Source organism: Rickettsiales bacterium, from assembly GCA_035765535.1.
In the GTDB taxonomy this organism is placed as follows: domain Bacteria; phylum Pseudomonadota; class Alphaproteobacteria; order Rickettsiales; family JABCZZ01; genus JABCZZ01.
The window spans coordinates 57,672-114,171 of sequence record DASTXE010000003.1 but is presented as its reverse complement, the minus strand read 5'-3'; the positions used below and the strand labels follow the sequence as shown (position 1 = coordinate 114,171).

Sequence of the window (56,500 nt, the reverse complement as noted above, 5' to 3'; positions counted from 1 at the left end):
CTAAGGCAGTATTGACCCCGCATAAGAAGAAGCTGGAGGCGATGTACGATGACACTCCCCCACCTTCTCCGCCGCCATCAGCGGAATCTGCATCAACACCGCCTCCGGCACAGACCCCGGCTGCGGCACGCAAAGAATCCGCAACACCTCCGCCACCGCCACCTTCCACACCGGCACCGGCCAAAGAAGTCTCTCCTTCCGATGTCGCCCTGCCAATACCCGCGCCCGGAAGTAAATAAGCGCTCGTACTCTCGTCGATTTTAACCTGCATACATAAAAAAGCGCGGCCTGAACCGCGCTTTTTCTTTTTGTAGCCTGTACCGCCTTAGGAAACGCGGCGGCTTTCGGGAAGGATGTAATCCTTCGTCTGGCGCATGACCGTGATGGGGATGATATCCGCCTGACGGGAGAAGGTCTTCCAGTAGCCAAGGACACCGCTGAACATATCTTCGAGCGTCGCCTTGATGCCCATGAAGGAGAACATTGCATAGAGCATGCAGGCTGCGTTTGAAGCGGTGAAGATCGCGTGGAACCATACGTGATGGATAACGTCATTCACCGTAATCGCGCAGAAGGCTGCCGTCATGATCACCTCAACCCAGCAATAGATTGCCGGAGCGGCGGTACGGCCTGTTACTTTAGGCGTACGGCCGAACGGGATCTTCTTGCCCGTCAGCATCTGTTCGAACTGCTTGAACACGCCGCCGAACAGTACCGGGATCAGCATCAGGTTCAGCGCCGAGATGCGGAAGATATCGCCTGCCCTGTAGCCGGAGATGACCAGCGTACGAAGATACAGCAGCGAACCCGGGATGATCGAGAGCATGATCCACAGCGTTGCCATATTGTCGCCGAAATTATAGAGCGACAGCATCGCAATTACAGCGCAGCCGATCGTGGTTGCGGCCAGGTAGTGGAAGCGCATGAAGAACTCTTTCAGCAGCGCGAGGTTCTTCGGTGCTTTCGCCACATAGCTGAACAGTTTCGGCAGGATGATCATGCCGCCGTTAGCCCACCTGCGGCGCTGGATGAGCAGCGAACCGAAGTCGGCCGGCATGGCGCTGTAGGACATACGGTCCGGATAGTTATGCAGCTTCCAGCCTTTTTCGACCAGGTCGACCGTGGATTCGGTATCCTCGATCACGGTGCGGTCCTGAATATAAACCGTCACCTGCTTGCCGTCTTCCAGTTTGGATTCCTTAATATCCTGCAGAGCACGGAAACGCAGCATGGCGTTCGCACCGACCCAGAAGGTCGCACCCCAATAGGTGAAGCCCTGATGGTTCATGAACTGCAGGTCGAGGCATGCGCCGGCAGTACGCTCCAGCATGTTGGGCGAATCCGGCACCGAGGAAACCGACGACTGCAGCACGGCAAGACGGTCGTTTTCCGGGCGTTCCATCATTTCCACCATACGGATCAGGTAATCCGAAAGCATGAGGCTGTCGGCGTCGATCGTGTTGATGTAGTCGCGGTGCGGGATGGTGAAGGTTGCTTCGGAAGCAGGCGCTTCATGCAGCTCCAGACCTTTTTCCGTCTGCACTTCTTTCCAGGATTTACCGACCAGCGCAATGTAGCTGTTGAGGTTCATCGCCTTGTTGGCTTCATGCGACAGGTTGCAATACTTCTTACGTTCGAAGCTTGAGAACTTCACGTTAAACAGACCGGCCAGCCTTGCATAATGCTGTTCGAAGAATTCATCAGACGGTGCCTGCGTGAAGATCATCTGGCCACGCAGTTCCTTGGCCAGCACGTCATACTGGTGCATCGGAGCCTGCAGCACCGACTGCACGAAGAAACGCTCCGTATGCGTCATTTCTTCCATGCGGCGGCCCGCCATGAAATCTTTCGCCATGATAGCGAGCATTGCAGCAACTTCTTCATACAGGATGGCAATGCGATTCAGCTCTACGCCTGCATGCACGTTCTTCGCTTCCTTGCGCAGACGGAAAGCGTCGAGCTCAAGGCGGAAACGTGATGCATAGGCGTCAAATACGTTCTGCAGGCGTCCGGGCAGCAGGCGAGCTTCTTCCAGCTTCACGCTGTCAGCCAGGGTTTTGGTGTGATACGGATCGTCGATCAGCAGCACGATGTCTTTTGCCGGGTATTCCGACAATGCAGCCGACATCATTGTCTGCCACATAACACCGTATTCTTCCTTGTAGGACGGAATGAGAATCGAAAGCGTCGGCGGGTTGGCACGGCCATAAAGCGCGTTGAGCTCCTCACGCGGAGCCGGAACATGCTTCTTCTGGCGCTTGTAATAGCCGACCATGCAGACCTGATAGAGCACGTTGCCATAGGCCATGAAGAACATGGCGATAGCGAAGACAGCGGCTTCGATTACGTTACCGGTTTGTCCGGCGCGCCAGAAGTCATGGCCGCGGCCGATAATGAACTGAAACACCCCCACATAAAGCAGCAGCGTTGCGGCAACACACACTCTCGCAATGAGCACTTCACGGGCATAATTTACTGTTTTTCCGTTACTTGCATGGGTCATAATATAATTATCCTTTGCGTAGTATTATTCAGATTCCCGATTGTTGCTTAAGGGGGGCAATCTTTCAAATTAACTCTTTGTAATAATTCCCGCAGAATGTTAGGGTGCGCTATAACCTGCTTTCCCTTTAATAAATCAATGCATTAATGAGGATGATATGAATAAAGAACAGATACTGAACCTTTCCTCCATGCCGGCACTCGGCCCCAGTTATCCCCGTGGCCCTTATCGCTTCATCAACCGCGAATTTCTTGTTATTACGTATGAATCCGACGCTGAAATCATCCGCTCCATCGTGCCGGAGCCGCTAGAGCCGAACAAAGATAATCTCGTTTCTTTCGAGTGGATTAATATGCCTGACAGCAGCGGCTTCGGCGCGTATAGCGAGAGCGGCTGCATTATCCCGTGCACGTATAAAGGGGAAGCCTGCAACTTTATTGTCGCCATGTATCTCAATGACGAAGCCCCTATTGCCGCCGGTCGTGAAATCTGGGGGTTCCCTAAAAAGAATGCCGAACCTAAACTAGATGTAATAAAAGACACCTTGACAGGAAGACTGCATTATGCAGATCAACTCGTCGCACTGGGAACGATGGCCTATAAGAACGAAAGCCATATCAGCGAGCCGGAAAAGACGGCGGCCATACTCGGCAAAACACAGGTGAACCTGAAGCTTATTCCCGGTGTGGACGGCAAGCCGCAAGTAGCGCAGCTCGTCGCCTATAACATGACCGAGATCACCGTTAAAGGCTGCTGGAGCGGCCCGGCGCGCATTCATCTCGTGCCGCATGTCAATGCCCCCGTGGCGGACCTCGCCGTGAAACGCGTCGTAGGCGGCATGCATATGATCGGCGATATGACCTTGCCTTACGGCAGGGTGCTGCATGATTATTTGAAGTAGGGTTATATAATTGCTCCTGCAAAGGCCTCCTGGCCTTTGCAGGAGCCTAACGCCTTCGGCGACTAAAGAGGCGCGGCCTTCTGACCGCGCTTCTTGCCCCGACAAAAAGACTAATTCATCGCCTGTTTTGGCTTCAAACAAACCGAGACTGTCGCGTTTTGCGTGCATTTGGCGCTTGCCTCTGGCGCTTAATAGTCTACAAAGCGTAGGCTATGCAGTATTTTCTTGAGGATTTCATCGACCAGACCAACGCTGCTGCGTCGAATGAAATATTATTTTCGCTTTACACAAACGCCCTGGGCAGGCTTGGCTTTGACCGCACCGTCTATACGTTTCTTACCGACTTTCCGGCATTGGGCAAGCGCGCAGGCCACGGTATCGAATATAGTTATCCGGAAGACTGGGTGCGCTATTATAAAGAACACGGATACGGAAGAATCGATCCTGTGGTGCTTAATGTATTGCGGGGACGCCCGGTATTCACCTGGGACTCATTGCACACGATGATGCGCATGAGCGCCAGCCAGACGCTGCTTATGCGGCAAGGCAAGGAAGCGGGGCTCCATGACGGGGTCGGAGTCACATTGCACGGGGTGGATGGCAGCCTTGCCGCCGTGGGGATCGCGAGCAGTGCGGGCGGCGTGGCGCCGGATAAAAACATGCTGTCGCGTATCAAGCTGATGACGGAACAGTTCCATCTCGCCTATTGCGATCTTAACCTTCAACAGGAAACGCCGGAATCCGCCCTGCCTTCCCTCACTACACGCGAGATCGAAACCCTGAAATGGTGGGCTCAGGGGAAAACCTCCCAAGAGATCTCCGTGATTCGGGGCTGCACCGTGGCTACTGTTAAATTTCATGCGAAGAATATTTATGCCAAATTACACGCTAACTCCAAAACGCTCTGTGTCGCCAAGGCCATTAAGCTCGGCTTTATACCTCTGGACATCATCCAATCCTGACAAAAAACTATCCTTTAGGATAGGTGTATAGTTTTTCTAAAACCAGTTTAACTACGCCCCCCATGTTTACACGCTTTATAAAAATATTTGTTCTTGGAACCGTTTTGCTTGTCTGGCCGCTTGCTGCTGCCAGTGCCGCCGGAGATTCGTCCGACAGCATATCGCAGAATTATCCCGTCAAGGCGGCCCTGATTTATAATTTTTCCAAATTCGTCACCTGGCCTTCCGCTGCGCCTGACCCTACCCTGTGCGTAAGCGGCGACGCGGCTTTTGAACATTACATGGAGGGCACGCGGCATCCAAATATTACACTTGTGTCGCCTGCCAATGACGATGCGATAAGCGGTTGCTCCATCCTGTATATCAGCGACAGCGATGAAGCCCGTACTTCTGCGCTACTTAACCACACCAGACACCATCCGGTACTGACTGTCAGTCCGGAGCCGGGTTTTGCAGACCATGGCGGCATTATCGAACTGGCGACCATGCAGAATACCATTGGCCTGTTTTCCCGGCAGCAGTCGCGCCTACGCATCAATATCAGCAATGCACAGGAGAGCGGTCTGGTGATCGATGCACGCCTGCTCCAAATCGCCGAGGTCATAAAAAATAAATAAAACTTGCGTTGCTCGGGATTTCCCCCCTAGACTTACTGCGCCGAAATCGCACATATTTCTTAAGACGGAGACCAACATGGCCCCCACGAAATCCATCAATCTGGCCCTGCAGGGCGGCGGCGCACATGGCGCCTATACCTGGGGCGTGCTTGACCGTCTGCTGGAAGACAAACGGCTGGTGATTGACGGGATCAGCGGCACCAGCGCAGGGGCTATGAATGCGGCCGTACTTGCGGACGGCTACGCCGAGAACGGACGCGAGGGGGCGCGAGAGGCGCTTGATACGTTCTGGTATAATGTTTCGGAACTAGGTAAACTCAGCCCCATCCAGCATGCGCCGTTCCAGAAGCTGTTCAAGCTATGGAATATGGACTGGTCGCCATCCTTTATGTTCTTCGACGTGCTTACGCGCATTTTTTCGCCTTACCAGACCAACCCACTCAACATCAATCCGCTTCGCACCGTGCTGGAGCGTTCCGTTAATTTCGAGCGCCTGCGCGATTCGGATGCTATCAAACTTTTTATCGCCGCAACGTCGGTGACGACCGGCCAGCCGCGTATTTTCAGTCAGCATGAACTGACGCCGGATGCCATTATGGCTTCCGCCTGCCTTCCCTTTCTGTTCCAGGCCGTGGAGATTGAGGATGACTGCTACTGGGATGGCGGCTATATGGGCAACCCGAGTATCTGGCCGCTTACTTATCATTGCAACACAAGCGATATCATCATTGTTGAGATCAACCCGATCGTCCGCAAGGGCGTGCCCAAGGACGGCAAGGATATCATCAACCGGCTCAATGAAATTTCCTTCAATGCGAGCCTGATCGCCGAAATGCGGGCGATCCATTTTACTAACAGACTCATCAGTCAGGGCCACCTTACCGACCCAAACTATCGCATGCTTAACATCCATCTGATTGAGTCGCACAAAACCACGCAGCATATGAATGCTTCCAGCAAGCTTAATGTAAGCTGGGATTTCTTCTGCTATCTGCATAAGCTCGGCCGTGAGGCGGCGGATCGCTGGCTGGACCGGAATTTCGACATGATCGGCAAAGGCTCGAGTGTCAATATCGAGGAAGCGTTCCTAGCGCATGTGAAGCACCCCAAGATGCGGAAAAAATAAGAGACCGTTTAGGCGGCCTCTTAGATATATCCTATAGATCCTTCGGATCGAAGTTCAGCTCCATCTCGCGCCAGGTATCGTATTTGCCTTCCGGCAGATGCTTAAGCGGGCTGCATTCCCTGACTGCGCGCATGGCCGAATCTGCTGCTGCACGGAAGAACGTATCTGAATTATAGCGATTGCGATCCTGCGCCAGATTCACGGATGTAATCGTGCCGTCCTGATTGACGCTGATCTTCAGCAACACGGCCAGATTCCCGGCGTCTTTGGCTCCTTCCGGCGGCGTCCAGCATTGTTCGAGCTGCTGGCGGATCGCATCGGTTTCGCTCATGGAAAGCGGCTGAGTTGCGTTATAATGATCCGAAACGGCCTTATGCTGGTTCGGCTCGGTCTTCTGCTGCGTCGGGTGCTTGGACTCCTCCGCTTTTGCCTGCTTCTCCACGCTCTTCAGAATGCTGTCGAGATCGTCCTCTTTCTTTTCCTTCGGCTTTTCCGGTTCTTTCTTCTTCTCGACCTTCTTCTTTTCCTCTTTCTTCGGAGGCTCTTTCTTGACCGGAATAGGCGTTTCCTTCGGTTTCTCCGGCTCTTTCTTCACGACTTCTTCTTTTTTCGGCGGTGGTGGCGGCGCTTTCTGATGCGTCTCTTCCTTTGCCTTACGCTCCGTCTGCTTTTCCGCTACTGGCTGCTTCTTCTGCGGCTCGGATTGCGGATGCGGCTTGACGTTGCTAATTTTAGAGATGGGTAATATATCCACGGAAATGGCCACCGGCTGCTCGTCGAACTTGCGGTGCAGGAAATCCGGTACGCCGAAAATCATGAACAGCAGCAGTGCGAGATGCAGTCCCAGCGAGTATTTTTGCCCCTTTGACATGGATACACGCATGTTATCTCTCTTTGCGGGAGGTTCCTTGCGACGGCTCCGTGATAAGCGCTACTTTGGTGAGTCCGGCGGAAGTCACTTCGCCGACGACCTGCATGATCGTACCGTAATCCACGTCCTTATCGCCGCGCACAAATATACGCGTATCGGTTTTCTCGCCTGTAATCGCCGCCAGTTTCGGCCCCAGCGCTTCCAGCGCAATCGGCTCCTTCTGGTCCTGTAGGTAAACCCGGCCGTCACGCAGCACGGATACTACGAGCGGTTCGTCCTGACCGTTCAAGGGAGCAGCCTTCGTCTTGGGCAGGTCCACCTGCACCCCGGCGGTGAGCATCGGTGCGGTCACCATGAAGATGATCAGCAGCACGAGCATCACGTCCACCATGGGCGTTACGTTGATTTCCGAAAAGCTTTTCTTGCGGTAGCCCCTGGAGCGCATGCCCCCGCCGCCACCGGAAGATCCTAACGACGCTCCCATATTATCCCTCGATCTGACGTGACATCAACAGATTGAACTCAACGCTGAAATCTTCCAGCTTGCCAGAGAATTTTTCCAGCTCGCCGGAGAATTTATTGTAGGCGATCACCGCCGGAATCGCCGCGAAAAGCCCGATCGCGGTCGCAAACAGCGCTTCCGCGATACCAGGAGCCACGCTTACGAGCGACGTATTCTTCGCTACCGCAATCGAGGTGAAGCTGTGCATGATACCCAGTACCGTGCCGAACAGGCCGATAAACGGCGCGGAGGAACCGATGGTCGCAAGGAAGCCCAGACCGTTTTCCAGCTTTTCAATCTCGCGGTTGCGCGCCACCATCATCACCTGATGGATGCGCTCGCGTACGCCCAGTTTCTGCGCAAGGTTAGCCGCTGCAATATCGCGGATGCGGGAGCGGAACCATTCGTCCATCGCCGCGACGAAAATGACCCCCATCGGGTGGTTGGCTTTTTTCTTCACGCGCTCATAGAATTTATCCAGCGCCTCGCTCGCCCAGAAATCCGTCTCGAATTTCGTGGCCTTAGCGTTGATGGTGCGGAAAGTGAGCCATTTGTCGAAAATGGTCGCCCATGCCCAGAAGGATGCCAGCAGGAGCATCAGCATCACGATCTGAACGACCGGCTCGGCACTCATGAACATGCCGAGGAAGGACATCTTGTGGGCTACAGGAACGGCAACGCCATTTGCAATATCGGTTGCCTGTACGGGATCGACGGCGGTGTTAACCATGGTAATATACCTCGAAAATGTGAAATACGCAAAGTTCAGGGAAACGACTACGCTCCATGCGTTACCGTTTTCCCAATTTCTCCAGCTCTGGCGGCAATCTCGCCGGTTTCCCTTCCTTCACACATGCGATGGTGACAGTCAGGTCGGCAAGTGTTTTTTCATTTCTTTTTATAATCTGTCGCATTTTCATACGCACTTTGCTTGCTTCTTGCAAGTGCGTTTCAATCGAGATCATGTCATCCAGCCTTGCCGGAGCGATAAAATCCGCCTCGCAATGCCGCACGACAAACCCGATTCCGCTTTCGGCCAGCCATTTGGACTGGGAAAACCCCAGTTCCCTCAGCCATTCCGTACGCGCCCGCTCAGCAAATTTCAGATAATTAGCGTAGTAAACGATCCCTGCGGTGTCCGTATCTTCGTAATAGACTCTGTACTGACAGGTATGGGCTGGCTTCATAGAACGAAAGCAATGCGCTAAATTCTGTTCTTTATGCCGCAGAATTTAGAAAACGGCAACGGTAAATTTCCAGTTTTATGTTTTAGCGCAACGTGAATGCAAGGTACGCATGACTTTGGCGCTTTGCTCGTCCGCCGGGAAGAACTGTTCCACGGCGAGCTCCGACAGCAGCACATGGTTAGGGGTACCGAACCGCGTGACGGTACCGAACAGGTTAAGTTCACCCAAATCCGTTTTCAGCCTGAACGGTATAAAGGGCGTGTCCGCATAGGCTGCATCTATGCTCTCTTCCAACGTAGCCGCTTTATAACGATAAGACCGAAACTCTTTAAGCAAGTCAGCCAGCACCGTATCTGCTGTTTTGTCCGCTTCCTGCGCAAGACGATCAAGCGCGAAGGCACGCCACTGCGCAAAATTGATAATGCGCGAAGACAGCCCTTTCGGATGCAGGCTTATGCGAAACGCGTTAGCAGGCTGCGCAAGCAATGCAGGACCCACGCCCTCCAGTAATACCTGCAATCCCTTATTGGCTTCCACGATATTCCAGTGACGGTCGATCACAAATGCCGGAAACGGATCGTGCGTTTTTAGCATCTTGCGCATCACTTCCAGCGGCAGTTTCAGCTGCACATCATTATATTCTTCCGTCCTGTAAATTTCCGCAAAACCACCTGCCTTCAGCATGGCATTGGTCTGCCGGTAAGAAAGCTCCAAAGACCGAGCCAGCTGCAGGATCATCTCGCGGCTGGGTTTTGAACGCCCTGTCTCGATAAAGCTTAAATGCCTGCTCGACACCCCCGCCATCAGGCCAAAATCCATCTGGCTCAGCCTGCGATGTACGCGCCACTGGCGGATCAACCCACCGATATTGCCTTCCTGAACCTGCTGCATGCCGCCCTCATTTTATTACCTGTGAGGTAATGGTTTTCATTACCTTCTTCATGCAAAGATAGGCTTACTAACCACAAACGCAAGGAGAAACACTTATGAAGAACTGGATTGAACAGGAAAACGGCGTCAGGCTTTTTTACCGCGACTGGGGCAATGGCCCGACCATCTTATTCGTCTCAAGCTGGGCGCTGTCGAGCGAAGGCTGGGGTTACCCCATGCATATGCTGAGCCAGCAAGGCTTCCGCTGCGTCGCGTTCGACCGGCGCGGCCACGGCAACTCCAGCGATCCGGGCGAAGGCTACGATTACGATACGCTCGCAAGCGACCTGCATCATGTAATCGAGCGGCTGAAGCTGGAGGACGTGCTAATCGTCGGACACTCCATGGGCTGCGGGGAAGTCATACACTATCTGGACCGCTACGGCACGAAGCGCGTCAAAGGTGTTATCCTCATTGGCACGACCACTCCCGCCATGCGCTTAAGTGCCGCCAATCCGGGAGCGTTCCCAAGCGACCTGTTAGAGCTGAACTATCAGGCCATGCGCGATAATTTGCCCAGATGGGTGGATGACAATGTAGACGCATTCTTCATGCCGGACACGCTGCCCAGCATGAAAGACTGGGTGCGCCAGATGCTCATGCGCGTTTCGTTCAATGCGCTGTGCCAGTGCCAGCGCACGAATATGGATGCGGATTTCACGGCGGTGTTGCCGAAGATGGATATGCCTGTGCTGCTGATTCACGGCGACAAGGATGTTTCCCAACCGATTGAAGCCTTCGCACACCGCAGCGCCGAACTCTTTCCGAATTGCCGGCTTGAGATTTACCGCGATGCGCCGCACGGGCTGATCTTCACACATGCGCAGCGCCTCTTGAGAGATATCAGCGAGTTCCACGCAGAAATTATGAAGCGGGAATAATACGTGCGGCAGACTATACAGAGCGGCGATAAAGGTGTATAGGGACAGTCTATCCTTATAAATCAATATCCGCCGCTTATGTATAGATGCTTCTTTCTCCTGGCCGCCCTCCTGATGCTCGCCGCGCCTGTGCATGCGCAAACCGCACCGGCTTCCAATCCGGCCCCAAACTATGAGGATGTCGAAGAACCCGACCAAGCAGATGAATCCATGCCCGCCGAACATGAACCCGGTAAGGGCACTAAAGCAAAGGAGCCGGTCTCTACTCCCGCTTCGCCCGCTCCCGCCACGCCGCCGCTGACAGGGTTTCAGCCAGGTTATAACACTGTCCTGCTGCTGGGATTGAACAAGGTGACAGGCCATGCGCAGCGCATCGAAGCCAAGATCGGCGAACCTGTTACGTTTGACGCGCTGACCATTACGCTTCACAGTTGCTGGCAGTCCGCGCCGGAAGATCACCCTGACAATGCGGCCCTGCTTGAAATCTACGAGAAGCGCCCGCAGGAAGCACCGGAACGTGTTTTCCTGGGCTGGATGTTTTCTGCAAGCCCCAGCATTTCTTCGTTGGAAAATCCGTTCTATGATATTACGGTATTCGCATGCAAAAAGACGGAATCAAAAAAATGATGAAGTATTTACGCAGAACGAAACTGGGGAAAGTTATTAAGTGGCTGCACCTGGATGTCAGGGCGGATATCGCCCTTTCGCGCGATGAAGCCAGCCGCTTTCTTCCGTGGATCATTGCGCTGATGGTGTACTTGGCTGCGCTTGTGCTGGCGGGGAGCTTTACGCTCAGCCACACTATTGCTGCGACCGACAATGCGCAGGTCTGGTCGTTTTCCGTGAACCTGCCGCATATCGCGGATAAGGACCATGATCCTTCCGCCAAGGTGCTTGCGCTGATCCGGGAAACCGGCGGCGTCAAGAGTGCTGATATCTTAAGCACCGCACGCATGCAGAAAATGGTGGAACCCTGGTTCGGCAAGACGGATGCTCTCGGCAATTTGCCGCTGCCCACCGTGATCGAAGCACAGCTTACTCCCGGCGTCACGCTGGATTACGAGGCGCTGCGCGCGAGGATCACGGCGCTTGCCCCCGGCGCTACACTCGACGACCATAAAAAATGGATGGCCCAGTTCTCCAGTTTCATCGGCGCTGTGCAGACGACACTGACAATCATTGCCATCCTTATCATTTCCACGACCGCTTCCGTCGTGATTTTTGCCTGCAAGACCTCGCTCAAGATTCACCGGGGCACGGTCAATTTGCTGCACAGGCTTGGTGCGGTGGATGGGTATATCGCGTCACAGTTCCAGAACCATGCCGCCTTGCTGACTCTCAAGGGAGCGTTTATCGGCAGCGGTTTCGCCGCTATTACGCTGCTGGTGCTGCATTTCATGGCGCATCACCTGGATTCGCCGCTCTTTCCCTCTTTCTCGCTTTCGCTGTTCCACTGGTTCATCCTGTTTGCGCTTCCATTATTCATGAGCATGCTGGCGCTTGCGGCTGCACGCATGTCGGTCCTGCGCAGCCTGAGCAGAGCGCCATGAAGCTTGTCCTGATTGATCGTGATGGCGTTATCAATGAGGAAATCCCGGGATTTGTGACCTCGCCTGCCGAGCTGAAGATTTACCCGCGCGCGTTCGATGCGCTGGCGCTTTTGAAACGCGAGGGCTTTGCTTGCGTGATGATTACGAATCAGTCCGTTGTGGGGCGCGGCATTATAACGCTGGAGAAGCTGGAGGAAATCCACGAGTCACTACGCAGCCAGGTCGAGCGGCATGGGGGGCGGATTGATGCTGTTTTTGCCTGTACGGATCACCCGGATCAGGCGACCGAGCGGCGCAAGCCCGCGCCGGGTATGCTGCTGGAAGCCATGAAACAGTACCGCGCGAAACCTGAAAATACGCCGTTTATCGGCGACGCCACGACAGATATGGAAGCAGCCAGCGCTGCAGGCTGTCCGCGTTATCTGGTTTTAACAGGAAAAGGCGGCGAGGCATCGCGTGCCCTTCCGGCGCGGTTGCGCCCTGTGACGGTATGCGCGGATATACTGGAGGCCGCCAATAAGATCGTGGCAGGACAATAAGGTTATGCCGATGAAACGAGCATTGCTGTTTTTTCTGCTGTTGATTACGCTGCTGTGGGGAATAGGATTCTGCGCGTTCGTCGCCATGATTCCCCAAAGCCCGGGCAATAATACCGTCCATACGGACGCTATTGTGGTGCTGACAGGCGGCAATCTGCGCCTGGAATCAGGCTTCGAACTGCTTGCTCAGGGGCGCGCACCCAAGATGTTTATTTCCGGTGTCGAACCGGGCGTCACGCTTGCCTCCCTTCTGCGCAAACACCCATATCGCGATTATGCTTCACGCATCGAGCCCGGCAGCGTTACGCTCGGCTATAAGGCGCGCAGCACGATCGGTAATGCCAGCGAAATCGCCGAATGGGCGAAGACGGAGCATGTGGAAAGCATCCTGCTGGTGACGGGCAATTACCATATTCCGCGCAGCGTCCATGAAATCCATGAAGCGGCGCCAAATCTCATTCTATTGCCGGAACCCGTATTCACACGGAACTTCCAAGATGATAAATGGTGGCAATCCTGGCAAAGCGCCAAGGTTATATTATCCGAATACCATAAGTATATCGCCAGCCTATTCTTAAGTTTTCTGCGTTAATTGATTGCTTAAGGGGAGCGAGCATAGTTTGCCCCTTCCCAATGCGGTTGTGTGCTTGATCTATAATTGAGGGTTGCAAAATTGCGCGAAAGTGCGTATTGAGATGCCATTCAACCAACCAGATGGATAAAAAATGGCAAAAGAACGTACACTTTCAATCATTAAACCGGATGCTACCGCGCGTAACCTGACCGGCAAGATCAACAGCTACTTCGAGACGCAGGGCCTGAGCATCATCGCCCAGAAGCGCCTCCGCCTGAGCCGTCAGCAGGCCCAGCAGTTCTATATCGTTCACAAAGACCGCCCGTTCTACGGCGAACTCGTAGAATATATGGTGTCCGCTCCGGTCGTTGTGCAGGTGCTGGAAGGTGAAAACGCCGTTCTTAAGAACCGTGAAATCATGGGCGCTACGAACCCGGCTAACGCTAACCCCGGCACGATCCGCAAGGACTTCGCCGAATCCATCGAACGCAATTCCGTACATGGTTCGGATTCACCGGAAAACGCTGCACAGGAAATCCGTTTCTTCTTTAGCGATATGGAAATCCTGCCGAACTAATCAACGGCACGGTTTAGAAAAAAGAAGGGGCGGTAGATTTTACCGCCCCTTTTTTATGTCTTTTACCGCGCGGCTTTATCAATCGCCCGGCCGGTTGCCTGGATATCCTCTCCCATACCCCTGAACGTATTGCAGGAGGCGAGTATCAACAGAAGTATTGCGGCTCCCAGGATTTTCTTCGTCATATCTTATCCATTCGCTGTTTTGTCCAAAAATAAGTCAATCCAGTCCAAAGACAAGGCAAAATATAAATGCTGACTTGACTTAGTATATATCTTTATATTAAGATAATTAACATGAAGACAAATAAATACACCGCCTCACCCGATCTTATCGACCGTATCTGTCAGCAATGGGAAAGCGCTTGTCCACAGCTCGATACTTCGGCGCTCGGAACCATCGGCAGGATTCTGCGCATCGAATCGCTGGCGGCAGCACCTATCCGCAAAACGCTGACGCAATACGGGCTCGACCGCAGCGGGCTGGATGTGCTGGCGACTTTGCGACGTGTTGGGCCGCCTTTTGAGGCGACACCCACGCTACTCTATAAATCGTTGGCGCTTACTTCCGGCGCTATTACGAACCGTATCGATTCCCTCGAACGCGCAGGGCTCGTGCAGCGCCATGCCGCTTCCGAAGACCGGCGCAGCCAGTGCGTGCGCCTCACGGATAAAGGCAAACAGCTTATAGACGAAGCCTTTGCAAAGCACCTGGAGACGGAAGCTTCCATGGTAGCCCATTTAAGCGCAGCGGAACGCCAGACGCTGGAAGAGCTTTTACGAAAAATACTGCTGAGGCTGGAGGAACCGAATGATTAAGAACACACACATTGCCATCATTGGTGGGAGTTCCGGCATGGGTCTTGCCATTGCACGCGCCGCACTGGAAGCAGGCGCTCATGTTATTATTGGTGGACGTAACCGGCAGAAGCTGAACAATGCCGCGGCCAAGCTCGGCATCCCTGCCGCACAGGTGCTTACTGTCGATATCGGTGATAAAGCGCAAGTGACTCGCTTCTTTGCTGAAGCCGGTACGCTCGATCATATTGTCGTCACAGCTGCCGACCTTGTATACGGTCCTTTCACCACACTGGATGAGCCGCAATTGCAACGCGCAGCACGTTCCAAGTTCTTCGGCCCTTATTTTGTGGCGCAGGAAGGCGGAACCCGCCTGCCGCTGCATGGCAGCCTGACTTTTATCACCGGCATCGCTGCTAAACGTCCTATGAAAGGCGGCAGTGCCGCCGCTGCACTCAATAGCGGTTTGGAAGGGCTTGTGCGTGCGCTGGCGCTGGAGCTTGCCCCAGTACGCGTAAATGCTGTTTCGCCCGGATGGGTGGATACCCCTATCTGGGATCTAATGCCTGGTATGACGTCGGAAACCAAACAGGAGCGATTTGCCGCCATGGCAGAAAGACTCCCTGTCGGGCGAACCGGCGTTCCGGAAGATATCGCACAGGCCGTATTGTTTGCAATGAGCAGCGGCTTTACCACCGGTGCCGTAATTGACGTGGACGGTGGGCACCGGCTTGCCTGAACCATTCCATTAAGCGCTTAACAATACTTGGTATTGCTGTATGATGGGCCATCGCGTAACCACCGTCACTTTACAGCGCCCATGACAAAACTGATTCCTTCCGATCTCCTTATCGATAAAACCCATGTGCTCAAGCAGATAGGTAAGGCTGAGACGCTGGAAGCGCTCCGCTTTGCCGCCATGCCCGCTATCAGCAGCGCTTATGCGCATGCGCGCGACATGCTGAAACAGCGTTTCCTATTGCATGGCAAAAGTCCGGATTTCGTGGCGGGCTATGCGCTTGCCGTCGATATGATTATCCAGATGCTGTGGGAAATTGCAAAGCCCCACCTCCAGCATGATGTGGCCATTATTGCAGTCGGCGGTTACGGCCGCAACGAGTTGTTTCCGCATTCGGATATCGACCTGCTGTTTCTTTACGAAAACGAAACCGCGGAAGACAAAGCCTTTGTCAGCTGGATGCTTTACTGCCTGTGGGATTTGAACCTCAATATCGGCCACGCGATCCGCACCGTCGATGAGACGCTGCAGAAAGCGCATGAGGATATTACCATCCGCACGAGCCTGCTGGATGCAAGACTGGTATGCGGCAATGAGGAGCGATTCGATCGCTTCACGAAAGCGTTCGATGAATATATCGAGAACAGCAGCACCATTGAATTCGTTGAGGCCAAGCTTGCCGAGCGCGATGCACGTCACCAGCGCATGGGCGATTCGCGCTATGTGCTCGAGCCAAACCTCAAAGAAGGCAAAGGGGGCTTGCGCGACCTGCACACGCTGATCTGGCTCGTGAAATATATCTACCGCACGAAGTCGCCGGAAGATTTTATCACACTGAAAATCCTGACGCCGGAGGAATACAAGGCTTTCTCGAAAGCCGAGGAGTTCCTGTGGCAGGTGCGCATCCATCTGCATTTCATCGCAGGGCGCGCAGAAGAACGCCTGACGTTCGATATGCAGCGCCAGGTCGCGTTGGCTTTGGGCTATCAGGATGACAGCACTTCGCGCTTCATGGAACGTTTCATGAAACAGTACTTCCTGGCCGCGCGCAATGTCGGCAGCCTGACGCGTAGCGTATGCGCGGTGCTAGAGGAAAACGGCAAGCGCAAACCGCGCGTGGCGCTTGCACGGCGCATGCAGCAGGATGGCAGCCTCGGGGAATTCCACCTCGACGGCGAGCGTCTGGCCGTTGCTTCCGATGATTCATTTCGCGATAATCCGCTGCTGCTGATCACGCTGTTTCAGACCGCGCATGAGCATAATCTCGACATCCATCCTCATACGATGCAGCTCGTCACGCGCAGCCTGTGGCTTGTGGATGCCGCGCTTCGCCGCAACGATGAAGCCAATGACGCATTCATGGCAATTCTGCTGTCGAAACGTAATCCGGAACCAACTTTGCGCCGCATGAGCGAGGCGGGCGTGCTGGGTAAATTCATTCCGGATTTCGGCCGCGTGACGGGGCAGATGCAGTTCGATATGTATCACGTCTACACGGTGGATGAGCATACGATTTTCGCACTGGGTATTATCCATAATATCGGCGCGGGCAAATATGCGGATGAGTTTCCGCTCGCCAGCCAGCAGTACAAGCTCGTTAAATCTCTGCGTGTGCTTTACCTCTCGCTTCTGGCGCACGATATCGCCAAAGGGCGTGGCGGCAATCATTCCGTACTCGGAGAAGTGATCGTGCGCAAGCTCGCACGGCGGTTCCGGTTTGACGAATATGAAGGAGAAACCTGCGCATGGCTTGTGCGCCAGCATCTGCTGATGAGCCGCACGGCCTTCAAGCGCGACCTCCATGACAGCAAAACGATTGAAGATTTCGTCGAAGCCGTGCAGTCACCGGAAAGGCTGCGGCTACTGTTGCTGCTCACGGTGGCGGATATCCGCGCCGTAGGCCCTAATGTCTGGAACGGCTGGAAGGGCGCGCTCTTACGTGAGCTCTATTATGCTGCCGAAGAAAAAATGGGCGTCACCGACCGGCAGGACCATACTTCCGAAATCGCGTCCTTGCGCGCCGAAATGATCACATTGCTGCCGGGGTGGAAGCCTGAGCATATCGATGAATATCTGGATCAGGTGGCCACTTCTTTTGGCTCCAGTTTCGATGCCGCCACGCATGCGCGCATCGCCCGCGTGCTGCGTGAGGTGGAGCATTCCGGCTCTCCGCTCGTGCTCGACACACGCAGCGATACGTTCCGCGCCATCAGCGATATGATCCTGTGCACGAATGACAGTCCCGGCCTGTTCTCGCGCACCTCAGGCGCCATTGCGCTTGCCGGGGCCACGATTGTAAGCTCCAAGATTTTCACGCTGAAAAACGGCATTGCGATCCAGATGTTCCATATTCAGGATACGGATGGCACGGCGTTCGACAAACCCGATAAACTCGCGCGTCTCAGCGTATTCATGAATCGCGCTGTGGAAGGCACGATCGACCTGGAAAAGGAAATAGCCGCCGTCAAGCTCCCCTACCCCAGCCGCACGGAAGCATTTAAAGTACCGCCGCATGTTTACATTGAAAACAAGCTCAGCACGAACCATACGGTCATTGAGGTTACTGGGCGTGACCGCGTGGGCTTTCTTTACCGTGTGACCAAAGTGCTTTCCGACCTGCACCTGACCATTTCCACCGCGCACATCACTACTTACGGTGAGCGCGCCGTGGATGTGTTTTACGTTAAGGACGCGTTTGGCATGAAGATTTTCCACGATACAAAAATCCGCCAGATTCAGGAGCTGCTTATCGCGGCGCTTTCAGCGGGGCCGGATAAAGCAAAAAAATAGATTTTCTCCTTTTTCTTCATTGGATTGTCATAAAGCTGCAATACATTTCCTGTATACTTATGGGACAAAAGAGAATCTCGCGTTAAGAAATCCGCGCTATGGCAGATACCGCTACTTCTCACACAGCTGTTACTCTGAACTGGCAACCGCATCCGCCGGCGCTGGATATTGTGCGTGGAGCAGAGAATGTCGGCTTTCAGAATGTCGTACTTATGGGCGGTGCCTTGCGGGACGATTATATGGGAAATTTCGAGAATGTGCATGATTACGATCTCTGGGCCCGCACGGACGCTTTTGATCGTTACGCCAACTCGGACAAATCACCAGACGTAAAAGCAAAACAAATCGAAAATGCCATCCGCGAGCATGTTGCGCATATTCCCGGCGCCACGGATTTTGAAGTGATTGAAGGTGTCGATCTTCAAAACCAGCTGGTCAAAATCGGGTTTAATTTAAATGGCAAACCCGTTGAGTTGGAGCTTGGCGCGGAAAAGCCTACTGCCAGCGCTATGGCAACGCGGCGCAATTCCATCCCCATTTGCGCCATTGCTATGGACGCTACCGGAACAGTCGTCGCACATCCCCTGTTCGAAGAGCATGCAAGGAATAAGATATTCACACAGGAAATGCTCACCCCCGACACAGAAATGCGTTATGCCAAACTGGCCAATAAGATTCCCGGTTTGCGTTTTCAGCCCCCTTCGAGTCAACCGGCCGTAAGCAAAGCAAATGCCCCGCAGAGCAGCGTGCCGCCCCGTGAACCGGATGAAACGAACAATCAGAAAAATGTTGCAGGCGCTGCAGGCAAAGGTGTTGTTTTTGGCGCTGTCATCGGCACAATGGTCGGTATCGTTGCCGATGCTTTTGCCACTCCCACCAAGCCGCGCATGCCGTTAAAGCAGCATAGCTTTAAGGAAAATGCCGCCTCCGTGGCCATTTACGCCGCTGCAGGCGCTCTCGCCAACGGCGCCGTATCTGCGGTTCAAGCCCTGTTGCACAACAGAAAAATGGAGCAAACCCATGTGGAGCGCCTTGAAGCGGAAGGCGTAGCAAGCCCTGCAAACGCCCCACAAAGATGAAATGCAATTATCTTCCTGTTGACGGTGCGGTCATAATAAACACATAGAAACCTTATAAATCAGCCATTTCACAGCAAATTTTTGCTAAATTCACCCCTAAATACCCCTTGGAAACAGGCGAGATTCGTGTCATAATATAACTACAGTTTGTAGAAAGGGAGGGACGGAATATAGTCACCAAACACCGCACCATTCATGTGGATAAACTGAAAAACGTCATTGAGGAGTTACTCGACTCCGATAAAGCTTCTGATATCGCTGCTATCGACCTTACCAATAAAAGCAGCCTGGCCGACTACATGATAGTCGCCACAGGACTCTCACAGAAACATCTCTCCGCACTTGCCGATCATATCGTGGAAAAGCTTCAGGCTTTAGGCTTCAAGCATGTCCCCGTGGAAGGCAAGAATGAGAGCGACTGGATCGTGGTCGATGCTGGCAATATCATCATCCATCTTTTCCGCCAGGAGGCGCGCAGCCTTTATAACCTGGAGAAAATGTGGGCGATGCCGGCCATGGCCGAAGCGGCGATGTAGTTTTTTAGCGTGAGGGCGCATCCACCGCCCGATGCACTGCGTGCTACCTCTTTCAAAGAGGAAATCGCTGACAGTCCTTTGCATATTTAATTTCTGTACCTGTTTTCATGCACATTCTCCTTGCCACTATCGGGAAATTCAAATCCGGCCCCGAAGCTGCGCTCTACGAGCATTATACGAAGCGTCTGCTGTGGAAAACGACCCTGAAGGAATTCGATATCAAGAAGCCCCTGCCACCCGAACAAAAGAAATTGCAGGAGGCCGAGCTGCTGCTTGGCGCCTGTAAAGAAGCGGACCATATCATAGCACTCGATGAAACCGGCAGGGAAATGGGCAGCCAGGAATTCGCCTCGCATTTACGCAGGCGTGAGGATGCGGGAGACCGCAAAATCGCCTTCATTATCGGTGGTGCGGACGGGCTGCACGAATCAGTCCGCAAACGCGCCAATCTGCTGCTCTCCTTCGGGCGCGTCACCTGGCCGCATCTGCTCGTGCGGGGGCTGATTGCAGAGCAGCTATACAGGGCTTATACGATTTTGAATAATCATCCTTATCATAGAGAGTAAGGGGGCAAGCGTAGTTCGCCCCTTCGCTTCGCTTACCCCTCGCTCCGCGGTTTTTGTTTGCGCGCCGCCGCCCTAGGCCAACCCGGCGCGCGCGGGGTCGTCGTGTAGAACTCCTCCTCGTACCCACGAGATATATTTGATTGTTCCCGCTACGGCCTGCTGGCCTGCGCAATGAACCTGACGCCTGCGGCGACTAAAGGGCGCGGCCTTCTGACCGCGCGTGCCACTAAGAATCTGCTGGACGATTTCCGGGATTTCACAGGAATATTTGGTTTATCACCTTGCGGGCGGCGGATATTGCGCTTATACTGTCGGGTATTAACTTTTATACTAACGGGCGCACTTACAATGACTTTTCAGTCCTACAACTGGCAACTGCAGAAGCTGACGGGCTCCATCATGGAGATGGGCGCGCTGGTGAAAGAAATGATCTCAGCCGCGCTGAACTCGCTCACGGCCAAAGATGACGCCCATAAGGAAAAAGTACGCGACCTCGACAAAAAGGTTAACGAGCTCGACCGCAGCATCAACGAACAGGCTACCATGATGCTCGCTTTCCGCAGCCCCATGGGCGATGATTTGCGCTTCGTGACTTCTGCGCTCGGTATTGCAAGCGATCTGGAACATTCCGGCGATCTGGCTAAAAATACTACCAAGCGCTCTCTCAAGCTCGGCACCTATACACCGGACAGGATAATGGACCCACTCAGCCGGATGGTGGATATCATCCAGGCAATGATTACAGACGCGCTCACCGCCGTGGAAAAACGCGACCCGGAACTCGCCATCGATGTCTGGCGGCGCGACAAGCAAGTGGACGATCTCTATATGGAGATCCTGAAAGTGCTGCAGGAGGAAATGCAGAAACATCCGGACAGCGTTGAAGCCATTACGCATTTCATCTTTGCCAACAAGAATTTCGAACGTGTTGCAGACTACACCACGAGCCTTGCACGCACCGTTTATTATGTTACCACCGGCCGCCAGCCGGATAAGAATGTCCTCAAAGGTAAGACCGCTTCATGACTAAACCTGTTCTGCTTGCTATCCTCGACGGCTTCGGCGAGAACCCCGATGCCGCGAATAACGCTGTTGCCGGCGCGCGCACTCCTCATCTCGACCGCCTGAAAGCACAGTATCCTCACGGGCTGATTGATGCTTCCGGCCTTTCCGTCGGCCTGCCGGACGGGCAGATGGGCAACTCCGAAGTCGGCCATATGAATATCGGCAGCGGCCGCGTGCTCATGCAGGACCTGCCGCGTATCGATCAGGCTATCGCTAACGGATCGCTTGCGTTGAATCCTGAGCTCATCACCTTCATCGCCACGCTGAAGCAAACCGGCGGTGCGGCCCACCTGCTGGGCCTGCTTTCCCCAGGCGGCGTGCATTCCCACCAAAGCCATATCGCGGCACTCGGCTCGCTGCTGCATGCCCAGGGTATTCCGGTTTACATCCACGCCTTCCTTGACGGGCGCGATACACCGCCGCAAAGCGCAAAGCGTTACGTGGCCGATCTGATGCGGGCCTTCCCGCAGGCACGCATCGCCACGCTCAGCGGACGTTATTACGCGATGGACCGCGACAATCGCTGGGCCCGCGTGGCATTTGCTTATGACACGATGACCGCCGCCACCGGCACACGCTTTGCGAATGCCGAGGAAGCGATTGAAGCCAGCTATAAGGCAGGCAAGTACGACGAGTTCGTGATGCCCGCACCGCTTGGCGATTATGCTGGGATGAAAGACAGCGACGGCGTGCTGATGGCGAATTTCCGTGCCGACCGTGCCCGCGAAATCCTGCAGGCTCTGGTCGATCCTGCTTTCAAAGGCTTTGTACGCACGAAGATCGTGGAGTTTGCCGCCCGGCTTGGCATGACGGAATATTCGGTCGAACTGAACAAGCATCTGAGCACTTTATTTCCTGCAGAGAAGCTTACGAATATTCTGGGCGATGTGCTGGAAGCACGCGGGCTCACGCAGCTGCATATTGCCGAAACCGAGAAATACGCGCATGTCACCTTCTTCTTCAATGGCGGGCGCGAACAGCCTTTCAAAGGTGAAGAGCGCATCCTGATCCCCTCCCCGAACGTTGCGACCTATGACCTGCAGCCGGAGATGTCGGCCTATCTTGTGACCGACAAGCTCGTGGAAGCCATCGAGAGCGACAAGTTCGACTTCATTGTCGTCAACTATGCTAATTGCGACATGGTCGGCCATACGGGCAATTTGAAAGCCGCGACGAAGGCCGTGGAAGCCGTGGATGAATGTGTCGGCCGTGTCTGGCAGGCTGTTGCAAAGAAAGGCGGCGCCATGTTTATAACCGCCGATCATGGCAACGCCGAAAAAATGCACGACGAAGACACCGAGCAGCCGCATACGGCGCATACGCTGAATCTAGTGCCTGCCATCATTGCAGGGCCGGGACTGGAAGGAAAGAAACTCCGCGTTAAAGAAGGCAGGCTTGCCGACGTTGCACCGACCGTGCTTGCGCTGATGGGGCTACCCCAGCCTGCTGAAATGACCGGCCAGAGTCTGCTATAAAAAATATTAGGAATGATTTATGGAAGAAGCACGCGATAGCAACGGCAATATTCTGGCAGACGGTGACTCTGTGACCGTGATTAAAGACCTGAAGGTGAAAGGCACTTCCGTCACGTTGAAGCGTGGCACGATGGTCAAGAATATCCGCCTGACGGGCGATCCGGAAGAAATTGAGTGCAACGCCGAGAAGGTTAAGGGGCTGGTGCTGAAAACCTGCTTCCTCAAGAAAGCTTAAGCAGGAATAAAATACATCACCGTTTCCGACCAGCCTTCGCTGTAATGCCGCAGATAAATGCGGTAATCGTTGCGCATGCCGCGCACCAGCTTCGGAATCTGCCAGAAATCCTGCGCGCTGTGATAGACGGCGACTGCCAGTTTCGGGTGGTCCTGCTTTATGTGAACTTCCGCGCCTCTGAGTGCATTCTGTTCCCAGCCTTCAATATCCATTTTGATGAACGTGATGGATTCCCGAATATGGTGATCCAGCGTTTCTACCATGATTGCAGTTGCTCCCTGTGCATCGATATGGCTTGCGGAACCTTCCTGCCCGCTGAAGGATAATGTCCCCAGCACATCCGACACTCCGGCCATCACCAGTTCGATGTTTTCATGCTGCGCGAGATTGGCCTGTGCGCGGTTGAAGTTTTCGGCAGAGGGTTCAAACATTACTATCTTTTTGTACTGTCCGTAACGTTTAATGAATTCGAGAATAGTATCGCCGTCGAATCCGCCGCAATCCACGAACACTTCCTCCGGCCCGGTTTTCACGATCGGGTCAAAATACTGATCCTTGAAGCGAACGGAATACTCCATCATGAAACGGTAATCGCCGGACAGGCGGAAATTTACTATATCCGTCAGAATGCGACGCGATTCCTCGTCGCCGAGCAGCGTATAAAGCGCATCCCATTCTTTCCGGTGCGCTTTAAAATCGCTGCGAAATTCCTGCACGAAATCCGGCAAAGCTATATTCGGATCTACTTCCGGCAGCACATAGTAAGGAATATGCCTGACACCCCGTTTTTCCAGCATGCGGTGCACGGAAACCGGGCTGATGGAGAATGAGCAGTTTACGACCATTGCGTCCTTGCCCAGTTCGGAGGATTTCACGGCAGGCACGCCGTTCCACAGGGTTCCGGGCGCAGCGTTATCGTCAATCACACCTGCAATGCCTCCACGCGCAATCAGGGCTTCTGAAGCACCATTCTTTCCGATCACATAGCAAGTTCCGGCGGCGGATATAACATCGCGCGCTACTTCGCGCTGCTGCTTACTTATCTCTCCTGTGCCTGGGTATGCTACGTTTAAAACCATAAAGATTGCAGTCGCTGCTATATTCGTCTAATCCTAATTCAGAGAGACTTCTTCAATCATAAAGAGATAACAGCCGCATTACCAGCATGAAGATCATCATCCTGAACTGGGGTAAAGGGGATAACGATCCTTTTACCTATGGCAACCGACTTTTTACGCATTATCTGCGAGATCATGGCAGGGATTCGGAGATTGTGGACGTCGAACACCCGCAGCTTGTGAAATTGCTGGAGAGCAAGAAGGAAGAAGGCATCGAATGCGTTCTCACTGCACAGGGGCTGGGCTCGACGCTTACCATCACGCCACCGGGCAAAAGCGAGATGAGCCTGTGGGATTACCTGGGTATCCCGCTGATCTGCGCCCATGCTGATCATCCTTCCATCATGCCTGCGAACCATATGCTGGATAGCCCTTTATGCAAGCATCTGTATTACGATGACAGCGCCTGCTATTTCAGCAACCAGTATCTGCGCACGAAGACCGGCGCGGCCATGACTTATTTCTGCCCGCTGGATATCTATTCGCCTCCTACCGGGAAGCCCGAAGGCCGTTATTTCGTGCTGATAAAAAACCTCGTGCATCCGGACGAGCTTGAACAAGGCTGGAAGAAGACGCTCAGCGCAGAGATTTTTAATTTCTTCATGGGTGTAGCAGAGCAGATCAAAGCCGCGGTTATGAGCAGCGAGCGCTTTGTCGATTTTCATGACATACTCGACAAGGCTATCGCGGCGGACAGCGTAATGCATGTCATGCACCGCAAGGAAAATTACCGGGCGCTGTTCCTGCTGCATGGGCAGATTGATCTTTATTTCCGCTATTTCAAGTCGGTGGAGTTGCTCAAGCGTATGCGCGATTACCCAGTCAGGATATTCGGTAAGGGATGGGATAAAATCAAAGCCGTTCCCAACCCCAATCATGAGTTTCTGGACGGCCTGAACATGACGGAATCCAAGAAACTATACTATAGCGAATATGGCCTGCTGGATGTCAGCCCTTACAGGGGATTTCACGATAGAAGCCTGCGCGCTATTGCCAATGAAACCCCCTTTCTGACCGATACGGATCTCAGCAGCCGCCTTCCCCGCTTCAGGGATTATGCAGACCTGTTTTACAATTTCACGCCCGGTACCCTGGAGGCGCGGTGCGAGCAGGTGATGAGCAACCCGGCGCGCCACTGGGAGCTGGGCATCGCATTCTCGCGTGAATATCGCAGTGTGAATGCTGCCAATGCTTTCATTCAATCCCTCGATATCCATATGCAGTCCATGAGGAAGCCATGACGATTTACGTAACGCGCCCCCATCTGCCGCCGCTGGAGGAGTTCATCCCCTATCTTCAGGAAATCTGGGACAATAAGATGCTGACCAATAACGGCCCGTTCCACAAGAAGTTTGAGGATGCGCTGTGCGAATATCTGGGCGTAAAGCATATCTGTCTGTTCACCAACGGCACGATCGCGCTGCTGACGGCTCTACAGTCACTGCGTATCACGGGCGAAGTTATCACCACTCCCTACTCTTTCGTTGCCACCTCGCATGCGCTGTTATGGAATGCTATTAAGCCCGTGTTTGTGGATATCGACCCGCATACGCTGAATCTCGATCCCGCCAAGATCGAAGCCGCCATTACGCCGCACACCACCGCCATCATGCCTGTGCACTGCTATGGCTACCCTTGCAATGTGGAGCAGATCCAGCATATTGCGGATACGTATAACCTCAAGGTGATTTACGATGCCGCGCATGCGTTCGGCGTGCAGTATCATAATGAAGGAAGCCTGCTGAACCACGGCGATATGAGCGTGCTAAGCTTCCACGCGACAAAGGTGTTCAATACGTTCGAGGGCGGCGCCATCGTCTGCCATGACGAGAAGACCAAACTCCGTATCGACCAGCTGAAGAATTTCGGTTTTGTGAACGAAACCAAGGTCGTTGCCCCCGGCATTAACGGCAAGATGAGCGAGTTCAATTCCGCGCTCGGGCTATTGCAATTGAAATCGTTCGATGAAGTACTGAAGAAACGCAAAGTCATCGATACGCTGTACCGCGAGAGGCTGAAGTCCGTACCGGGCATCACGTTTGTGGCACGGGACGAGCAGAGCGAGCCGAATTATGCTTATTTCCCCATATTAGTGGATGCTCCCCTGTCGCGCGATGTGCTGCATGCATCGTTACGGGAGAAAGGCATTTACACGCGCCTCTATTTCTATCCGCTGATTTCCGAATTCCCAATGTATCGCGGCATGCCGTCCTCGGCGCCTGAGAACCTTCCCCATGCCACTGTTATCTCACGCAGAATTCTTTGCCTGCCGATTTATCCGGACCTTGAACTGGATATTGTAGATCAGATCTGCGACCATATTCAGGCGGCAGCAAAAGCCTAACGCATTTCTATCTCGACATGATCGACCAGCCGCTCCGTCTGCGTTTCCATGCGCTCGAGCGAATCGTGCGTGAGGAAATAGATTCCTGCCCGGTCATAAGGTGCGGCCTTTAAGGCTTCCCCGGTTTTACGCAAAGATATATAGCTGCTTTCCTTAAACGGCATATTGAGGCCTGCGCACATGAATATGCCGTCTTTGCGCACGCTCACCGTATGGCGGGAAATGGGCCTGACTTCATATTGCGCCTTTTGCAACGTCACCGCTTCCCGGCAGAAGCTTCTGCTATAAAGATCGGCATAATTAATGCCCGTAGCGTTGTGGATCAGCAGGCTATAGAGATCGCCGGGGCAGCGCCTTGCCGCCTCGATTAGCCAGAACTGCCCTCCATTCACGATCAGTTGTGTATGCAGCAGCCCGTCACACAGGCTGTTGACCGCAATAAAACGCTCCATGCTTTGCCGGATGCGACGGCGGACATCTTCGCCGAGCGACACAGCAACATGTGAGCTGTTCACCTGATAAGGATAGACGGTGCAATATTCATTCACAAAAAAGTCGATCAGGATGCGGCCGCCCTTGATAATCGCGGAATGGCTGTAGAGTTTGCCTTCCACGAATTCTTCGTAAATATATTCCCCGCCGCCTTGCGGCTGCGTGAGTTCGGCAGGGTTTCCCACCTTTACAATGCCGCGGCCGCTGAAAGAGTCGACTGGCTTGACCAGAAGCGGAAAATGCAAACCTTTCGCTTCTTCGAAACTCCGCGTGAAGGCAGGCGCAGGAATACCGTTCTGCAGGCAATTAAGCCGGTATGCCGCCTTATCCTGAAACAGCGGCAGGGTTTCGAGCCCGTTGAAACCGGGCCGTCCGAAACGGTTAGCGATATGGCATGAGGTTACGTAAGACACATCCGTGCAGCCGGGCACGATATAGTCATATTCTTTCTGCCGGAATAATTCTGCCACCCGATCAATATCCGCATAATTGACCAGCAGCGATTCATCCGCCAGCGCATGGCACGGGTCTTCCGGCCTGCCGCCGCAGACGCCCACGAAATACCCTCTTTCCTGCAGGGCATCCAGAATGGGCAGCACGCTGAATGCCGCATCGCATAGCAGAACTTTCTTGGCTTGTTTCATACCTTCACGACCGAATGGTTGCTGATGGATTGCCGGATGGCTTCGATCACCTTGACGTTCTGCAGCGCTTCATATGCTGTGACAATAGGCGCCTCCGTGCCACGAATGACATTCACGAAATGCTCAAGCTGTGTGGCAAGCGGGTCTCTTCTTTCAAACGGAATGGTTTTTGCCTCCATGGGACGCAGCCAAGAGGCTTCCGTGCCGTCCGCGAATTTATGGATGCGCATGGAAGGGATGGAAAGCGAGCCGCGCGTGCCGGAAACCGTGTAGCAATCCTCATTCGGATAATAGGGGAAATCGGGGTTCTCGCCGGAAGCATGCTCCCAGCTTGCGCAGGACGCTGCGATGTCTGACAGCACGAATGTTCCCAGCGCCCCGTTTACGAATTCGAAATTGATGACGACCGTATCTTCTACCGCAAAGCCGCGACGTTTATTGGAGGCGATGGCCTGCACCGAGGCAATCTCCCCGCACAGCATGCGGTAATTGCCGATATCGTGAATCAGGTTGATAAGGATGGGCCCGCCGCCTATTTCCTTGCGCCACGGGCCTTTCTCGAAATAATCGGCAGGCTTGCATAGTAGCGCCGCACCCGTGACGGCTACCACTTCGCCCAGCGTGCCGCTGCGGATGATCTGCGCCGCCGTTTTCATGATCGCATTATGAATGCGGTGGTGGCCGACGATCAGCTTCGCCTTCTTTTCTTCCACGCGCTTAAGCAGGCGAAGTCCATCCTGATAGGAAGTGGAGATAGGTTTTTCCAGCAATACTGGAATTCCGGCATCGACACAAAAAAGCGCCTGTTCGACATGGAAATTGCTCGGAGAAGAGATGATAATGCCGTCCACTTTCTCCTTTTCCAACAATTCAGGGATCGTATGGTACAGAGGCACGCCAGCCGCTTCCGCCTTGGGATAGTTATGCGCATTATCCGGCGCGACGATGGCGGCCAGACGGCAGGAGGGGTTTGCCTGCACGAGGCGGATATGTTTACTTCCGATCAGGCCGGGGCCGACCACGGCAAGCGAGATGATTTGCATAATGTCCGTTAAAGCCGTTTTTGATATTGATACATGACAATGCGCCTTAAAACACGTATATTTATATAGATTTTTATCCCAAGGAAAGCTTATGCAGGATTCGCCGGCCAGTCAGGTTCGCACCATCAGACCTAAAGTCGTGTTCGGGGAGATCGAAGCCCGCAACCAGAATACCAATGTCAGCTTCAAAGTAAATATCCCTCCCACCGGCATAGGCGGGCTCACGCTTCTTGAAAGCAGTATCCTCGTTTCGCTGTATAAATTATGCAAGCCCCGGGAGATATTCGAGTTCGGCACGTATCTGGGTGCCTCCACCCTACTGCTTGCTGAGAATTCGGAAAGCGACGTTAAAGTTACGACGCTCGATATCGACACGGCTGCGCTGCCTGAAAATCAAAGCAGCGGGCAGGATATATTGCATAATGCGGATGATAATGATGCTTTCCTGCGGCGCTCTTTTGCACAGAGCGGAGCGATCTATCTCGACCGCGCTGCACCGGAAACGCAGCGCAAAGTCACAAGGCTTTATCAGGACAGTCGCACGCTCGATGTTACAAAGCAGGAGCTTGCGGATAGGTTCGGCTATATCTTTATCGATGGCGGGCATGATTACGAGACGGTGAAAATCGACACGCAGAATGCGCTGAAGATGGCGAAGGAAGATTCCGTCATTCTCTGGCATGATTACCGCTCTGCCATTCACGGCGATGTGACACGCTTTATCGACGGTGAACATAGCCTGCGCTATCCGCTATACCATGTGGAACATACGATGCTGGTGTTCCAGCTCAACGGGGCTTACCGGAATCTGCTGCAGCATGGGGGCTAATCATGGCTACGCCGACCGTTCAATGGTACCGGACGCCCATTCCTCAGGAAGAACTGCATGCGCTGATGGCCCGCAGCAACCTGCGGGGTTTCGTTTTTGTGGGCCTGCATTTCGGGCTGCTTTTCTGTACCGGCTATTTATTCCTGTATTGCTATGCGCAGGGGATATATTACTTGCTGCCGCTACTTCTGATGCTGCATGGAATGATTTTCTCGTTTCTAGGTTATGCCGGGCTCGGCCATGAGCTGAATCACCGCACTGTTTTTAAAAGCTCGCGGCTTAATGATTTCTTTTTCATGCTGGTGTCTTTACTGACCTGGAACAACTTTCTGTACTTCAGGAGAAGTCACCTCCTGCACCACAAATATACGGTATATGGCGATCTGGACGGCGAAGTAAGACTCCCGCAGACACTGGTGCTTCAGGATATGGTCACATTGCTGTTTTTCGATTTCCGCCTGTTCGCCCGAGCAGTGCAGATTCTTTCGGAAAACGCACGGAATATCATTAAAGGCGAATTCGGCAACCGGCTTTTTCCTCTGGAATCACCGCAGCGAAAACGGCTTGTGTTATGGGCAAGATTCGTGCTGGCCTTTCATGCCATTACCGCCCTTCTTTTTATGCTCAGCGGTTACTGGCAATATATATTGCTGATCAATCTGGCGCCGTTCTTCTTCACGCTTGTGAACCGGGTGCTGGCACAGGCGCAGCATTACGGCATGCAGGCCGGTACCGAGGATTACCGAACCAATACACGCACCGTCATGCTTCACCCTTTCCTTGCATTCCTTTACTGGCAGATGAATTACCATGTGGAGCATCATATGTTCCCGGCTGTGCCGTTTTTCCGGCTGAAACATTTAAGCGGCATGCTCGCGCATGACCTTCCCAAGCCTGCTATAGGACTTTACAGGCTGATGCGGGAAATGCTCAGGATACATTCGCAGAAGGATCTTTAACCCTGTGGTTCAGCGGGCCGTGGCCGTGGCCGAGCCCCGGCGCGGTGCGGATGGCTTCCTGCACATAAGCGCGGGCGCGAATTACCGCCTGTTCCAGTTCCAGCCCTTGCGCAATGCCTGTTGCGACCGCTGAGGCCAGCGTGCAGCCCGTTCCGTGTGTATGCGGTGTGTGGAAGCGCGGGGAAGTGAAGGTGCTGGTGGTCGTTTGCCCTGCATCATCGCTCGCAACAAGAATATCCGTCACATCTGCTCCCTCTGCGTGGCCGCCTTTGAGCAAAACATTCCTGCATCCGAGCGTCAGCAGTTTTTCCGCGGCATCGGTATTTTCCTGATTATTGTCTTCATACCAGCGCGTTCCCAGCAGCAGTTCCGCTTCCGGGATATTGGGCGTCAGAAGATACGCGCGCGGGATCAGATATTTCATGAGCAGTTCGATCGCTTCCGGCTCCAGCAGCGGCGCACCGCCTTTGGCCACCATGACCGGGTCGAGTATCAGCGGAATATCCGGATATTCCTCCAGTACCTCCGCAAGGGCTGCAATGATCGAAGCATTGAGCAGCATGCCTGTCTTGATCGCATCCGCGCCGATATCCTCCAGCACGAGGCGCATCTGCTGCGCAACGAATTCCGCAGGCACAGGGTGAATGCCAAAAACGCCGCGTGTATTCTGCGCCGTCAGTGCGGTAATCGCGGTTGCCGCATAGCCGCCGAGCATGGTGACGGTTTTAATATCGCCCTGAATCCCGGCGCCACCGCCGGAATCCGAACCCGCAACGATGAGAACGCGACCTTGTTGTGTGCCCGCAGGTGATGCTTCTTCAGCCATTACTTACCTTATTGGTTTCTATATTGGTCGCACATAACGAAACCGCTTCCGGGTTTTGCGCATGGCGGGTTTTGACGTTATCGATTTCTTCGAGCATGCGCTTCAGATCGTTCAGCGCCTTTTTTTCATGGGCGTTTAACGCTTCCTTAGGATGAAAATGTTTCAGCAGCACGGACAGCGCATCCCCGATGCGCCCGAGCTGTTTGCCATAACTTGCCACGTCTGAAAGCACCTGCTCTTCCACTGCCGGATTGGAAGACGTGCCGAAATTGATATTGAACAGGCCAAGCTGGCTTCCTACCGGATTGCACCAGAAATTCCATGGATTAATGGTTTGCGTAACATCGCCCGACAAAGGCAGTTTAAAATCCGGCATAAAGGTTCCTTCTCAGAATGTTTAGGGAAGGCGAGGATAAACCATTTTTACAGCTTAGGGTAGAGCATAATGGAGTCATACTCCCTAATGCGGTGCCTATAAAAAAGGGCTGAATTTGAATTCAGCCCCTTTGTTTCCTTATACCGCTTCCTTGATCGCTTCACCGATCCGGTCCGCGAGTTCCTGAATCTGGTTTTCGTCTTCGCCTTCCACCATGATGCGGATGAGCGGTTCCGTGCCGGACTTGCGCACGAGCAGCCTGCCGGTTTTGCCGAGTTCGCCTTTCACGGATTTGATCACTTCTTCCACCGCTTTACGTTCCAGCGGCGCTGTGCCCGCCTTGAAGCGCACGTTGTTGAGCACCTGCGGCATCGGCGTGAAGAGGTTGCTCACCTTTCGCAGCGACTTGCCGGACTCGAGCATCACCGCCAGCACCTGCAGTGCTGCGAGCAGACCGTCGCCGGTCGTGGAATAATCGCTCAGCACGATATGGCCGGATTGTTCGCCGCCGACATTGCAGCCTTCACTGCGCATGGATTCGACCACATAACGGTCACCGATCTTGGCGCGGTGCAGCTTCAGGCCAAGTCCGCCGAGATAACGTTCAAAGGCAAGGTTGGACATATCCGTTGCAACAACTGCACCACCCTTGAGCATGCTGTTCTTGTGCCAGTAGGTTGCGATCATCGCCATGAGCAGATCACCGTCGATCAGCGCGCCCTTGCTGTCGCACATGACGAGGCGATCCGCATCGCCGTCTAGCGCAATGCCGAGATCCGCGCCGTGCGAGATCACCGCTGCACAGACATTTTCCGGGCTCGTGGAACCGCAATCCTTGTTGATGTTAAAACCGTCCGGGTTTACGCCCAGCGAAATTACTTCCGCGCCCAGTTCATAGAGCACTTCCGGTGCAATGCTGTAAGCCGCACCGTTCGCGCAATCGATCACGATTTTCAAACCACCTAAGCGCAGTTTCTTCGGGAATGTATTTTTGATGAATTCGATGTAACGTCCACGCGCGTCTTCCAGCCTGCGGGCGCGGCCGAGTTTATCGGGGGCTGCAAGTTTGATGTCCCCGGTGCGCATCATATTTTCAATCGTATGTTCCTTAGAATCGGAAAGCTTGTAGCCGTCAGGGCCGAATAACTTGATGCCATTATCGTAAAACGGATTATGCGAGGCGGAAATCATCACGCCCAGATCCGCGCGCATGCTGCGCGTGAGCATGGCGACAGCGGGAGTGGGAAGCGGGCCTGCCAGCACCACGTCCATCCCGGCGGAAATGAATCCGGCGGTCAGCGCGGGCTCGATCATATAGCCTGAAAGGCGCGTGTCTTTAGCGATGATGACGCGATGGCGATGGTCGCCGCGCAGAAAAAGCTGTCCTGCCGCCTGGCCGAGCTTCACGGCAATATCCGTGGTCATGGGAGCGGTGTTGGCCTTGCCCCTGATACCGTCCGTGCCGAAATAAATACGTTCTTTTGTCATAATATTCCTATACTTATTAGAAGAATAACGTTATCCTTCCTTTTAATTTCTTCTTCCCGCGCGCTTTGCCTAAGCCAGCTGCGATAGGGATTATTCCTTTGCCCGCAGCGTTCACCACGGCCGATTTCCTGCTTTATCATAGTAAATTATTATATTAAATACTAATTATGTCAGAAATTGCATTTCAGTTCCGTCCCCCGACACAGCAAGAAATCGCCGCTACGGCCAACCAGCTTTTAGACCTCAGCGCGCAGGCGCTCGGCGTGAGCGTGGATCATTTCCCCTTCGGGTTGCTTGCCTATACGGAAGAAACGCTGGTAGGCAGCCTTATCGGGAAGGTGTTCCTGAACTGGCTGCATGTGGATATGATCTGGGTTCAGGAAAACATGCGCCGCATAGGGCTCGGCAGCAAGCTCATGGAGCTTGCAAAGTCGAAGGCCAAGGAGATGGGCTTAAGCGGTATCGAAGTCTGGACGCAGAGCTGGCAGGCGCCGGAATTTTACCGCAAGCTCGGTTATGATGAATTTGCTACCTTGGACGATTTCATACCGGGACAGAAACGCTACGCCTTCCGCTGCTATATTTCGGACTCCGCCCGCCCGCCCGCGCCGCTGGTGAGCCAGCCCTCCCTGCCCGAGCTGATCCGCCGTCATGTGCAGGCTTATTTCGATTCGCACGGCGAATCGCTCCCCTCTTCGGGGATTTACGATCTCATGATGCCGCTGTTCGAAAAGCCGCTGATCGAGGTCACGCTCGCCGCCACGGGTGGCAATCAGCTCAAGGCTGCGAAGATTCTTGGCATCAACCGCAACACGCTGCATAAGAAAATCGTCGAGTTGGGGATTACTTTATGAACCGGGCTGCGCCGCTGCTTAGCCTGCTGACACGCACGCGCACGCTCGTGGCGCTGCTGCTGCTGGCGGCATTCACCACGGTCCTGATTTGTTACGTTTCCATCACGCGCAATGCCGGGCAGATTACAAACAATCCGCATACGTTCCTGCTGCTGACGACGCTCGGCATTTTCTCTCTCATCTTCGCCGCCATTGTCATACGCCGCGCCATGAGGCTGTGGACTTCACTTAAAAGCGGCTCTGCAGGCTCGCGTCTGCAGACAAGGCTGGTCACGGTCTTTTCCATCACGGCAATTCTGCCGACCGTCGTAGTCTCCGTCTTCTCCGCATTCTTTTTCAATCTCGGTATCCAGACCTGGTTCGACGACCGTGTGAGCACCGCGCTGGAAGAATCGGAACGCGTGGCGCAGAGCTATATCGAAGAACATAAATACACTATCCGCGGCGATGCGATGGCAATGGCGGGCGATATTGCGCACGATCTTGAATACGGCACTCCTACCGCGCAGGAGATCAACAATATTCTTAACACGCAAGTGGCGCTGCGTTCGCTGTCGGAAGCGGTGCTGTTCCAGCCGGGCCATATCATCGCGCAGTCGCGCCTGTCTTTCTCGCTGGCATTCGAGCAGATTCCAGCGAGCGATCTGGAAATCGCGGAACGCGGCGATGTCGTGGTGAAACTCGAGGGCACGGATAAAGTACGCGCGCTCATCAAATTGCACAGTGTTTACGCGCCTAACACTTATCTTCTCGTCGGCCGCCTGATCGACAATAAAGTCATCAACTATATGGATACGGCAAACGGCAGCTATCAGCAATATCTGCGCCTGAAGGAAAACATTACGGCCAAGCAGGTGCAGTTCTTCATCGTCTTCATTGTACTTGCGATGCTGCTGCTGTTTGCCGCTGTGTGGTACGGCATGTATTTCGCCTCGCGCCTGATCCACCCGATCACGCGGCTTGTGAAGGCGGCGGAACGCGTGCGTGCCGGTGACTTCACCGCGACGGTTGCCGAGGGCCCGAAGAACGACGAAATCGCAACGCTGTCGCGCGCTTTCAACCGTATGACGGCAGAACTTGAGCGGCAACGCGGTGACCTGATCGAAGCCAACCGCCAGCTCGACACGAGGCGGCGCTTTTCGGAAGCCGTGCTCTCCGGCGTTTCTGCTGGCATCGTAGCGCTCACGCGCGAGAAGGTCGTGACGCTTGCCAATCCGGTAGCCGCAAACCTGCTGCTTGTGCCGCAGGATACGGCGCTGAGGGGGCGCCTTATCACCGGCATCGTGCCGGAGTTTGCAGAGATATTCAATCGTGCGGAAGCCAATCCTGAAATGCTTTGCCAGGACAAAATCACGATCACGCGCGAAGACAAATCCCATGTGCTGCATGTGCGGCTTTCGGTGGAGCGCTTTCAGGGCAAGATCGATGGTTATATTCTCACGTTCGACGATATTACCGAACTGCTTGTCGCGCAGCGCAGCGCCGCCTGGGCGGATGTGGCGCGACGTGTTGCGCATGAGATCAAGAATCCGCTCACACCGATCCAGCTTTCCACGGAGCGCCTGCGTAAAAAATACCTGCCGCAGATTGTTTCGGACACGGAAAACTACGTCAAATATCTCGACACGATCGCGCGTCATATCGGCGATATCGGAAGGATCGTGGAGGAGTTCGTCACATTCGCACGCATGCCCGCTCCTTCCATCAAGAGCGAAGACATTACCAGTGTCATTCGCAAGGCTGTTTTTTCCGAACAGACCGCGCATACGGATATTACCTATCATCTCGATCTGCCTGCTTCACCGCTTTACATTCTCTGCGATGAGCAACAGTTCAGCCGTGTGCTACTCAATATTCTGAAAAACGCCGCCGAGGCGATGGAAAATATACCGGAGCTTAAAGGCATCATCACCGTGCAATGCCAGCAGGAAAACGGCCTGTGCAAACTGCGCATCAGCGATAACGGCCCGGGCTTTCCGCCGGATAAGATGACGCGTCTGCTGGAGCCCTATGTCACAACCCGCGCCAAGGGAACGGGATTAGGGCTCGCCATCGTCAAAAAAATTATTGATGATCATAAAGCCCAGCTCAGCCTTGAAAACCTGCCGGAAGGCGGGGCCTGCGTCACGATTACTTTACCTGTTTACAGTGATAAAAATGTGACTTAGATATTGCATAAATGTATCATGTTATAGTAATAGGTTAATTAGACCGACTCTGAAACAATATATAGTATTTGTGAGCCTGTATGACCGCTGACATCCTGATCGTTGATGATGAAGCTGATATCCGCGAACTTGTGTCGGATATCCTGAAAGATGAAAACTACCATACCCGCTCCGCCAAAGACAGTGACAGCACCATTAAAGCGCTTGCAGAACGCGTTCCGAGTCTCCTGATTCTGGATATCTGGTTGCATGGCAGCGAACTGGATGGGCTTGGCATTCTGGAGCTGGTGCAGAAAAAATATCCGGGCCTGCCTGTGATCATGATCAGCGGCCATGGCAATATCGAGACCGCTGTCTCCGCCATCAAAATGGGGGCTTACGATTTCATTGAAAAACCCTTCCAGGCAGACCATCTCATTTCCGTCACGCGTCGCGCGCTCGAGCATTCCAAGCTTCGCCGTGAGAACAACGAATTGAAACTGCGCGGTGCTGCTGAGTCGCATCTGATCGGCACCTCCAATACCGTCAATCACATCCGTCAGGCGGTCGAGAAAATCGCACCGACGCACAGCCGCATCATGATCAGCGGCCCTGCAGGCAGCGGCAAGGAAGTCATCGCACGCCTCATCCATAACAAGTCCCGTCGCGCTACGGGTGAGTTCGTGGTGATGAATGCCGCCAGCATGACGACTGAACGTGTTGATGTGGAACTGTTCGGTATTGAAGATTCCTCTCCGGGCGGCGGCGCTGAAAAAGTCGGCCTGTTCGAGCGCGCGCATGGCGGCACGCTTTTTATCGATGAAGTGACCGACATGCCGCTGGAGACACAGGCACGCCTGCTGCGCCTGCTGCAGGAACAGGCTTTCGAGCGTGTGCGCGGCAATAAAAAAGTGCAGGTGGATGTACGCGTCATCGCCGCAAGCAACCGCGATGTCTCCGCGGAGATTGCCGCAGGCCGCTTCCGCGAAGATCTGTATTACCGTCTCAATGTCGTGCCGATCCGCATGCCTGCGCTGAAGGAACGCCGCGAAGATATTCCTGAACTCTGCCGTTACTTCCTGAAGCGCGCCGCTGAAACTTCCGGCCTTAGCCAGCGTGAGATCACCGAAGATGCAATTGCCGTGCTGCAGGCTTACCACTGGCCGGGCAACGTGCGTCATTTGCGCAATATGATGGAATGGCTGCTGATCATGGCGCCCGGTGGCAGCAAAGCCCCCATCAAATCCGATATGCTGCCGAAGGAGCTGTTCGAAACCAACGCGGTCGTCATGCGCCCGGAAGTCAACAGCGATATCATGTCCATGCCGCTGCGCGAAGCACGCGAATTGTTCGAGAAGCAATATCTGGCTGCACAGATCAACCGTTTCGGCGGTAATATCTCCAAGACTTCCTGCTTTGTGGGCATGGAACGTTCCGCACTTCACCGCAAGCTGAAACTGCTGGGCATCGGCAGCGCCGAGGAAAAAGAAGAGAAAGTCGCATGAGAAGTTTTTTGATGGGGGGCACGCTGCCCCCATTCCGGCTCCGCCGGAATTCCCCTGCAGGGTCGTCGTATAGAACTCCTCCGCGTATCCACGCCCCCTCCTTTCGTTCCGCTTTTACTCTCTTAGAACTCTCTGTTGTCGTGATGGTGCTCGCGCTGCTGGCCGCTGCAGCCCTGCGTTACGCTTCCGCTATCTCCGATACCAATAAAATGAATGCACTTAATGCTTCGCTGGATACGATCGAAGCGACATTACTCAACTACCGAATCGCTTACGGAACCCTTCCCTGCCCGGCAGACCTTACCGTTGCGGAGAATTCTTCCTCTTTCGGCGTGCAGACGGATACATTGGCCGACGGCAACTGTACAGGTTATAATTTCATCAACAGTGCGGCCGACCCTGATGGCGATGCCACTACCGTCAGTCAGGTTGTCGCAGGTGCACTGCCGACAAAAACACTCGGAATGTCGGATAAATATGCTTACGATCCATGGGGCCGTAAATTGCTCTATGTTATCGATAAGCGCATGACGGCAACAGGGGCTTTCCTTACCTATCCTGTTACCACTTCCGGCACAGGAACACCGGGCGCTATTGAGATCAAGTACAGCACCAGTGATTCTCTTGCCAACGCTCTTACCTCTTCTGCAGTATATGCAATCGTTGCTTTTGGAAAGGACGGACACGGAAGCTGGGTCAGGAATATCAGCAGCTCCATAACGCTCGCCACACGCTACAGCTCAGGATCAACGAATACCGACGAGCAGAAGAACTGCCATTGCAACAGCAGTGCAACGGCCACGACATTCGATCGTATCTTCATCCAGAAAACCCAAACAAATAGTTCCAGCGGCACGCTAACTGCTGGATTTGACGATGTCGTGCGTTACAAGACGCGCTCTGAAATGGCGACGTCTTCTGAGCTTCAATAGCGAGTATATCGCCCCTTCGCTTACGCTTACCCCCTCTAAAGGGGTCGTCGCTTCGCTCTTCCTCTGTATCCACGATAGTATTACGATAAGCCTGACGCCTTCGCCGACTGGGGGCTCAACCTGCTTGCTTCGCTCTTGTTCCAGTATCTGATGTTTTTTGCTCCTTGCCACTTTACGGCGCGCCGATTATCATCTTCCCTTAATCAGTCTTATATACAGGGTTCGCCATGCGTTATCTGTCCCTCCTTCTGGTTCTGTCACTGGCCGCTACATCGCTTACCGGCTGTAATGTCGGTGAGAGCGAAGCCGCGAAAGCCAATGCCAAGGCAATGCGTGAAAACAGCAGCGAAATTTCCCTGAAGCTTGCCCATGCTTCCGAAGCCGGGGGTGATTTTCCGTCAGCCGAGCATTATTTCAAGGAAGCGTTCAGCAAGGATAGAAGCGTTAAGACGCGCCTGGAGCTTGCGGATTTCTACCGCCGCCATCACGGTGAGCATCTCGCGCTTCCGCTGCTGAAAGAGGCGCAGAAAGACTATCCGGACAATACCGATGTCATGCGTGAAATTGCGAATATCTATATCGGCATGGGCAAGCCGAAAGATGCGCTGGACATGCTGGACCAGGCACTGGAAACCACCAGCAACGATGCGCTGCTTTACAACAGCAAGGGAGTGGCGCTGGATATGCTCGGCCGTTATACCCATGCGCGTAATGCTTACAGCACGGCGCTCAGCCTGGATCCAGGCAACGAGATGCTCTTCAGCGCCAATTACGCAATGTCGTATATTCTTGGCAGGAATTATGAGAAGGCGATCGAAATATTACTACCGCTCGCACGCTCACCCGATAGCACGCCGCAGGTGCGCCAGAATTTGGCGCTGGCTTACGGCCTGAAAGGCGATAACGACAATGCCCTCACTTACGCACTCAAAGACCTGCCGCCCAAGCAGGCGCAGGAGAATGTGCGTTTCTATAATATGCTGGCGAAAAAAGGCGGCGTGAAAAACCGTGAAGCTGCGATTCCGCCGGCAAGCACGATTCTCAGCATCCCGCCTATTCCTTAAGACTATTAAAGTTCTACTAAGCCTTGCTGTGAATGCTCGCTTCAAAAACTATTTATTAGAATTTTCGCCTTTAGTTCTTACTAACTCTTTTACAGCTGTAATAGCACTTTGCAGCTTATGTCCGTCAGGGCCACCACCTTGCGCCATATCTGGTTTACCACCACCACCTTTTCCACCAACAACTTCTACAGCTTTTTGAATTAATTCAATGGCAGTAACTGTGCTAAGAACTTCTTTATTTACCCCAATTACTATTGAAGCTTTATCTTCTGTGCACGTGGATGCTAATACTACATTTACTTGTTTTACAAAATTATTAGCAACATCTCTTAATTGTTTGGGGTCAAGACCTTCGTAAGCCATACCAAGAAATGTCAATCCCCCAACATTTTCTGGCTCTGCCTTCTTACTATCTCCTAATGCGAGCTGCTTCTTCACTTCTGCAAGCTCTTTTTCGAGCTTCTTGCGTTCGTTCATCAGCGCGGTGATTTTCTCCGGCACTTCGGCAGCCGTGGTCTTAAACTGCTGCGCCATATCGCGCATGCGGGCATCCTGTTCGGCCAGATATGCGAATGCCCCGTCACGCGTGACGGCTTCAATACGGCGAATCCCTGCGGCGACCGCTGCTTCGCTCACGATCTTGAACATGCCGATATCGCCGGTCGCACGCACATGCGTACCGCCGCACAGTTCCACGGAATAGCTCTGCGGACCTTCGCCAAGCCCCATGCTGACTACGCGCACTTCGTCGCCGTACTTCTCGCCGAACAGCGCCATCGCTCCCTGCTTTACGGCTTCATCCGGGGTCATCAGGCGCGTCGATACCTGGCTGTTCTGCCAGACGATGCGGTTGACTTCATTTTCTACCGCAGCGATTTCTTCCTTCGTCAGCGCTTTCGGGTGGCTTACGTCAAAGCGCAGTTTGTCGGGCGCTACCAGCGAGCCGCGCTGCGTGATATGTTCACCCAGCTGCCTGCGCATAACGGCATGCAATATATGAGTGGCGGAGTGATTGGCGCGCATGCGGTCACGGTTTTCCGTGTCGATGCTCAGCGTCACGCGGTCGCCCACTTTCATCGCAGCTTTCAGCAGCGCCTTGTGCGTATGGAAATTTTCCAGCGGCTTCTGCGTATCGCTGATCTCTGCCAGCAGCGTGTTGCCTGTCACGATTCCCTTGTCACCCATCTGGCCGCCGGATTCACCGTAGAAAGGCGTCTGGTTGAAGATAAGCGTGGCTTCCGTGCCAGCAGCCGCTTCGCTCACTTCCTGGCCGTCCACAACGATGGCCAGCAATTCCGCCGCGCCTGTATCCTGCGCATAGCCCAGGAATTCCGTCGGCCCGACTTTTTCCTTGATCTCAAACCAGATGCGGCCCGTAGCTTTATCGCCCGAACCGGACCATGCCGCACGTGCGCGTTCCTTCTGTTCGAGCATGGATTTCTCGAAGCCGGGAGTGTCGACCGTCTTGCCCTGCCCGCGCAGAATATCCTGCGTCAGGTCCAGCGGGAAGCCATACGTGTCATAGAGTTTGAAAGCCACATCGCCCGCCAGCGTGCCGCCGGAGGCAATGCGGGAGGTCTCGTCTTCCAGCAGTTTCAGGCCGCGGTCGAGCGTCTGGCGGAAGCGTTCTTCTTCAAGGCGCAGCGTTTCCGTGATCAGCACCTGCGCACGGGAAAGCTCAGGATAATGCTCACCCATTTCATGCACGAGCGCAGGCACGAGGCGATACATCAGCGGTTCCTTGCAGCCCAAATGGTGCGCATGGCGCATCGCGCGGCGCATGATACGGCGCAGCACATAACCGCGCCCTTCGTTGGAAGGCATCACGCCGTCTGCAATCAGGAATGAAGTCGAACGCAGATGGTCCGCGATCACGCGGTGCGAAACGAGCTGATCCGGGTTCGCATTGCGGGATTCATGCTGCGAAGCTTCGATCAAATGGCGGAACAAGTCGATATCATAATTGTTATGCACGCCCTGGATCACAGCAGCGGTGCGCTCCAGCCCCATGCCGGTATCGATGGAGGGTTTGGGCAGGCTGTTGCGCGTGTCCTTGTCCACCTGCTCATACTGCATGAAGACGAGGTTCCAGATTTCGATAAAACGGTCGCCATCTTCATCCGGGCTGCCCGGAGGACCGCCGGGAATGGATTCGCCGTGGTCGTAAAAAATTTCCGAGCACGGGCCGCACGGGCCGGTATCGCCCATGGACCAGAAATTATCGTTCGTCGGGATTCGGATGATCTTGCTTTCCGGCAGGCCAGCGATCTTCTTCCACAGGTTAAACGCTTCGTCGTCCGTGTGATACACAGTTACGCACAGTTTTTCCTTCGGCAACCCGAACTCTTCCGTCACCAGTTTCCAGGCCAGTTCGATCGCGCGGTCTTTGAAATAATCGCCGAACGAGAAATTTCCGAGCATCTCGAAAAATGTGTGATGCCTTGCCGTATAGCCGACATTGTCCAGATCGTTATGCTTGCCGCCTGCGCGCACGCATTTCTGGCTCGTGGCCGCACGCGAATACGGGCGTTTTTCCATGCCCGTAAACACGTTTTTGAACTGCACCATCCCTGCGTTGGTGAACATCAGGGTCGGGTCGTTATGCGGCACGAGCGAGCTGGAAGCGACTTTCTCATGCCCGTTGCGGGCAAAGAAATCCAGGAACGTCGAACGTATGTCGTTAAGGCTGTGTTTCATGGCCGGAAATTACGCTGCGTCCTCGGCGAATTCGCTCGCCGGAGCCTGCAGTGCGTGGTTGACCGCACCGGCATTCTCACGGATTTTCTTTTCGATTTCGTCAGCAATCTTCGGATTGTCCTTCAGGAACTGGCGCACATTTTCCTTACCCTGCCCGATACGCTGGGAGTTGTAGGAGAACCACGAACCGGACTTTTCGATGATGTTGGCTTTCACGCCGAGGTCGATCAGTTCGCCGGTCTTGGAAATGCCTTCGCCGTACATGATGTCGAAATCCACCACGCGGAACGGCGGGGCGACTTTGTTCTTCACGACCTTCACGCGTGTCAAGCTGCCGATCACTTCTTCCTTATCCTTGATCGCGCCGACGCGGCGGATATCCATACGCACGGAAGCATAGAACTTCAGCGCGTTGCCGCCCGTCGTGGTTTCGGGGTTACCGAACATGACGCCGATCTTCATGCGGATCTGGTTGATGAAGATGATCGTGGTGTTGGATTTGGAGATGGAGCCGGTCAGCTTACGCAGTGCCTGGCTCATCAGGCGCGCCTGCAGGCCCATATGGGAGTCGCCCATTTCGCCTTCGAGTTCCGCCTTCGGCACGAGCGCGGCAACGGAGTCGATCACGAGAATGTCGATTGCACCGGAGCGTACGAGTGTGTCGGCGATTTCGAGCGCCTGTTCACCCGTGTCCGGCTGGGAGATCAGGAGTTCATCCACATTCACGCCGAGCTTGCGGGCGTAAACCGGATCGAGCGCATGTTCCGCGTCGATAAACGCACAGACACCGCCTTTTTTCTGCGCTTCCGCCACGACGTGCAGCGTGAGCGTGGTCTTACCGGAGCTTTCCGGACCGAACACTTCAATGATACGGCCCTTGGGAAGGCCACCGATGCCGAGCGCAATATCCAGCCCGAGCGAACCGGTCGAAGTGGCAGGAATTTCCAGCCCTTCCTGTGCGCCGAGTTTCATTACGGAACCTTTGCCGAACGATTTTTCGATCTGGCTCAATGCGGCGTCAAGCGCCTTCTGTTTTGCTGAATCTACCATAGAAAATCCTTTACAAATAAATATCCTCACGCAAGCTATACCAGTATTTTTTTGATGTATCTATCAGTTTTTCGCGCTGCGCGGCGGCAAAGCAGCGTTTTTCATCTAAGGACGATTATGCATAAGCTCTGGTTTCTTCTGAAGACGGCGGTTCTGGTCTATGCAGGGTTGTGCCTGTTCATGTGGGCGGACCAGCGACACCTGATGTATCATCCGAATACGAATATCCACACGCTGCAGGATTACAGGCTTGCCGGATTTGACGATGTTTCATTACACGCCCCGGACGGCACGCAGATCGATGCGTGGCACCATGATGCAACAGCCGGATTCCCTACCATCATCTTTTACCATGGGAATGCAGGTAATATGGGTAGCCATGCTGCCTATTTCGACGCGCTGGCGAAAGCCGGGTTTGGTGTGCTTGCCATTGATTACCGCGGCTTCGGAAAGAGCCAAGGGGCACCCGATGAAGCGGGGCTTTACGCGGATGCCCGCACAGCATTACATTATGCCACTGATACACTGCATGTGCCGCCCAGCCAGCTCATCCTGTACGGCGAATCGCTGGGCACCGGAGTCGCCGTGCAGATGGCTACGGAGTTCCATGTTGGCGCGCTTGTGCTGCAGGCGCCTTATGCCGCTATCGCCGATATCGGTAAAATGCGTTACCCCTGGCTGCCGGTGGATTTGCTGCTGGAAGATAAGTTTGACTCGACTGCCAAGATCGATCGTATCCATATGCCGCTGCTGCTGATGCATGGTACGCAGGATAACACTATCCCCGTCACGGAAGGGCAGATGCTATTTGCCCGGGCGCAGGAGCCGAAGCAGGCGGTTTATTTTCCGGGGAAGGATCATGCGAATATGGATATTGGCGCGCGCGTGAATGCACTGAATGGCTTCACGCGGAAATATAATCTGGTTGGTGCTCAATTGCAGGCACAGCATAATGTTTTAAAATAATTGCCGTCATGCCGTGGCTTGACCACGGCATCTCCCAATAATGGCAAGAGATACCGCGATTAAATCGCGGTATGACGTCAAACTAGATAGACAGTTCGTAAATCTCCAGCACGTCGCTGCCGATAGGCCGGGACTCCTGCAAGCGATAACGAGTCAATGCCGCAAGGGCTCCTTCTTTGCCGGAAAGCGCACTTAAGCCTTTATCGCCGATCACCAGCGGTGCGCGGAACCAATAGATTCTATCCACCAGCCCTTCGTTGAGAAGAGCACTGCCGAGCTTGTTGCCGGATTCGACCATCAGGCGCGTGATCCCTTGTTTTGCCAGCTGGTCCAGTATCGCCGGAAGCGATAACCCGTTCTGCGCGCGCGGCACAGTGAATATCCGCGCGCCGTTGCGGGTAAGTGCTTCGGCCTTGCCGCTTCCGCCTTCCGCTGTCATGATCCAGGCGGGCAATGCAGCTGCGTCCGCTGCGATATGCAGGTTTGTATCCGCAATAACACGGATGGGTGAATCCTGCGAGCAGCCCTGCAGGCGACAGGTGAAAGCCGGGTTATCCGCGCGGATGGTGCCGATCCCGGTCATCACGGCATCGTTTATTTTGCGCAAATGATGAACATAGCGGCGGGAATCCTCACAGGTGATCCATTTGCTTTCGCCGGATGAAGTCGCGATTTTACCGTCGAGCGAGGTGGCCAGTTTCAACGTGACGAACGGGCGGCCGCGTTTGATGACGGAAAAGAACCCTTCATTGACGGCTTGAGCCTCCTGCTCGCACACGCCTTCCGTTACTTCAATTCCAGCGGCACGCAACTGTGCGAATCCCTGACCGGAGACTTTCGGGTTAGGGTCCGTGCAGGCAGCCACCACATGCTTAATTCCGGCGCGGATAATCGCGCCGGTGCAAGGAGGGGTCCTGCCTTCATGTGAGCAGGGTTCCAGCGTGACATATATGGTCGCACCTTTCGCCAGCGCACCCGCCTGTTCGATTGCTATCGTTTCCGCATGCGGCCTGCCGCCCCGCGCAGTCCAGCCCGTGCCGACGATTGCGCCATCCTTTACGATCACCGCGCCGACTGCAGGATTGGGAAATGTGTTGCCCAGCCCGCGTTTGGCTAAAGCCAAAGCGTGGCGCATGTAGCGGAGTTGTTCGTTATTTACATGCTGCATATTGTAAATCCGTTGCATTGATAAATGGAGGAATTCGGGCGGGCCCCGAATGGGAGCAGCGTGTCCCCCATGTTTATATTACTCCAGATTGCCGACGAACTTCTCGAAATCCTTGGCTTCGCGGAAATTGCGGTAAACGGACGCGAAGCGGATATAGGCTACATCGTCCAGTTCCTTAAGCCCTTCCATCACCATTTCGCCAATATGCGATGAAGCGACTTCGCTTTCGCCCGTGCTTTCCAGCTTATGGACGATGGAGTTGACGAGGCTTTCCACTGCTTCATAGCTTACAGGGCGCTTGCGTACGGCCACGTTGATGGCGCGTGTGAGCTTGTCGCGGTCGAAGGCGCGTTTCTCGCCGTTCTTCTTAATGACGAAAAGCTCGCGCAGCTGCACGCGCTCAAAGGTCGTAAAGCGGGAATTGCAGGAAGGGCAGAAACGCCTACGGCGGATGGTCATGCCATCTTCGCTGGGTCTTGAGTCCTTTACCTGGGTGTCCAGGTTATTGCAGAACGGGCATTTCATATGTTTCCTTGGGCTTAAACCGGAGCACCTTAGCGCCCCGGTTCTTTCAAAGCCTTAGTAAATCGGGAACCTTTCACAAAGTGCTTTAGCTTTCTCACGCACTTTCTGCTCGGTAGCGGTGTTGTTTTCCGGGTTGGCCACCAGACCGTCCAGCACGTCACCGATCAGTTCACCAATCTGGCGGAACTCTTCCACGCCGAAGCCGCGCGTGGTGCCCGCCGGAGTACCGAGGCGGATGCCCGAGGTGATGAAGGGTTTTTCCGGATCGAACGGAATCGCGTTCTTGTTGCAGGTGAGGCCAGCGCGCTCAAGGCTTTCTTCCGCCGCTTTACCCGTCAGCTTCTTCGGACGCAGGTCAACCACGATCAGGTGATTGTCCGTACCGCCAGTGGTGATGGCGAGACCACGCTTCACCAGCACTTCCGCCAGCGCGCGCGCGTTGTCGATAACCGCTTTGCCGTATTCCTTGAAGGAAGGCTGCAGCGCTTCCGCGAATGCCACGGCTTTGCCTGCGATGACATGCATCAGCGGGCCGCCCTGGATGCCGGGGAAGATTGCCGAATTAATGGCGGTAGCGAGCGTCACGTCCGCACCGGCTGCCGTCTTGCGCACGACGAGGTCCGGGTTGTTGGACAGGATCATACCGCCGCGCGGGCCGCGCAGGGTTTTATGCGTGGTGGTGGTTACTACGTCTGCGTAAGGCAGCGGTGACGGATAGGTTCCGGCAGCGATCAGGCCCGCTACGTGCGCCATATCCACCATGAAATAAGCGCCTACGGAGTCCGCGATCGCACGGAAACGTTCCCAGTTCACCACGCGCGGGTAGGCCGAGAAGCCTGCGATGATCAGTTTCGGCTTATGTTCCTTGGCGAGCTTTTCGACTTCGTCCATATCAATCAGGTGAGTGTCCGCGGTCACGCCATACTGCACAGCCTTGAACCATTTACCGGACTGGTTCGGCGCTGCGCCGTGCGTCAGGTGGCCACCTGCTGCGAGCGACTGGCCGAGGATCACGTCGCCCGGCTGCAGCAGCGCGTTGAACACACCCTGGTTCGCCTGGGAGCCGGAGCTCGGCTGCACGTTTACGTAAGTGCAGTTAAACAGTTTTTTTGCGCGTTCGATCGCAAGGGTTTCCACCATATCCGCGAATTCGCACCCGCCATAGTAACGCTTGCCGGGGTAACCTTCGGCGTATTTGTTCGTGAGCACCGAGCCTTGCGCTTCCGTAACGGCGCGGCTTACGATATTTTCCGATGCGATCAATTCGATCTGCGTCTGCTGGCGGTTCAGTTCCTTCTGGAGGGCCGCGAACACTTCCTTATCGCCTGCGGCAAGCGAATCGCTGAAAAAGCCTGGCTCGCGCGTCGTGATCTTGGCGAGGGGTTCCACTTTGGATGCGGCACTGGTAGACATTCTGGTTTCCTTCTCAATAAGTTACTTACTTTTTACACTTAAGCGGCATTAATGAATGTGGGGCATTATACTGATTTTTTCATCTAACACAATGAAAAACAGAGAAAAATATTACGATCCATCTTGTAAATACTTCCCTATATTCTATTGATCAACTATTGTTGATGCAAAGGAAGAACTTATGGCTATCTATAGGATCGCTTCATTATGGGGGATGCGTATTACCGCCCTGCTTCTGGCAGCCTGCCTGCTGGCTGATTCCGGATATGGCGCAGACCATACTACTTTGCATTATGCAAGCAACACAAGTGGTCGGACCAGCCATGCCATAGAAGACGGATTCACGGTCATGGATGTTACCGGCAGCCCCGGCACCCCTGCACATACTGCGAGCCTCGTGAATGCGCTGCCGGCTGGCGTGCTGGCGCTTGTCTGGGTCGGCAATCTGGATAATGCCCCCAAGGGATCTGCCTGTCCGTCGCCGGGATTCACCTTTTCCCAGTTTAAGGCACAGGTGGATGCGCTCGCTGGTAACCCCAAAGTATACGGCTATTTTCTTGCAGATGAGCCGCATCCTTCTGTCTGCCCGCATGCGGCGACAGACATAAAACAGCGTGCTGACTATATTCACGCGCATACTACGCAGAAAGCTTTCATCGTCGTGCTGGACGGCGACAATCTCTGCCCCAATGCCTTGGGGTGTGAATATAGAGCGCTTGCGCCCAATGTGACGCATGCGGATCTTATCGGCATCGATCCTTATCCCTGCCATTACGACGCATCCGGAAAGCCAGCCCCCTGCGATGCTTCGCGTATTGCCGCGCGCGTGCAAAGCGCTATCGCCAACGGGATACCACAGGAGGCAATCGTGCCTGTATTCCAGGCATTCGGACAGGAAGGGCGGAAGGACGGAAAAAAGGCTTATTACCGCACGCCTGCACCAGCAGAACTACAAGCCATGCTTATCGCCTGGCAATCAGCCGTGCCCGCTCCCGCAATGGATTACAGTTATACGTTCGGCGTGCAATGTTCCGCTTCCGGCTGCCCTGCCCCGCAGGCTATCAGTAATCACCCTGAATTAGCGGCTATACTCAGGGCTCACAACCGGCTTCAATAATCCGAATCCGATATTACTGGAGGTTGATACGCAAAGAGCAATTGGGCGTGTTGCCATAGGAACCGCTGGTGTAATATGCCGAACCGGTAAGGCAGTTATTGGCGGAAAGCGTAGTTAACCCCGTGCCGCTGGAATGGTTGATGCTGGTAGTAACGGTATCAAGCGCAAAGACCGTTCCCGTTCCCGGCAAACCGTCATCCACTTTCTTATCCATGGCAAAGGCTTCCAGTGGGCTCAGGTTGTTGGTGGAAATGATCGTGCCTGTCGCATCGATAGAATTAATGCCTGAAATAACATAGTAGTTGAACCCGTTTATCGAGCCGATTGTAATGTAGTTTCCATTGCCGAGCTTCGCCAGCGGAAGAACCTCTCCAATCATGGAGCCTGTCGCAGTGGTGGAAAGTTTTGGCATTGAAGTGGTCGATCCGCCTGTAGCGGTGGCACCGGACACGGACACATCCGCCCCCACGCCGTACATACCATCTATCAGCGCCGCCTGTGAAAGCTGTAGAAAGAACATTGCAATTTCTGCCTTATAGGTACCACCATCCAGCCAGGGAGCTGCGTTATATCCCTGGATAATACCGTTACCGTCTCCATAACCTGTGGTATTAGCCGAAGATCCTGTGACGCAAAAAAATCCGAACGAGCAGGCTTGCGAGCTTAGGAGATCGCCCGGCAAATTGCCGTATTTATTCTGGAACGTATGCGCTGCCGTGTTGTATTTTTCAATCTGGGAGAGTGTAGCCCGAATTTCGGCTGCCTTAATAAGATCCCGGCCTGTCAGTATACCGCCGACAATAAGACCGATGATGACGAGCACAATGCTCAATTCAATCAACGTGAATCCCGCTTGATAAGGAGCTTTTACTCTCATTATGGGTCATCCAGCAACAGGCTATTATAGCTATGCTAGAGGACACCAGTCAGATTATCAACAGAAAGTATATTGAAAGATATCAGGTTAGACAAAACTATAGGGCTCAATATCCACTTTCAGCCGCAGTGAAGAAGGCACTTTATGCGTTGCCAGCCACCCGTTAAGCCATTGCTGCATTGGAAAGTTTTTCTGCGCCTTAATAAGAATCCGATAACGGTAGCGGTTTTTGAGGCGCGCAAGCGGAGCCGGAGCCGGGCCTAATATTAAAGGTTGTTGTAAGGGGGCGCTTGTATATGGGGGGCACGCTGCCCCCGTCCCGGCTCCGCCGTGACTCCCCTGCGAGGTCATCGCTTCGCTCTTCCGCGTACCCTCGATACTCCTTGTTTCTGCCATGCTGTAGCCAGAAGCGACCTTTACCAGTTCACGCGCAAATCCCGCTACTTCCTGTTCCTGCGGCCCTTCCACGATCAGCGCGGCGAGTTTGCCATAAGGCGGCATTTCTGCATCTTCGCGCATCTGTGCTTCCAGCAGCATAAAATTATCGCGCTCGCCTGCTGCAAGCGCCTGCATGACAGGATGTTCCGGCATATAGGTCTGCAGGATCACCGTGCCGCTGGTTTTTTCGCGGCCCGCACGCCCGGCAAGCTGATGCAGCAGCTGGTAAGTGCGCTCGCCTGCACGCAAGTCCCCTCCGGCCAGCCCCATATCCGCATCCACCACGCCCACGAGCGCCAACCCTGCGAAATGGTGCCCTTTGGCCAGCATCTGCGTGCCGACGAGAATGTCGATCTCGCGGTTGATCATTTGATGAATAACATCTGAAGGGGGCGAGCGTAAATCGCCCCCTTCGCTTACGCTTACCCCCTCGCTTTGCGGGGTCGTCGCCTGTGGCTCCTCCGCGTTCCCTTCCACTGACTGTGCCGCTTGCTCTTTGCTATTTATTGCTGCTCCATCACTCGTCATCAGACCAACCTTAGCTTTGGGGAACAGGTCGCGCAGTTCCTCCGCAATGCGTTCCACGCCGGGCCCGTAGGGCAGCAGGCTATTTTCGGCTTTGCAGTCCGGGCACAGTTTCGGCACGGGTGATGTATGGCCGCAATGGTGGCACATGAGTTTTCCGCGCGAGCGGTGCAGCACGAGCCACGCCGTGCAGTGCGGGCACTGGAAGCGATGGCCGCAGCTGCGGCACAGCACGAGCGGCGCATAGCCGCGCCGGTTCATGAAGACAAGCGCCTGATGCCCATCCCCCAGCGTTTCCACCAGCGCCTGTTTCAAAGGTTCCGATATCCAGCGGTCTTTCGGCAGCGATTCCCTGCGCATATCCACCAGTTGTACCTCGGGCATGGAAGCCTGATTATGGCGGTTAGGCAAATGGATGCGCTCATAGCGGTTATGGCGCAGATTGAATTCCGTCTCTAGCGAAGGTGTGGCCGACACAAGCAACAGCGGCACTTTCTCCAGCCGCGCACGCACCACAGCCATATCGCGCGCCTGATAGATCACGCCCTCCTCCTGCTTATATGACGGGTCATGCTCTTCATCCGCCACGATCAGCGCGAGGTTCCGGAATGGCAGAAACAGCGCCGAGCGGGCGCCCACAACCACCGGCACGCTGCCTTCCGCAATGCCACGCCAGGTTTTGCGCTTTTGCGCCGGGGTGACGCTTGAATGCCATAAGGCAGGCGCGAAGCCGAAACGCTTCTCGAACCGCGCAAGCCACTGCACAGAGAGCGCTATTTCCGGCAGGAGCACAAGCGCCTGCTTTCCCTGCCGGATGACTTCGGCGATCGTATCGAAATAAACTTCCGTCTTGCCGGAACCCGTCACCCCGTCCAAGAGACTCACGGAAAACCCCTTCAGGAGTTTCTCCCGTAAGTTCAGGGCAGCGGTGGATTGTTCTGAAGATAAGGTAGAAGGTGTAATATTGGTATCATGTAAGGGGGATACTCCCCCTTCGCTTACGCTTACCCCCTCGGCTGACGCCGGGGTCGTCGCAAGCGCTCCTCCGCGTGCCCTCGCACCGCCTGAGGAAGCCTCAATTAATCCACCTAACTTTATAAATTCCCGAAGCACAGCAGACGAGACTTTCGCATGCAATGTGATTTCCTTTGCTGTACGGGCCACATTATCCGCAAGGTAAGCCAGAATACGCTGGCGCGCAGGAGTCAGCTTTATTTCTTTTGCTATCTCAGAGAGCTGCCATTTCGGCTCCTGCGCCATTTCCAGCGCTTCAGGTACGGAAAGCGCCATTTTCAGCACTTGCCCTTTGGGCGCGAGCGTGTACCACGCCACCCAGTCTACCAGCTTGCGCATTTCCTCGCTCATGGGCGGCATATGCGCGGCCAGCGTCTCTATCGTTTTGACCTTGGCATCGCTTACATCGCCTTCCGCCTTGCCCCAGACCACTCCCCAAACGGACTTTTTCCCGAAAGGCACGCGCACATAATCGCCCGGTTGCACACTAACGCCTTCCGGCACGCGGTAGTCGAAGGGTGTGGAAAAAACCAGCGGCAGCAAGACTCCGGCCTTGCTTTCGGCAGCGATAATCTCTATTTCATTTTCGCGATTCATACGTTAGAAACAGATAAAGGATATAAACGAGGGTTACTATGAAATTTTTTGTCGATACCGCCGATGTGAAAGAAATCCGTGAACTGGCCGATACCGGCCTGTTGGACGGCGTCACCACCAATCCCACGCTGATTGCCAAATCCGGGCGTGACTTCATCGAAGTGGTGAAGGAAATCTGCGACCTGACGGACGGCCCCGTCAGTGCGGAAGTTACCGCGTTGGATGTTGACGGAATGATCCGCGAAGGTGAAAAGCTTGCCAAGATCGCGAAGAACGTTGCTATTAAAGTGCCGCTGACCTGGGACGGTCTCAAAGCGTGCAAGCACTTCACGAAGGGCGGCACCATGGTCAACGTAACCCTGTGCTTCTCTGCCGCACAGGCAATTCTCGCCGCAAAAGCGGGCGCAACCTTCGTTTCGCCGTTCATTGGCAGGCTGGACGATATCGGCCAGGACGGGCTGCAGCTGATCGGCGATATCTGCCAGATTTACGACCAGTATCCGGCTTTCGAGACCGAAGTGCTCGTCGCCAGCGTGCGCAACCCGGTGCATATTGTTGAGTCCGCCAAGATGGGCGCGCATGTTGCAACGATTCCGCCTTCCGTAATGAAGCAGCTTGCCGGTCACCCGTTGACCGATAAAGGTTTGGCTGCTTTCATGGCAGACTGGCAGAAGACGGGGCAGAAAATCTAATTGCGTTCAGGCGCTAAAGCGCCTTGGCGCCACGCAGGCTGCGCTCGCGTCGCTCGCTAGTCGTCGCGAGCGCTCCTCCGTTCTACCACTGAGAATGAAGGGCTTTGAATGGCACAGGCTAAGACAAAAGATGGTTTGACGGCACAGAAGGTGGCGGAGTATCTGCGCGATCATCCGAACTTCTTCCGTGACCATGCCGATTTGCTGGAAGCCATTTCCCCGCCGGAAGTGCAGCATGGCGGGAATGTGGTAGACATCCAGCATCATATGCTCGGCAAGCTGCAGCAGGGCCTGCAGAATATCCGCAATCAGTATGATTATCTCGTCACCTCCAGCCGGGACAATATGTCCACGCTGCATCAAGTGCACGAGGCCGTGCTCGCTGTTATCCGTGCACCCGATCTGGAGCGCCTTCTGGAAGTCCTCACGATGGACCTGCCAGCGTTTTTCAATGTGGATGTGGTGCGGCTCGGCATTGAGTCCGAAGCGGCGGAGTTCTTTGAAACCCGTTTCGGCATGCAGAACAGCTCCGGCATTTCCTTTCTGGAGATGGGAATGATCGATATTGCACTGGGCAAAAACAAACCCTCTCTGCTCATCGCCGACACAAGAAAACATCCCGGTTACGGCCTCGACCAGATTTTCCCCGACTGCGACGATCTTGTGGAATCCGCCGTACTGATGCGCCTGCGCCTTCCCTCCTCGGGCCGCCCGGCATTGCTTGCATTCGGCATCCGCGTGAAAGACCACTTCCATACCGGCCAGGGCACGGAGATGCTTTCTTTCCTTTCCCAGATCGTGGAACACCGCCTGGATGAGCGGCTCAATGAGAGCGGCATCGCGGAAATGATATAATTAAGCTTAATTATCCTCTTGCAGCAGCCTTTCCCGCTCCCATTTCTGGCGCATCGCCTTTTGCAAGCTGTTGAAAAACTTTATTCAACCCGCCATTTGTATTCACGGACTGGAGAACTTCTTCCCGTCTCTGCGGCGGCAGATCCTGCGAAGCGGCAATCAACTCCCGTGTAACATGCGCTTTTCCAGCCGTATCCGGCACGATCTGCGCAGGGTTGATTTGCAGATCGCTCGCTGCATCCACTATCAAATTGTAGTCGCGGCGTGCGCGCTGCTGCACGCCCTCGTTGCCATTTTTTGCCGCCGCTACTTCTGCCTTGATTGCATCCCTTCGCGCGCCCAGAAGCAGCATCTCCAGATGCCCGCGAAGCGCTGCATTCTCTGCGTGCCTGCTGAAATCCGTTAACTGAGTATCCACTTCCTGCATTGCTTTAAAGATTTCGCCGAGCCCTCCTTGCGAAGGCACTGGAATAGCGGGTTTTTCCGTAGTATCCGGCTTGAGTTTGCCTAACTCGCGCAAGGCAACAACCTTCTCCCGCGTTACATGCGTTTCCGCCGGAGTTTCCGGTGAGATTTCCACCGGATTAATGCCTAAAGCCTGTGCGGCGTCTGCGATGATAGTGAAATCTTCCCCTGCACGCAGCCGTGCTTCCACCGCATGCGCCCGCTCTTTTCCCTCAGAGGACTGGGCTATGGCCAGTTCTGCCCTTACTACATCACGGTCTGCGCCAAGCAACAATATTCTTATGGCTGGCGTGAGGTTTTCCCGTTCGCCTGGCGGCAAGCTCGCAAATTCCTGCCGGAAATTCCTCGTTTTTCCGTTCTGCAAGGCGCTCATAATGCTTCCCAGAGCGCCTTGTGGAATCACTGACACTCCCAGTTCCTGCGCCACTTCGTCCGGATCATGCCCTCTGCGCACGGCCAGTTCCTTTAGCGCCACGAGCGTCTCACGATTTACATGCACTGATGCCTGATCTTCCGGTCTGATGGGAAGCGATTCAAAGCTCATTCCCACTGTATGGGCGGCCGTCCATACAGTTCGCAAGTTCTTTTCCGCAGCAGTAAACGCAGCTTTGGCTGCCTCGCTCTGCTCCGTAACATCCCGAACCCGTGCCCTCACCGCATCCCGCAACGTGCCGCGTATGAGTATTTCATAGGTATCCCTGTCCTGTTCGCTTAATAAAGCACCAATCATACAATCTCCTTCATATGCCAGGTTGAATTATAAGTCAGCAGCCTATCCTATTTCGGGAAGCATGTGCAATCATGTCCTTCTAAAATATGATTCCGCTTTTATTTTCGTTCGTAGGAATTCCAACTCGCGGAAGTCTTAGTACTTGCACAATTCCGCCTGTACCAATATAGACTAGTGCGTATGTTTACAGGCATCATCACCCATATCGGTATTGTTAACGAAATACAGAAATCCGGCGACTGGCGCTTTACCATCGCCGTTCCAGGATTCACGCAGGACTTGGCCGTGGGCGCTTCCATTGCCTGCAACGGCGCATGCCTTACCGCGATCGCCCGCGATGAATACGGTTTCAGCGTTCAGGTTTCGCAGGAAACCCTGGCCCGCACTACGCTTGGGCAATGGCAGGAAGGCGAACGCATCAATCTTGAGCGCGCGCTCAAAGCGGGGGACGAATTAGGTGGGCATTTTGTCAGCGGCCATGTGGACGGGCTCGCGAAACTCGTGAAGCGTGAAAATATAGGAGAATCGCTGCGGCTGGATTTATCCGTGCCTACGGAGCTGAACCGCTATATTGCAGAAAAAGGTTCGGTGACGCTGGATGGCGTTTCACTGACCGTGAACGAAACCACCGATACCGGCTTCAGCGTGAATATCATCCCGCATACGCAGTCTGCTACTATATTGGGCGGCCGCAAAGAAGGCGACTCACTCAATCTGGAGATCGATATTATCGCCCGCTACCTTGCGCGCCTGGACAAGTTCCGCTAACTTCAGGTTGCGCCGCAACCATTTGAAGGAGTTTTGCGCCATGCTGAAGAAATTTACCGCCGGATTCATTCTTCTCGCCTTGTTGATTGCAGTTGCTGTGGGCAGTCTCTGGTCGGGCGCCGGCCGCCTTGTCAAAATGGCTATTGAACAATACGGGTCGCAGATCACCGGCACCAATGTACATGTGGATAGCGTGCATTTGTCGCTTTCCACCGGCGAAGGTACGATCTCCGGACTGACCATCGCCAACCCGCAAGGATTCTCGTCGCATAACGCGCTGGAAATGGGCTCCATCTCTATCCGCATCGACACGCATTCGCTGATAGGAAATGGGCCTATTACCATTCAGTCCATCGCCGTTGAAGCACCGCATGTTGCCTTCGAAGGGCAAAGGCTCGACAATAATCTTCAAGCCATCGAACGCCATGCGCGCGGCTATTCCCGCAACGAAGCCGTGCAGGCAAGCAATAACATGAAACAGGAACGCAGGCTCATATTATCAGCGATCTCGATATACGCGGCGGCCAGCTTGGTATTCCCACGCCCAGCTCAGGGGCGGCCAGACTTTCACCGTACCGATGTCTGAGATTCATCTGCAGAATATCGGCAAGGCACAGGATGGCGCCACCCCGGCAGAAGTGGCGGAACAGCTCATCACCACTATTAGCCAGTCTGCCATTCAGGATGCCAATGCAAATCTCACCAAAAGCCTTGAATCCATTCGTCCTGGCATCGATAAAGGCATGAGCGGCTTGAAGAATCTGCTGGGAAGATAGCATTTTCCAAGGCAAATGCTTGCTTTTAAGTCGCGCATGACTTAAGAATCATTATTAATTACGAAATTTTATTCCGGATTTACGAATGCTTTCTCCCATTGAAGAAATTATTGAAGACGCCCAGTGCGGCCGCATGTTCATTCTTGTTGACGACGAAGACCGCGAAAATGAGGGGGATCTTGTGATTCCCGCGCAGATGGCCAC

Annotated in this window: 58 protein-coding genes (2 of these 58 only partly in view); 37 read left to right on the top strand and 21 right to left on the bottom strand. The window is 54.3% G+C overall.

All coding sequences use genetic code 11. From position 1 onward, the window contains the following. On the top strand, nt 1-239 hold the end of the coding sequence (locus VFT64_03555; GenBank protein HEU5046897.1) for a hypothetical protein. The gene continues 430 nt to the left of window position 1, outside the view; the window shows 239 of its 669 coding nt (coding positions 431-669); the start codon falls outside the window, past its left edge; it ends in the stop codon at nt 237-239. A gap of 86 nt (nt 240-325) precedes the next feature. Here VFT64_03555 and VFT64_03550 read toward each other — a convergent pair whose 3' ends face one another. Continuing rightward, entirely contained in the window at nt 326-2,503 is a 2,178-nt protein-coding gene (locus VFT64_03550) for a glycosyltransferase family 2 protein (protein HEU5046896.1), read from the bottom strand. Nucleotides 2,504-2,660: 157 nt separating this feature from the next. Between VFT64_03550 and VFT64_03545 the strand changes: the two genes are divergently transcribed. From VFT64_03545 to VFT64_03530, 4 genes are all read left to right on the top strand, one after another. Then, entirely contained in the window at nt 2,661-3,404 is a 744-nt protein-coding gene (locus tag VFT64_03545; protein ID HEU5046895.1) for an acetoacetate decarboxylase, read from the top strand. A 212-nt stretch (nt 3,405-3,616) separates the two neighbouring features. Continuing rightward, on the top strand, nt 3,617-4,366 hold the full coding sequence (locus VFT64_03540; protein ID HEU5046894.1) for a LuxR family transcriptional regulator: 750 nt from the start codon (nt 3,617-3,619) through the stop codon (nt 4,364-4,366). A 104-nt stretch (nt 4,367-4,470) separates the two neighbouring features. Next, nucleotides 4,471-4,983, top strand: coding sequence for a YfiR family protein (locus VFT64_03535; GenBank protein ID HEU5046893.1), 513 nt, complete (start codon nt 4,471-4,473; stop codon nt 4,981-4,983). A 76-nt stretch (nt 4,984-5,059) separates the two neighbouring features. Next, nucleotides 5,060-6,109 carry a patatin-like phospholipase family protein gene (locus VFT64_03530; GenBank protein HEU5046892.1) on the top strand — a complete coding sequence of 350 codons (1,050 nt, stop codon included), beginning with the start codon at nt 5,060-5,062 and terminating at the stop codon, nt 6,107-6,109. 31 nt (nt 6,110-6,140) lie between these two features. On the opposite strand, the gene VFT64_03525 is transcribed toward VFT64_03530, so the two are convergent. The 5 genes from VFT64_03525 to VFT64_03505 form a co-directional block, all read right to left on the bottom strand. Further along, on the bottom strand, nt 6,141-6,992 hold the full coding sequence (locus VFT64_03525) for a TonB C-terminal domain-containing protein (protein ID HEU5046891.1): 852 nt from the start codon (nt 6,990-6,992) through the stop codon (nt 6,141-6,143). Between the two features lies 1 nt (nt 6,993). Next, nucleotides 6,994-7,425 carry a protein TolR gene (tolR, locus tag VFT64_03520; GenBank protein HEU5046890.1) on the bottom strand — a complete coding sequence of 144 codons (432 nt, stop codon included), beginning with the start codon at nt 7,423-7,425 and terminating at the stop codon, nt 6,994-6,996. A gap of 40 nt (nt 7,426-7,465) precedes the next feature. After that, nucleotides 7,466-8,212 carry a protein TolQ gene (tolQ, locus tag VFT64_03515; GenBank protein HEU5046889.1) on the bottom strand — a complete coding sequence of 249 codons (747 nt, stop codon included), beginning with the start codon at nt 8,210-8,212 and terminating at the stop codon, nt 7,466-7,468. A 61-nt stretch (nt 8,213-8,273) separates the two neighbouring features. Continuing rightward, complete coding sequence (gene ybgC / locus VFT64_03510; GenBank protein HEU5046888.1) at nt 8,274-8,669, bottom strand: tol-pal system-associated acyl-CoA thioesterase; 396 nt, start codon at nt 8,667-8,669, stop codon at nt 8,274-8,276. Between the two features lie 75 nt (nt 8,670-8,744). After that, nucleotides 8,745-9,560, bottom strand: a complete 816-nt coding sequence (locus VFT64_03505; GenBank protein ID HEU5046887.1) for a helix-turn-helix transcriptional regulator — start codon at nt 9,558-9,560, stop codon at nt 8,745-8,747. A 95-nt stretch (nt 9,561-9,655) separates the two neighbouring features. Between VFT64_03505 and VFT64_03500 the strand changes: the two genes are divergently transcribed. The 6 genes from VFT64_03500 to ndk all read left to right on the top strand — a co-directional run bounded on the left by VFT64_03500 (nt 9,656) and on the right by ndk (nt 13,720). Further along, nucleotides 9,656-10,480 (top strand): alpha/beta hydrolase, encoded by an 825-nt coding sequence (locus VFT64_03500; GenBank protein ID HEU5046886.1) that lies wholly within the window; start codon nt 9,656-9,658, stop codon nt 10,478-10,480. A gap of 78 nt (nt 10,481-10,558) precedes the next feature. Beyond that, a complete protein-coding gene (locus VFT64_03495; protein ID HEU5046885.1) occupies nt 10,559-11,107 on the top strand; it encodes a DUF2155 domain-containing protein in 549 nt (182 codons plus the stop codon). Then, complete coding sequence (locus VFT64_03490) at nt 11,104-12,030, top strand: hypothetical protein (protein ID HEU5046884.1); 927 nt, start codon at nt 11,104-11,106, stop codon at nt 12,028-12,030. Before VFT64_03495 ends, VFT64_03490 begins: the two co-directional genes overlap by 4 nt. Next, entirely contained in the window at nt 12,027-12,569 is a 543-nt protein-coding gene (locus tag VFT64_03485) for an HAD-IIIA family hydrolase (protein ID HEU5046883.1), read from the top strand. The genes VFT64_03490 and VFT64_03485 overlap by 4 nt, the downstream gene beginning before the upstream one ends. 4 nt (nt 12,570-12,573) lie before the next feature. After that, a complete protein-coding gene (locus VFT64_03480) occupies nt 12,574-13,161 on the top strand; it encodes a YdcF family protein (protein ID HEU5046882.1) in 588 nt (195 codons plus the stop codon). 133 nt (nt 13,162-13,294) lie between these two features. Beyond that, entirely contained in the window at nt 13,295-13,720 is a 426-nt protein-coding gene (gene ndk, locus VFT64_03475) for a nucleoside-diphosphate kinase (GenBank protein ID HEU5046881.1), read from the top strand. A 62-nt stretch (nt 13,721-13,782) separates the two neighbouring features. Here the strand turns inward: ndk and VFT64_03470 are convergent, their stop codons facing one another. Continuing rightward, nucleotides 13,783-13,893, bottom strand: a complete 111-nt coding sequence (locus VFT64_03470; protein HEU5046880.1) for an entericidin A/B family lipoprotein — start codon at nt 13,891-13,893, stop codon at nt 13,783-13,785. A 123-nt stretch (nt 13,894-14,016) separates the two neighbouring features. Here VFT64_03470 and VFT64_03465 point away from each other — a divergent pair, with 123 nt between their 5' ends. The 9 genes from VFT64_03465 to VFT64_03425 all read left to right on the top strand — a co-directional run bounded on the left by VFT64_03465 (nt 14,017) and on the right by VFT64_03425 (nt 23,002). Then, a complete protein-coding gene (locus VFT64_03465; GenBank protein HEU5046879.1) occupies nt 14,017-14,538 on the top strand; it encodes a MarR family transcriptional regulator in 522 nt (173 codons plus the stop codon). After that, a complete protein-coding gene (locus tag VFT64_03460; GenBank protein ID HEU5046878.1) occupies nt 14,531-15,256 on the top strand; it encodes an SDR family oxidoreductase in 726 nt (241 codons plus the stop codon). Before VFT64_03465 ends, VFT64_03460 begins: the two co-directional genes overlap by 8 nt. 81 nt (nt 15,257-15,337) lie before the next feature. Continuing rightward, complete coding sequence (locus VFT64_03455) at nt 15,338-18,046, top strand: [protein-PII] uridylyltransferase (GenBank protein HEU5046877.1); 2,709 nt, start codon at nt 15,338-15,340, stop codon at nt 18,044-18,046. Nucleotides 18,047-18,144: 98 nt separating this feature from the next. Next, on the top strand, nt 18,145-19,125 hold the full coding sequence (locus tag VFT64_03450) for a hypothetical protein (protein HEU5046876.1): 981 nt from the start codon (nt 18,145-18,147) through the stop codon (nt 19,123-19,125). Nucleotides 19,126-19,322: 197 nt separating this feature from the next. Further along, nucleotides 19,323-19,661, top strand: a complete 339-nt coding sequence (rsfS, locus tag VFT64_03445; GenBank protein HEU5046875.1) for a ribosome silencing factor — start codon at nt 19,323-19,325, stop codon at nt 19,659-19,661. A gap of 107 nt (nt 19,662-19,768) precedes the next feature. Then, nucleotides 19,769-20,227, top strand: a complete 459-nt coding sequence (gene rlmH, locus VFT64_03440; GenBank protein ID HEU5046874.1) for a 23S rRNA (pseudouridine(1915)-N(3))-methyltransferase RlmH — start codon at nt 19,769-19,771, stop codon at nt 20,225-20,227. 348 nt (nt 20,228-20,575) lie between these two features. After that, nucleotides 20,576-21,253 (top strand): phosphate signaling complex protein PhoU, encoded by a 678-nt coding sequence (gene phoU, locus VFT64_03435; protein HEU5046873.1) that lies wholly within the window; start codon nt 20,576-20,578, stop codon nt 21,251-21,253. Continuing rightward, nucleotides 21,250-22,767: a 2,3-bisphosphoglycerate-independent phosphoglycerate mutase gene (gpmI, locus tag VFT64_03430; GenBank protein HEU5046872.1), complete on the top strand. Its 1,518-nt coding sequence runs from the start codon at nt 21,250-21,252 to the stop codon at nt 22,765-22,767. The genes phoU and gpmI overlap by 4 nt, the downstream gene beginning before the upstream one ends. Before the next feature lie 19 nt (nt 22,768-22,786). After that, nucleotides 22,787-23,002: an alkylphosphonate utilization protein gene (locus tag VFT64_03425; GenBank protein HEU5046871.1), complete on the top strand. Its 216-nt coding sequence runs from the start codon at nt 22,787-22,789 to the stop codon at nt 23,000-23,002. On the opposite strand, the gene VFT64_03420 is transcribed toward VFT64_03425, so the two are convergent. After that, nucleotides 22,999-24,081, bottom strand: a complete 1,083-nt coding sequence (locus tag VFT64_03420) for an FkbM family methyltransferase (GenBank protein HEU5046870.1) — start codon at nt 24,079-24,081, stop codon at nt 22,999-23,001. The genes VFT64_03425 and VFT64_03420 overlap by 4 nt on opposite strands. Before the next feature lie 86 nt (nt 24,082-24,167). Here VFT64_03420 and VFT64_03415 point away from each other — a divergent pair, with 86 nt between their 5' ends. Both VFT64_03415 and VFT64_03410 read left to right on the top strand, forming a co-directional pair. Further along, the gene (locus tag VFT64_03415) at nt 24,168-25,361 is read left to right on the top strand and encodes a hypothetical protein (protein HEU5046869.1); all 1,194 of its coding nucleotides are present in this window, start codon (nt 24,168-24,170) and stop codon (nt 25,359-25,361) included. Next, nucleotides 25,358-26,464 carry a DegT/DnrJ/EryC1/StrS family aminotransferase gene (locus VFT64_03410; GenBank protein ID HEU5046868.1) on the top strand — a complete coding sequence of 369 codons (1,107 nt, stop codon included), beginning with the start codon at nt 25,358-25,360 and terminating at the stop codon, nt 26,462-26,464. Before VFT64_03415 ends, VFT64_03410 begins: the two co-directional genes overlap by 4 nt. Here the strand turns inward: VFT64_03410 and VFT64_03405 are convergent. Both VFT64_03405 and VFT64_03400 read right to left on the bottom strand, forming a co-directional pair. After that, nucleotides 26,461-27,600 (bottom strand): ATP-grasp domain-containing protein, encoded by a 1,140-nt coding sequence (locus tag VFT64_03405; GenBank protein HEU5046867.1) that lies wholly within the window; start codon nt 27,598-27,600, stop codon nt 26,461-26,463. The genes VFT64_03410 and VFT64_03405 overlap by 4 nt on opposite strands. Continuing rightward, entirely contained in the window at nt 27,597-28,643 is a 1,047-nt protein-coding gene (locus VFT64_03400) for a Gfo/Idh/MocA family oxidoreductase (protein ID HEU5046866.1), read from the bottom strand. The genes VFT64_03405 and VFT64_03400 overlap by 4 nt, the downstream gene beginning before the upstream one ends. 91 nt (nt 28,644-28,734) lie before the next feature. Between VFT64_03400 and VFT64_03395 the strand changes: the two genes are divergently transcribed. Together VFT64_03395 and VFT64_03390 are read left to right on the top strand one after the other, a co-directional pair. Then, nucleotides 28,735-29,472, top strand: a complete 738-nt coding sequence (locus VFT64_03395; GenBank protein HEU5046865.1) for a class I SAM-dependent methyltransferase — start codon at nt 28,735-28,737, stop codon at nt 29,470-29,472. A 2-nt stretch (nt 29,473-29,474) separates the two neighbouring features. Then, nucleotides 29,475-30,431, top strand: a complete 957-nt coding sequence (locus tag VFT64_03390; GenBank protein HEU5046864.1) for a fatty acid desaturase — start codon at nt 29,475-29,477, stop codon at nt 30,429-30,431. Here VFT64_03390 and thiD read toward each other — a convergent pair. The 3 genes from thiD to glmM form a co-directional block, all read right to left on the bottom strand. After that, nucleotides 30,403-31,257 (bottom strand): bifunctional hydroxymethylpyrimidine kinase/phosphomethylpyrimidine kinase, encoded by an 855-nt coding sequence (gene thiD / locus VFT64_03385; GenBank protein HEU5046863.1) that lies wholly within the window; start codon nt 31,255-31,257, stop codon nt 30,403-30,405. The genes VFT64_03390 and thiD overlap by 29 nt on opposite strands. Continuing rightward, nucleotides 31,250-31,633 carry a hypothetical protein gene (locus VFT64_03380; GenBank protein HEU5046862.1) on the bottom strand — a complete coding sequence of 128 codons (384 nt, stop codon included), beginning with the start codon at nt 31,631-31,633 and terminating at the stop codon, nt 31,250-31,252. Before VFT64_03380 ends, thiD begins: the two co-directional genes overlap by 8 nt. Before the next feature lie 138 nt (nt 31,634-31,771). Further along, nucleotides 31,772-33,121 (bottom strand): phosphoglucosamine mutase, encoded by a 1,350-nt coding sequence (gene glmM / locus VFT64_03375; GenBank protein ID HEU5046861.1) that lies wholly within the window; start codon nt 33,119-33,121, stop codon nt 31,772-31,774. Between the two features lie 167 nt (nt 33,122-33,288). Here glmM and VFT64_03370 point away from each other — a divergent pair, with 167 nt between their 5' ends. The 5 genes from VFT64_03370 (at nt 33,289) to VFT64_03350 (ending at nt 39,623) form a co-directional block, all read left to right on the top strand. Continuing rightward, nucleotides 33,289-33,975: a GNAT family N-acetyltransferase gene (locus VFT64_03370; protein HEU5046860.1), complete on the top strand. Its 687-nt coding sequence runs from the start codon at nt 33,289-33,291 to the stop codon at nt 33,973-33,975. Then, nucleotides 33,972-36,143: a PAS domain-containing sensor histidine kinase gene (locus VFT64_03365; GenBank protein ID HEU5046859.1), complete on the top strand. Its 2,172-nt coding sequence runs from the start codon at nt 33,972-33,974 to the stop codon at nt 36,141-36,143. The genes VFT64_03370 and VFT64_03365 overlap by 4 nt, the downstream gene beginning before the upstream one ends. An 80-nt stretch (nt 36,144-36,223) precedes the next feature. Beyond that, entirely contained in the window at nt 36,224-37,627 is a 1,404-nt protein-coding gene (locus tag VFT64_03360) for a sigma-54 dependent transcriptional regulator (protein HEU5046858.1), read from the top strand. Further along, the gene (locus VFT64_03355) at nt 37,624-38,559 is read left to right on the top strand and encodes a prepilin-type N-terminal cleavage/methylation domain-containing protein (GenBank protein ID HEU5046857.1); all 936 of its coding nucleotides are present in this window, start codon (nt 37,624-37,626) and stop codon (nt 38,557-38,559) included. Before VFT64_03360 ends, VFT64_03355 begins: the two co-directional genes overlap by 4 nt. 227 nt (nt 38,560-38,786) lie before the next feature. Next, nucleotides 38,787-39,623, top strand: a complete 837-nt coding sequence (locus VFT64_03350) for a tetratricopeptide repeat protein (GenBank protein HEU5046856.1) — start codon at nt 38,787-38,789, stop codon at nt 39,621-39,623. A 48-nt stretch (nt 39,624-39,671) separates the two neighbouring features. Here the strand turns inward: VFT64_03350 and alaS are convergent, their stop codons facing one another. Both alaS and recA read right to left on the bottom strand, forming a co-directional pair. Then, nucleotides 39,672-42,320: an alanine--tRNA ligase gene (gene alaS / locus VFT64_03345; GenBank protein ID HEU5046855.1), complete on the bottom strand. Its 2,649-nt coding sequence runs from the start codon at nt 42,318-42,320 to the stop codon at nt 39,672-39,674. A 9-nt stretch (nt 42,321-42,329) separates the two neighbouring features. After that, a complete protein-coding gene (gene recA / locus VFT64_03340; GenBank protein ID HEU5046854.1) occupies nt 42,330-43,370 on the bottom strand; it encodes a recombinase RecA in 1,041 nt (346 codons plus the stop codon). A 117-nt stretch (nt 43,371-43,487) separates the two neighbouring features. On the opposite strand from recA, the gene VFT64_03335 reads away from it, so the two are divergent. Next, on the top strand, nt 43,488-44,336 hold the full coding sequence (locus VFT64_03335) for an alpha/beta hydrolase (GenBank protein ID HEU5046853.1): 849 nt from the start codon (nt 43,488-43,490) through the stop codon (nt 44,334-44,336). Between the two features lie 82 nt (nt 44,337-44,418). On the opposite strand, the gene ribD is transcribed toward VFT64_03335, so the two are convergent. From ribD to glyA, 3 genes are all read right to left on the bottom strand, one after another. Beyond that, entirely contained in the window at nt 44,419-45,504 is a 1,086-nt protein-coding gene (gene ribD / locus VFT64_03330; GenBank protein HEU5046852.1) for a bifunctional diaminohydroxyphosphoribosylaminopyrimidine deaminase/5-amino-6-(5-phosphoribosylamino)uracil reductase RibD, read from the bottom strand. Between the two features lie 78 nt (nt 45,505-45,582). After that, a complete protein-coding gene (gene nrdR / locus VFT64_03325) occupies nt 45,583-46,029 on the bottom strand; it encodes a transcriptional regulator NrdR (GenBank protein HEU5046851.1) in 447 nt (148 codons plus the stop codon). Nucleotides 46,030-46,083: 54 nt separating this feature from the next. Beyond that, entirely contained in the window at nt 46,084-47,442 is a 1,359-nt protein-coding gene (gene glyA / locus VFT64_03320) for a serine hydroxymethyltransferase (GenBank protein HEU5046850.1), read from the bottom strand. 181 nt (nt 47,443-47,623) lie between these two features. On the opposite strand from glyA, the gene VFT64_03315 reads away from it, so the two are divergent. After that, nucleotides 47,624-48,559, top strand: a complete 936-nt coding sequence (locus VFT64_03315) for a hypothetical protein (protein HEU5046849.1) — start codon at nt 47,624-47,626, stop codon at nt 48,557-48,559. Nucleotides 48,560-48,572: 13 nt separating this feature from the next. Here the strand turns inward: VFT64_03315 and VFT64_03310 are convergent, their stop codons facing one another. After that, the gene (locus tag VFT64_03310; protein ID HEU5046848.1) at nt 48,573-49,436 is read right to left on the bottom strand and encodes a prepilin-type N-terminal cleavage/methylation domain-containing protein; all 864 of its coding nucleotides are present in this window, start codon (nt 49,434-49,436) and stop codon (nt 48,573-48,575) included. Between the two features lie 87 nt (nt 49,437-49,523). Next, a complete protein-coding gene (priA, locus tag VFT64_03305) occupies nt 49,524-52,010 on the bottom strand; it encodes a primosomal protein N' (GenBank protein ID HEU5046847.1) in 2,487 nt (828 codons plus the stop codon). Between the two features lie 38 nt (nt 52,011-52,048). Between priA and fsa the strand changes: the two genes are divergently transcribed. Both fsa and VFT64_03295 read left to right on the top strand, forming a co-directional pair. Next, nucleotides 52,049-52,702, top strand: coding sequence for a fructose-6-phosphate aldolase (fsa, locus tag VFT64_03300; protein ID HEU5046846.1), 654 nt, complete (start codon nt 52,049-52,051; stop codon nt 52,700-52,702). A gap of 108 nt (nt 52,703-52,810) precedes the next feature. Further along, nucleotides 52,811-53,557, top strand: coding sequence for a DUF484 family protein (locus VFT64_03295; protein ID HEU5046845.1), 747 nt, complete (start codon nt 52,811-52,813; stop codon nt 53,555-53,557). A 10-nt stretch (nt 53,558-53,567) separates the two neighbouring features. On the opposite strand, the gene VFT64_03290 is transcribed toward VFT64_03295, so the two are convergent. Next, nucleotides 53,568-54,752, bottom strand: coding sequence for a hypothetical protein (locus VFT64_03290; protein ID HEU5046844.1), 1,185 nt, complete (start codon nt 54,750-54,752; stop codon nt 53,568-53,570). A 180-nt stretch (nt 54,753-54,932) separates the two neighbouring features. On the opposite strand from VFT64_03290, the gene VFT64_03285 reads away from it, so the two are divergent. The 4 genes from VFT64_03285 to ribB form a co-directional block, all read left to right on the top strand. Continuing rightward, nucleotides 54,933-55,520: a riboflavin synthase gene (locus VFT64_03285; protein ID HEU5046843.1), complete on the top strand. Its 588-nt coding sequence runs from the start codon at nt 54,933-54,935 to the stop codon at nt 55,518-55,520. Nucleotides 55,521-55,560: 40 nt separating this feature from the next. Next, a complete protein-coding gene (locus VFT64_03280; GenBank protein ID HEU5046842.1) occupies nt 55,561-56,106 on the top strand; it encodes a hypothetical protein in 546 nt (181 codons plus the stop codon). After that, nucleotides 56,099-56,296, top strand: a complete 198-nt coding sequence (locus tag VFT64_03275; GenBank protein HEU5046841.1) for a hypothetical protein — start codon at nt 56,099-56,101, stop codon at nt 56,294-56,296. Before VFT64_03280 ends, VFT64_03275 begins: the two co-directional genes overlap by 8 nt. A gap of 85 nt (nt 56,297-56,381) precedes the next feature. Beyond that, nucleotides 56,382-56,500, top strand: the beginning of a protein-coding gene (ribB, locus tag VFT64_03270) for a 3,4-dihydroxy-2-butanone-4-phosphate synthase (protein ID HEU5046840.1). It continues 970 nt past the right edge of the window; 119 of the gene's 1,089 nt are visible here — the first part of the coding sequence; its start codon is at nt 56,382-56,384; its stop codon lies beyond the right edge, outside the window.

Bases quoted from the DNA above. Each gene is read 5' to 3' on its own strand.
- glmM (HEU5046861.1), bottom strand. From the start codon at position 33,121: ATGACAAAAGAACGTATTTATTTCGGCACGGACGGTATCAGGGGCAAG.
- VFT64_03365 (HEU5046859.1), top strand. From the start codon at position 33,972: ATGAACCGGGCTGCGCCGCTGCTTAGCCTGCTGACACGCACGCGCACG.
- alaS (HEU5046855.1), bottom strand. From the start codon at position 42,320: ATGAAACACAGCCTTAACGACATACGTTCGACGTTCCTGGATTTCTTT.
- VFT64_03290 (HEU5046844.1), bottom strand. From the start codon at position 54,752: ATGATTGGTGCTTTATTAAGCGAACAGGACAGGGATACCTATGAAATA.
- VFT64_03280 (HEU5046842.1), top strand. From the start codon at position 55,561: ATGCTGAAGAAATTTACCGCCGGATTCATTCTTCTCGCCTTGTTGATT.
- ribD (HEU5046852.1), bottom strand. From the start codon at position 45,504: ATGCAGCATGTAAATAACGAACAACTCCGCTACATGCGCCACGCTTTG.
- VFT64_03465 (HEU5046879.1), top strand. From the start codon at position 14,017: ATGAAGACAAATAAATACACCGCCTCACCCGATCTTATCGACCGTATC.
- VFT64_03480 (HEU5046882.1), top strand. From the start codon at position 12,574: ATGCCGATGAAACGAGCATTGCTGTTTTTTCTGCTGTTGATTACGCTG.
- priA (HEU5046847.1), bottom strand. From the start codon at position 52,010: ATGAATCGCGAAAATGAAATAGAGATTATCGCTGCCGAAAGCAAGGCC.
- thiD (HEU5046863.1), bottom strand. From the start codon at position 31,257: ATGGCTGAAGAAGCATCACCTGCGGGCACACAACAAGGTCGCGTTCTC.
- VFT64_03425 (HEU5046871.1), top strand. From the start codon at position 22,787: ATGGAAGAAGCACGCGATAGCAACGGCAATATTCTGGCAGACGGTGAC.
- VFT64_03350 (HEU5046856.1), top strand. From the start codon at position 38,787: ATGCGTTATCTGTCCCTCCTTCTGGTTCTGTCACTGGCCGCTACATCG.
- VFT64_03355 (HEU5046857.1), top strand. From the start codon at position 37,624: ATGAGAAGTTTTTTGATGGGGGGCACGCTGCCCCCATTCCGGCTCCGC.
- glyA (HEU5046850.1), bottom strand. From the start codon at position 47,442: ATGTCTACCAGTGCCGCATCCAAAGTGGAACCCCTCGCCAAGATCACG.
- VFT64_03490 (HEU5046884.1), top strand. From the start codon at position 11,104: ATGATGAAGTATTTACGCAGAACGAAACTGGGGAAAGTTATTAAGTGG.
- VFT64_03405 (HEU5046867.1), bottom strand. From the start codon at position 27,600: ATGAAACAAGCCAAGAAAGTTCTGCTATGCGATGCGGCATTCAGCGTG.
- tolR (HEU5046890.1), bottom strand. From the start codon at position 7,425: ATGCGCTCCAGGGGCTACCGCAAGAAAAGCTTTTCGGAAATCAACGTA.
- VFT64_03315 (HEU5046849.1), top strand. From the start codon at position 47,624: ATGGCTATCTATAGGATCGCTTCATTATGGGGGATGCGTATTACCGCC.
- nrdR (HEU5046851.1), bottom strand. From the start codon at position 46,029: ATGAAATGCCCGTTCTGCAATAACCTGGACACCCAGGTAAAGGACTCA.
- VFT64_03295 (HEU5046845.1), top strand. From the start codon at position 52,811: ATGGCACAGGCTAAGACAAAAGATGGTTTGACGGCACAGAAGGTGGCG.
- VFT64_03495 (HEU5046885.1), top strand. From the start codon at position 10,559: ATGTATAGATGCTTCTTTCTCCTGGCCGCCCTCCTGATGCTCGCCGCG.
- ndk (HEU5046881.1), top strand. From the start codon at position 13,295: ATGGCAAAAGAACGTACACTTTCAATCATTAAACCGGATGCTACCGCG.
- VFT64_03530 (HEU5046892.1), top strand. From the start codon at position 5,060: ATGGCCCCCACGAAATCCATCAATCTGGCCCTGCAGGGCGGCGGCGCA.
- VFT64_03380 (HEU5046862.1), bottom strand. From the start codon at position 31,633: ATGCCGGATTTTAAACTGCCTTTGTCGGGCGATGTTACGCAAACCATT.
- VFT64_03275 (HEU5046841.1), top strand. From the start codon at position 56,099: ATGTCTGAGATTCATCTGCAGAATATCGGCAAGGCACAGGATGGCGCC.
- VFT64_03360 (HEU5046858.1), top strand. From the start codon at position 36,224: ATGACCGCTGACATCCTGATCGTTGATGATGAAGCTGATATCCGCGAA.
- VFT64_03400 (HEU5046866.1), bottom strand. From the start codon at position 28,643: ATGCAAATCATCTCGCTTGCCGTGGTCGGCCCCGGCCTGATCGGAAGT.
- phoU (HEU5046873.1), top strand. From the start codon at position 20,576: ATGACTTTTCAGTCCTACAACTGGCAACTGCAGAAGCTGACGGGCTCC.
- VFT64_03335 (HEU5046853.1), top strand. From the start codon at position 43,488: ATGCATAAGCTCTGGTTTCTTCTGAAGACGGCGGTTCTGGTCTATGCA.
- rlmH (HEU5046874.1), top strand. From the start codon at position 19,769: ATGCACATTCTCCTTGCCACTATCGGGAAATTCAAATCCGGCCCCGAA.
- VFT64_03415 (HEU5046869.1), top strand. From the start codon at position 24,168: ATGAAGATCATCATCCTGAACTGGGGTAAAGGGGATAACGATCCTTTT.
- VFT64_03550 (HEU5046896.1), bottom strand. From the start codon at position 2,503: ATGACCCATGCAAGTAACGGAAAAACAGTAAATTATGCCCGTGAAGTG.
- VFT64_03505 (HEU5046887.1), bottom strand. From the start codon at position 9,560: ATGCAGCAGGTTCAGGAAGGCAATATCGGTGGGTTGATCCGCCAGTGG.
- recA (HEU5046854.1), bottom strand. From the start codon at position 43,370: ATGGTAGATTCAGCAAAACAGAAGGCGCTTGACGCCGCATTGAGCCAG.
- VFT64_03460 (HEU5046878.1), top strand. From the start codon at position 14,531: ATGATTAAGAACACACACATTGCCATCATTGGTGGGAGTTCCGGCATG.
- VFT64_03285 (HEU5046843.1), top strand. From the start codon at position 54,933: ATGTTTACAGGCATCATCACCCATATCGGTATTGTTAACGAAATACAG.
- VFT64_03420 (HEU5046870.1), bottom strand. From the start codon at position 24,081: ATGGTTTTAAACGTAGCATACCCAGGCACAGGAGAGATAAGTAAGCAG.
- VFT64_03370 (HEU5046860.1), top strand. From the start codon at position 33,289: ATGTCAGAAATTGCATTTCAGTTCCGTCCCCCGACACAGCAAGAAATC.
- VFT64_03485 (HEU5046883.1), top strand. From the start codon at position 12,027: ATGAAGCTTGTCCTGATTGATCGTGATGGCGTTATCAATGAGGAAATC.
- VFT64_03410 (HEU5046868.1), top strand. From the start codon at position 25,358: ATGACGATTTACGTAACGCGCCCCCATCTGCCGCCGCTGGAGGAGTTC.
- fsa (HEU5046846.1), top strand. From the start codon at position 52,049: ATGAAATTTTTTGTCGATACCGCCGATGTGAAAGAAATCCGTGAACTG.
- VFT64_03310 (HEU5046848.1), bottom strand. From the start codon at position 49,436: ATGAGAGTAAAAGCTCCTTATCAAGCGGGATTCACGTTGATTGAATTG.
- VFT64_03395 (HEU5046865.1), top strand. From the start codon at position 28,735: ATGCAGGATTCGCCGGCCAGTCAGGTTCGCACCATCAGACCTAAAGTC.
- ybgC (HEU5046888.1), bottom strand. From the start codon at position 8,669: ATGAAGCCAGCCCATACCTGTCAGTACAGAGTCTATTACGAAGATACG.
- VFT64_03545 (HEU5046895.1), top strand. From the start codon at position 2,661: ATGAATAAAGAACAGATACTGAACCTTTCCTCCATGCCGGCACTCGGC.
- VFT64_03455 (HEU5046877.1), top strand. From the start codon at position 15,338: ATGACAAAACTGATTCCTTCCGATCTCCTTATCGATAAAACCCATGTG.
- tolQ (HEU5046889.1), bottom strand. From the start codon at position 8,212: ATGGTTAACACCGCCGTCGATCCCGTACAGGCAACCGATATTGCAAAT.
- VFT64_03500 (HEU5046886.1), top strand. From the start codon at position 9,656: ATGAAGAACTGGATTGAACAGGAAAACGGCGTCAGGCTTTTTTACCGC.
- VFT64_03540 (HEU5046894.1), top strand. From the start codon at position 3,617: ATGCAGTATTTTCTTGAGGATTTCATCGACCAGACCAACGCTGCTGCG.
- VFT64_03525 (HEU5046891.1), bottom strand. From the start codon at position 6,992: ATGCGTGTATCCATGTCAAAGGGGCAAAAATACTCGCTGGGACTGCAT.
- VFT64_03390 (HEU5046864.1), top strand. From the start codon at position 29,475: ATGGCTACGCCGACCGTTCAATGGTACCGGACGCCCATTCCTCAGGAA.
- gpmI (HEU5046872.1), top strand. From the start codon at position 21,250: ATGACTAAACCTGTTCTGCTTGCTATCCTCGACGGCTTCGGCGAGAAC.
- VFT64_03450 (HEU5046876.1), top strand. From the start codon at position 18,145: ATGGCAGATACCGCTACTTCTCACACAGCTGTTACTCTGAACTGGCAA.